The organism is Nitrosophilus kaiyonis, assembly GCF_027943725.1.
GTDB lineage: Bacteria > Campylobacterota > Campylobacteria > Campylobacterales > Nitratiruptoraceae > Nitrosophilus_A > Nitrosophilus_A kaiyonis.
The window spans coordinates 173,014-230,684 of the sequence record NZ_AP025696.1 but is presented as its reverse complement, the minus strand read 5'-3'; the positions used below and the strand labels follow the sequence as shown (position 1 = coordinate 230,684).

55 protein-coding genes, 2 tRNA genes and 3 rRNA genes (2 of these 60 only partly in view) are annotated in these 57,671 nt (G+C 30.8%); 44 read left to right on the top strand and 16 right to left on the bottom strand.

Going from position 1 to position 57,671, the window contains the following annotated elements:
- Positions 1-29, bottom strand: the 5' end (the start) of a protein-coding gene (locus QML81_RS01170; protein WP_281951360.1) for a peroxiredoxin. The gene continues 571 nt to the left of window position 1, outside the view; the window shows 29 of its 600 coding nt (coding positions 1-29); the start codon lies at positions 27-29; the stop codon falls past the left edge of the window.
- A 200-nt stretch (positions 30-229) separates the two neighbouring features.
- Here QML81_RS01170 and metK point away from each other — a divergent pair, with 200 nt between their 5' ends.
- From metK to rrf, 12 genes are all read left to right on the top strand, one after another.
- Complete coding sequence (metK, locus tag QML81_RS01165; RefSeq protein WP_281951359.1) at positions 230-1,387, top strand: methionine adenosyltransferase; 1,158 nt, start codon at positions 230-232, stop codon at positions 1,385-1,387.
- Positions 1,388-1,464: 77 nt separating this feature from the next.
- Positions 1,465-1,749 (top strand): 4Fe-4S dicluster domain-containing protein, encoded by a 285-nt coding sequence (locus QML81_RS01160; protein ID WP_281951358.1) that lies wholly within the window; start codon positions 1,465-1,467, stop codon positions 1,747-1,749.
- A gap of 114 nt (positions 1,750-1,863) precedes the next feature.
- Positions 1,864-2,277 carry a nucleoside-diphosphate kinase gene (gene ndk, locus QML81_RS01155; RefSeq protein ID WP_281951357.1) on the top strand — a complete coding sequence of 138 codons (414 nt, stop codon included), beginning with the start codon at positions 1,864-1,866 and terminating at the stop codon, positions 2,275-2,277.
- On the top strand, positions 2,278-2,652 hold the full coding sequence (locus tag QML81_RS01150; RefSeq protein ID WP_281951356.1) for a DUF177 domain-containing protein: 375 nt from the start codon (positions 2,278-2,280) through the stop codon (positions 2,650-2,652).
- Between the two features lie 19 nt (positions 2,653-2,671).
- Positions 2,672-2,824, top strand: coding sequence for a 50S ribosomal protein L32 (gene rpmF, locus QML81_RS01145; protein ID WP_187647198.1), 153 nt, complete (start codon positions 2,672-2,674; stop codon positions 2,822-2,824).
- 2 nt (positions 2,825-2,826) lie between these two features.
- Complete coding sequence (plsX, locus tag QML81_RS01140; protein ID WP_281951355.1) at positions 2,827-3,813, top strand: phosphate acyltransferase PlsX; 987 nt, start codon at positions 2,827-2,829, stop codon at positions 3,811-3,813.
- Positions 3,814-3,820: 7 nt separating this feature from the next.
- A complete protein-coding gene (locus tag QML81_RS01135) occupies positions 3,821-4,819 on the top strand; it encodes a beta-ketoacyl-ACP synthase III (RefSeq protein ID WP_345741148.1) in 999 nt (332 codons plus the stop codon).
- 257 nt (positions 4,820-5,076) lie between these two features.
- Positions 5,077-6,610: ribosomal RNA gene (locus tag QML81_RS01130) — 16S ribosomal RNA — on the top strand.
- A 238-nt stretch (positions 6,611-6,848) separates the two neighbouring features.
- Positions 6,849-6,925 (top strand) — tRNA-Ile (locus QML81_RS01125).
- A gap of 93 nt (positions 6,926-7,018) precedes the next feature.
- Positions 7,019-7,094, top strand: a tRNA-Ala gene (locus QML81_RS01120).
- A 240-nt stretch (positions 7,095-7,334) separates the two neighbouring features.
- Positions 7,335-10,271, top strand: a 23S ribosomal RNA gene (locus tag QML81_RS01115).
- 154 nt (positions 10,272-10,425) lie between these two features.
- A 5S ribosomal RNA gene (rrf, locus tag QML81_RS01110) occupies positions 10,426-10,541 on the top strand.
- Together the 16S, 23S and 5S rRNA genes with 2 tRNA genes alongside form the textbook arrangement of a ribosomal RNA operon.
- Positions 10,542-10,710: 169 nt before the next feature.
- Here rrf and QML81_RS01105 read toward each other — a convergent pair.
- From QML81_RS01105 to QML81_RS01090, 4 genes are all read right to left on the bottom strand, one after another.
- Positions 10,711-11,463: a hypothetical protein gene (locus QML81_RS01105; RefSeq protein ID WP_281951353.1), complete on the bottom strand. Its 753-nt coding sequence runs from the start codon at positions 11,461-11,463 to the stop codon at positions 10,711-10,713.
- A 32-nt stretch (positions 11,464-11,495) separates the two neighbouring features.
- Positions 11,496-12,248 carry a hypothetical protein gene (locus tag QML81_RS01100; protein WP_281951352.1) on the bottom strand — a complete coding sequence of 251 codons (753 nt, stop codon included), beginning with the start codon at positions 12,246-12,248 and terminating at the stop codon, positions 11,496-11,498.
- 267 nt (positions 12,249-12,515) lie between these two features.
- Positions 12,516-13,592 carry a hypothetical protein gene (locus QML81_RS01095; RefSeq protein ID WP_281951351.1) on the bottom strand — a complete coding sequence of 359 codons (1,077 nt, stop codon included), beginning with the start codon at positions 13,590-13,592 and terminating at the stop codon, positions 12,516-12,518.
- A gap of 12 nt (positions 13,593-13,604) precedes the next feature.
- Entirely contained in the window at positions 13,605-15,608 is a 2,004-nt protein-coding gene (locus QML81_RS01090; protein WP_281951350.1) for an autotransporter domain-containing protein, read from the bottom strand.
- Between the two features lie 314 nt (positions 15,609-15,922).
- Between QML81_RS01090 and QML81_RS01085 the strand changes: the two genes are divergently transcribed.
- The 7 genes from QML81_RS01085 (at position 15,923) to QML81_RS01055 (ending at position 24,211) form a co-directional block, all read left to right on the top strand.
- The gene (locus tag QML81_RS01085; protein WP_281951349.1) at positions 15,923-17,707 is read left to right on the top strand and encodes a CARDB domain-containing protein; all 1,785 of its coding nucleotides are present in this window, start codon (positions 15,923-15,925) and stop codon (positions 17,705-17,707) included.
- A 140-nt stretch (positions 17,708-17,847) separates the two neighbouring features.
- Positions 17,848-18,795: an AAA family ATPase gene (locus QML81_RS01080; protein ID WP_281951348.1), complete on the top strand. Its 948-nt coding sequence runs from the start codon at positions 17,848-17,850 to the stop codon at positions 18,793-18,795.
- 202 nt (positions 18,796-18,997) lie between these two features.
- On the top strand, positions 18,998-19,828 hold the full coding sequence (locus QML81_RS01075) for a DUF58 domain-containing protein (RefSeq protein WP_281951347.1): 831 nt from the start codon (positions 18,998-19,000) through the stop codon (positions 19,826-19,828).
- Positions 19,828-20,208 (top strand): hypothetical protein, encoded by a 381-nt coding sequence (locus QML81_RS01070; protein WP_281951346.1) that lies wholly within the window; start codon positions 19,828-19,830, stop codon positions 20,206-20,208. Before QML81_RS01075 ends, QML81_RS01070 begins: the two co-directional genes overlap by 1 nt.
- The gene (locus tag QML81_RS01065) at positions 20,201-21,118 is read left to right on the top strand and encodes a vWA domain-containing protein (RefSeq protein ID WP_281951345.1); all 918 of its coding nucleotides are present in this window, start codon (positions 20,201-20,203) and stop codon (positions 21,116-21,118) included. Before QML81_RS01070 ends, QML81_RS01065 begins: the two co-directional genes overlap by 8 nt.
- Positions 21,115-22,782 (top strand): VWA domain-containing protein, encoded by a 1,668-nt coding sequence (locus tag QML81_RS01060; protein WP_281951344.1) that lies wholly within the window; start codon positions 21,115-21,117, stop codon positions 22,780-22,782. Before QML81_RS01065 ends, QML81_RS01060 begins: the two co-directional genes overlap by 4 nt.
- Positions 22,766-24,211 carry a BatD family protein gene (locus tag QML81_RS01055; RefSeq protein ID WP_281951343.1) on the top strand — a complete coding sequence of 482 codons (1,446 nt, stop codon included), beginning with the start codon at positions 22,766-22,768 and terminating at the stop codon, positions 24,209-24,211. Before QML81_RS01060 ends, QML81_RS01055 begins: the two co-directional genes overlap by 17 nt.
- 44 nt (positions 24,212-24,255) lie before the next feature.
- Here QML81_RS01055 and QML81_RS01050 read toward each other — a convergent pair whose 3' ends face one another.
- On the bottom strand, positions 24,256-25,083 hold the full coding sequence (locus QML81_RS01050) for a prephenate dehydrogenase (RefSeq protein ID WP_281951342.1): 828 nt from the start codon (positions 25,081-25,083) through the stop codon (positions 24,256-24,258).
- Between the two features lie 115 nt (positions 25,084-25,198).
- Between QML81_RS01050 and bamA the strand changes: the two genes are divergently transcribed.
- Positions 25,199-27,409: an outer membrane protein assembly factor BamA gene (bamA, locus tag QML81_RS01045; protein ID WP_281951341.1), complete on the top strand. Its 2,211-nt coding sequence runs from the start codon at positions 25,199-25,201 to the stop codon at positions 27,407-27,409.
- Positions 27,410-27,763: 354 nt separating this feature from the next.
- Here bamA and QML81_RS01040 read toward each other — a convergent pair whose 3' ends face one another.
- From QML81_RS01040 to plsY, 6 genes are all read right to left on the bottom strand, one after another.
- Entirely contained in the window at positions 27,764-29,230 is a 1,467-nt protein-coding gene (locus QML81_RS01040) for a Ppx/GppA phosphatase family protein (RefSeq protein ID WP_281951340.1), read from the bottom strand.
- Positions 29,230-29,487: a YfhL family 4Fe-4S dicluster ferredoxin gene (locus QML81_RS01035; protein WP_281951339.1), complete on the bottom strand. Its 258-nt coding sequence runs from the start codon at positions 29,485-29,487 to the stop codon at positions 29,230-29,232. Before QML81_RS01035 ends, QML81_RS01040 begins: the two co-directional genes overlap by 1 nt.
- Before the next feature lie 72 nt (positions 29,488-29,559).
- Entirely contained in the window at positions 29,560-30,816 is a 1,257-nt protein-coding gene (locus QML81_RS01030; RefSeq protein WP_281951338.1) for a sensor histidine kinase, read from the bottom strand.
- A 23-nt stretch (positions 30,817-30,839) separates the two neighbouring features.
- Positions 30,840-31,511 carry a homeostatic response regulator transcription factor HsrA gene (gene hsrA / locus QML81_RS01025; protein ID WP_281951337.1) on the bottom strand — a complete coding sequence of 224 codons (672 nt, stop codon included), beginning with the start codon at positions 31,509-31,511 and terminating at the stop codon, positions 30,840-30,842.
- A gap of 105 nt (positions 31,512-31,616) precedes the next feature.
- Positions 31,617-31,940: a dihydroneopterin aldolase gene (locus tag QML81_RS01020; protein ID WP_281951336.1), complete on the bottom strand. Its 324-nt coding sequence runs from the start codon at positions 31,938-31,940 to the stop codon at positions 31,617-31,619.
- A complete protein-coding gene (plsY, locus tag QML81_RS01015) occupies positions 31,937-32,563 on the bottom strand; it encodes a glycerol-3-phosphate 1-O-acyltransferase PlsY (RefSeq protein ID WP_281951335.1) in 627 nt (208 codons plus the stop codon). The genes QML81_RS01020 and plsY overlap by 4 nt, the downstream gene beginning before the upstream one ends.
- A gap of 109 nt (positions 32,564-32,672) precedes the next feature.
- Between plsY and nadA the strand changes: the two genes are divergently transcribed.
- From nadA to xseA, 14 genes are all read left to right on the top strand, one after another.
- Positions 32,673-33,671, top strand: a complete 999-nt coding sequence (nadA, locus tag QML81_RS01010) for a quinolinate synthase NadA (protein ID WP_345741182.1) — start codon at positions 32,673-32,675, stop codon at positions 33,669-33,671.
- A 2-nt stretch (positions 33,672-33,673) separates the two neighbouring features.
- The gene (gene nadC / locus QML81_RS01005; RefSeq protein WP_281951333.1) at positions 33,674-34,492 is read left to right on the top strand and encodes a carboxylating nicotinate-nucleotide diphosphorylase; all 819 of its coding nucleotides are present in this window, start codon (positions 33,674-33,676) and stop codon (positions 34,490-34,492) included.
- A gap of 16 nt (positions 34,493-34,508) precedes the next feature.
- Complete coding sequence (locus QML81_RS01000) at positions 34,509-35,453, top strand: DHH family phosphoesterase (protein ID WP_281951332.1); 945 nt, start codon at positions 34,509-34,511, stop codon at positions 35,451-35,453.
- Positions 35,450-36,817 carry a peptidoglycan metallopeptidase Pgp6 gene (gene pgp6 / locus QML81_RS00995; protein WP_281951331.1) on the top strand — a complete coding sequence of 456 codons (1,368 nt, stop codon included), beginning with the start codon at positions 35,450-35,452 and terminating at the stop codon, positions 36,815-36,817. Before QML81_RS01000 ends, pgp6 begins: the two co-directional genes overlap by 4 nt.
- A gap of 57 nt (positions 36,818-36,874) precedes the next feature.
- Positions 36,875-37,765 carry a UDP-3-O-acyl-N-acetylglucosamine deacetylase gene (gene lpxC, locus QML81_RS00990; RefSeq protein ID WP_281951330.1) on the top strand — a complete coding sequence of 297 codons (891 nt, stop codon included), beginning with the start codon at positions 36,875-36,877 and terminating at the stop codon, positions 37,763-37,765.
- Entirely contained in the window at positions 37,746-38,210 is a 465-nt protein-coding gene (locus QML81_RS00985; RefSeq protein WP_281951329.1) for a hypothetical protein, read from the top strand. Before lpxC ends, QML81_RS00985 begins: the two co-directional genes overlap by 20 nt.
- Before the next feature lie 9 nt (positions 38,211-38,219).
- Positions 38,220-39,110 carry a homoserine kinase gene (gene thrB / locus QML81_RS00980; RefSeq protein WP_281951328.1) on the top strand — a complete coding sequence of 297 codons (891 nt, stop codon included), beginning with the start codon at positions 38,220-38,222 and terminating at the stop codon, positions 39,108-39,110.
- A 72-nt stretch (positions 39,111-39,182) separates the two neighbouring features.
- Complete coding sequence (locus tag QML81_RS00975) at positions 39,183-39,401, top strand: DUF448 domain-containing protein (RefSeq protein WP_281951327.1); 219 nt, start codon at positions 39,183-39,185, stop codon at positions 39,399-39,401.
- Positions 39,394-41,919: a translation initiation factor IF-2 gene (infB, locus tag QML81_RS00970; RefSeq protein ID WP_281951326.1), complete on the top strand. Its 2,526-nt coding sequence runs from the start codon at positions 39,394-39,396 to the stop codon at positions 41,917-41,919. Before QML81_RS00975 ends, infB begins: the two co-directional genes overlap by 8 nt.
- Before the next feature lie 258 nt (positions 41,920-42,177).
- Positions 42,178-42,531 (top strand): 30S ribosome-binding factor RbfA, encoded by a 354-nt coding sequence (gene rbfA, locus QML81_RS00965; RefSeq protein WP_281951325.1) that lies wholly within the window; start codon positions 42,178-42,180, stop codon positions 42,529-42,531.
- On the top strand, positions 42,528-42,956 hold the full coding sequence (gene rimP, locus QML81_RS00960) for a ribosome maturation factor RimP (protein ID WP_281951324.1): 429 nt from the start codon (positions 42,528-42,530) through the stop codon (positions 42,954-42,956). The genes rbfA and rimP overlap by 4 nt, the downstream gene beginning before the upstream one ends.
- Positions 42,957-42,970: 14 nt before the next feature.
- Positions 42,971-43,948 carry a bifunctional diaminohydroxyphosphoribosylaminopyrimidine deaminase/5-amino-6-(5-phosphoribosylamino)uracil reductase RibD gene (ribD, locus tag QML81_RS00955; RefSeq protein ID WP_281951323.1) on the top strand — a complete coding sequence of 326 codons (978 nt, stop codon included), beginning with the start codon at positions 42,971-42,973 and terminating at the stop codon, positions 43,946-43,948.
- Positions 43,941-44,651 carry a bifunctional demethylmenaquinone methyltransferase/2-methoxy-6-polyprenyl-1,4-benzoquinol methylase UbiE gene (gene ubiE, locus QML81_RS00950; protein ID WP_281951322.1) on the top strand — a complete coding sequence of 237 codons (711 nt, stop codon included), beginning with the start codon at positions 43,941-43,943 and terminating at the stop codon, positions 44,649-44,651. The genes ribD and ubiE overlap by 8 nt, the downstream gene beginning before the upstream one ends.
- Positions 44,648-45,901 carry an exodeoxyribonuclease VII large subunit gene (xseA, locus tag QML81_RS00945; protein WP_281951321.1) on the top strand — a complete coding sequence of 418 codons (1,254 nt, stop codon included), beginning with the start codon at positions 44,648-44,650 and terminating at the stop codon, positions 45,899-45,901. Before ubiE ends, xseA begins: the two co-directional genes overlap by 4 nt.
- Position 45,902: 1 nt before the next feature.
- Here xseA and sppA read toward each other — a convergent pair whose 3' ends face one another.
- On the bottom strand, positions 45,903-46,772 hold the full coding sequence (gene sppA, locus QML81_RS00940; RefSeq protein WP_281951320.1) for a signal peptide peptidase SppA: 870 nt from the start codon (positions 46,770-46,772) through the stop codon (positions 45,903-45,905).
- Positions 46,765-47,985 carry an aminofutalosine deaminase family hydrolase gene (mqnF, locus tag QML81_RS00935; protein ID WP_281951319.1) on the bottom strand — a complete coding sequence of 407 codons (1,221 nt, stop codon included), beginning with the start codon at positions 47,983-47,985 and terminating at the stop codon, positions 46,765-46,767. The genes sppA and mqnF overlap by 8 nt, the downstream gene beginning before the upstream one ends.
- Before the next feature lie 75 nt (positions 47,986-48,060).
- On the opposite strand from mqnF, the gene aroQ reads away from it, so the two are divergent.
- The 9 genes from aroQ to QML81_RS00890 all read left to right on the top strand — a co-directional run bounded on the left by aroQ (position 48,061) and on the right by QML81_RS00890 (position 56,228).
- Entirely contained in the window at positions 48,061-48,534 is a 474-nt protein-coding gene (gene aroQ / locus QML81_RS00930) for a type II 3-dehydroquinate dehydratase (protein WP_281951318.1), read from the top strand.
- Between the two features lie 378 nt (positions 48,535-48,912).
- The gene (locus QML81_RS00925; protein ID WP_281951317.1) at positions 48,913-49,932 is read left to right on the top strand and encodes a M24 family metallopeptidase; all 1,020 of its coding nucleotides are present in this window, start codon (positions 48,913-48,915) and stop codon (positions 49,930-49,932) included.
- Positions 49,933-49,941: 9 nt separating this feature from the next.
- Complete coding sequence (gene folK, locus QML81_RS00920; protein WP_281951316.1) at positions 49,942-50,430, top strand: 2-amino-4-hydroxy-6-hydroxymethyldihydropteridine diphosphokinase; 489 nt, start codon at positions 49,942-49,944, stop codon at positions 50,428-50,430.
- Positions 50,427-51,233, top strand: coding sequence for a P-loop NTPase (locus QML81_RS00915; RefSeq protein ID WP_281951315.1), 807 nt, complete (start codon positions 50,427-50,429; stop codon positions 51,231-51,233). Before folK ends, QML81_RS00915 begins: the two co-directional genes overlap by 4 nt.
- A gap of 54 nt (positions 51,234-51,287) precedes the next feature.
- Positions 51,288-52,316 carry a tRNA 2-thiouridine(34) synthase MnmA gene (mnmA, locus tag QML81_RS00910; RefSeq protein ID WP_281951314.1) on the top strand — a complete coding sequence of 343 codons (1,029 nt, stop codon included), beginning with the start codon at positions 51,288-51,290 and terminating at the stop codon, positions 52,314-52,316.
- Between the two features lie 30 nt (positions 52,317-52,346).
- On the top strand, positions 52,347-53,276 hold the full coding sequence (locus QML81_RS00905; RefSeq protein ID WP_281951313.1) for a ribose-phosphate pyrophosphokinase: 930 nt from the start codon (positions 52,347-52,349) through the stop codon (positions 53,274-53,276).
- An 86-nt stretch (positions 53,277-53,362) separates the two neighbouring features.
- A complete protein-coding gene (gene lepA, locus QML81_RS00900; protein WP_281951312.1) occupies positions 53,363-55,153 on the top strand; it encodes a translation elongation factor 4 in 1,791 nt (596 codons plus the stop codon).
- A gap of 9 nt (positions 55,154-55,162) precedes the next feature.
- Positions 55,163-55,657 (top strand): hypothetical protein, encoded by a 495-nt coding sequence (locus QML81_RS00895; RefSeq protein WP_281951311.1) that lies wholly within the window; start codon positions 55,163-55,165, stop codon positions 55,655-55,657.
- A 1-nt stretch (position 55,658) separates the two neighbouring features.
- Positions 55,659-56,228, top strand: a complete 570-nt coding sequence (locus QML81_RS00890; RefSeq protein ID WP_281951310.1) for a ComF family protein — start codon at positions 55,659-55,661, stop codon at positions 56,226-56,228.
- On the opposite strand, the gene QML81_RS00885 is transcribed toward QML81_RS00890, so the two are convergent.
- The gene (locus QML81_RS00885) at positions 56,218-56,658 is read right to left on the bottom strand and encodes an acyloxyacyl hydrolase (RefSeq protein WP_281951309.1); all 441 of its coding nucleotides are present in this window, start codon (positions 56,656-56,658) and stop codon (positions 56,218-56,220) included. The genes QML81_RS00890 and QML81_RS00885 overlap by 11 nt on opposite strands.
- On the bottom strand, positions 56,655-56,987 hold the full coding sequence (locus QML81_RS00880; protein ID WP_281951308.1) for a hypothetical protein: 333 nt from the start codon (positions 56,985-56,987) through the stop codon (positions 56,655-56,657). Before QML81_RS00880 ends, QML81_RS00885 begins: the two co-directional genes overlap by 4 nt.
- Positions 56,988-57,114: 127 nt before the next feature.
- Here QML81_RS00880 and QML81_RS00875 point away from each other — a divergent pair, with 127 nt between their 5' ends.
- Positions 57,115-57,671, top strand: the 5' portion of a protein-coding gene (locus QML81_RS00875) for a methyl-accepting chemotaxis protein (protein ID WP_281951307.1). Its footprint extends 538 nt past the window's final position; 557 of the gene's 1,095 nt are visible here — the first part of the coding sequence; the start codon lies at positions 57,115-57,117; the stop codon falls past the right edge of the window.

Below are 57,671 nucleotides of genomic sequence, written 5' to 3'. Positions count from 1 at the left end.
AAATCTGGTGCTTTTTTTGTTACTAACATAGTAATCTCCTTTTGGAAAATTTTTTTCTTTAGAAAAACAATATTATTGTAACAGATATAAGCTAAAAATTATCTAACTTTAACAATTTAGATTAAAAATATTGAGTTTATCTATTAATATAAACTTTAAATTTTTATAAATTATCTATTTTTTTAAAATTAGATATAATTCATTTTAAATTTTAAAACAAAGGGTAGATATGGCAAGAGAGTATCTATTTACTTCAGAGTCAGTTACAGAAGGACATCCAGATAAAATGGCTGACCAGATAAGTGATGCAATTTTAGATTATATTATCGAAAGAGATAAAAATGCAAGAGTTGCATGCGAGGCATTATTGAGTAATGGATTTTGTATAATTGCTGGTGAGCTAAAAACAACGACTTATGCTCCAATGCAAGAAATAGTTAGAGAGGTTATTAGAGAAATAGGATATACAGATGCACTATATGGATTTGATTATAGAAGTGCAGGAGTTTTAAATGCTGTAGGAGAGCAGTCTCCAGATATAAATATTGGTGTTGATAAAGCAAGTGGAGAAATAGGAGCTGGTGATCAAGGGTTAATGTTTGGATATGCATGCAAAGAGACTGATGTTTTGATGCCTCTTCCAATTTATTTAGCTCATCAATTAACTCAAGGACTTGCAAAAGCAAGAAAAGAAGGTACTTTGCCGTTTCTAAGACCAGATGGTAAAGCTCAAGTTACAATAAAATATGAAGATGGAAAACCAAAAGAGGTAAAAACTGTTGTTGTCTCAACTCAGCATGACCCAGATGTAAGTTATAATAGGTTAAAAGATGCTGTAATAGAAGAGATTATTTATAAAGCTATTCCATCAGAATTAATTGCAGATGATATAGAATATCATATAAATCCTACTGGAAGGTTTGTAATAGGTGGGCCTCAAGGAGATGCAGGACTTACTGGTAGAAAAATAATAGTTGATACTTATGGTGGAAGTTGTCCTCATGGTGGTGGAGCTTTTAGTGGGAAAGATCCTACTAAAGTTGATAGAAGTGGAGCATACGCAGCAAGATATGTTGCAAAAAATTTAGTTGCAAGTGGGGCTTGTGAAAAAGCAACAATTCAGATAGCTTATGCAATTGGGGTTGTAGAGCCAGTCTCAATAATGGTAGATACTCATGGAACATCAAAAGTTGATGAAAAATTAATAGAAAAATGTGTGAAAGATATATTTGATTTAACGCCAAAAGGTATTATTGAAACATTAGACCTTTTAAGACCAATATATAGAAAAACTGCAGCATATGGGCATTTTGGTAGAGAACTTGAAGAATTTACATGGGAAAAAACAGATAAAGTCGAACAAATTAGAGATTATTTGAAACTATGATAATTTTTCAAGAAATATTTAAAAATATTTTGATATAGTTATTTCGTCTAAATTGATTTCATATTAAAGGAGATAAAATGGCAGTTAAAATTACAGATATCTGTATCAACTGTGGGGCTTGTATAGATGAATGTCCAGTAGAAGCAATTGTTGATGATGAGGATAATCCAACTGGTGAAGAAATATATTATGTTTATCCAGATAAGTGTGTTGAGTGTGTAGGTTATCATGATACACCAGCTTGTGCTGAAGCATGTCCAACAGAAGGATGTATTGTTTGGGATCAATGTTATGAGGGAATGCCTTGTAGAGAAGATGTTCCTGCAGAAGCAAGAGAAAATCATCAACCTGTAATAGAGTAATTAAAAAAATTTTGGAAAGCCACTTGGCTTTCCAATTATTATTAAAATTTAAACTTCTTTTAGGAAACCTTACTGTAAAATTCCGCTCTAATTTATTTTAATCAGGAGAAATATATGCAAAGAACGCTTTCTATTATAAAGCCAGATGCAGTAGAAAAAAATGTTATTGGAAAAATTATTGATAGATTTGAAAGTAATGGACTTAGAATTGCAGCTATGAAAAAAATAAAACTAACAAAAGATGATGCTGCAAAATTTTACGAAGTTCATAAAGAGAGACCTTTTTTTAATGATTTAGTTGAATATATGACAAGTGGCCCTGTAGTTGTTATGGTGTTAGAAGGTGAAAATGCTGTAGCTAAAAATAGAGAATTAATGGGTGCTACAAATCCTAAAGAAGCTGCTCCTGGAACTATAAGAGCAGATTTCGCTGAAAGTATTGAAGCAAATGCAGTACACGGAAGCGATAGTTTAGAAAATGCTCAAAAAGAGATCAGATTTTTCTTTGCAGAAAGGGAAATACTATAATTGAAGATAGAGTTTAAAAAGATAGGATTTGAACCTAAAAAGTTTCAATTAAGTAAAAACGGTATCGAATTTCAAGGTGAGTTTAAAAAAGATAAAGATGGTTTAGTTGATATTTTAGGAAATATCAAAAATGAGCTTAATGTTACTTGCGATAGATGTTCAAAAGAGTTTATGATAAAATTAGATGAGAATATTCATTTAAAAGCAAGTGATGGTTTATATAAAGGCCATTTAGAAGAGTATGATGTTTTAGAGTTTTATGATGGAATGATAGATTTTGATGAAATTTTAGAGAGTGAAATTGCATCTATAAAATTAGATTATCATATATGTAATGAATGCGAAAAAATTGAAGATTTTGAAAAAGAGTTTTAAATTAAAATAAGGAGAAATTATGGCAGTACCAAAGAGACGTGTTAGTAAAACAAGAGCTGCAAAAAGAAGAACACATTATAAACTAAGTTTGCCAAGACCTGTTAAAGATAAAGATGGAACTTGGAAAATGCCACACCATATAAACAAATTTACAGGTGAATATAAAAGCTAAAAATGGTTAAGATTGCCATTGATGCTATGGGTGGGGATTTTGGACCCTATCCTATAATAGAAGGAACCATATTAGCACTTAAAGAAAAAAAATTTAAAGCAATACTTGTTGGTGATAAAGAAAAAATATTATCACTAATACCAAACTCATTAAAAAATAGCATTGAAATTGTTCAAGCTGATGATGTTATTGAAATGGGTGATGCTGCAACAGATGCTTTAAAAAGAAAAGAGAGTTCCATATATAAAGCAGTTGAACTTGTTAGTCAAAAAAAAGCAGATGCAGTAGTATCAGCAGGGCATAGTGGTGCTACTATGAGTCTTGCAACTTTAAGAATAGGAAGATTGAAAAATATTAGTAGACCAGCTATTGCAACATTAATGCCAACTTCAAAAAACAAAAAAAGTTTAGTTCTTGATGTTGGTGCTAATGTAGATTGCAAGCCAGAACATCTTTTTGAATTTGCAGTTATGGGCGAAGCATATGCTAAAGCTATTTTAAATAATAAAAATCCAAAAGTTGGACTTCTTTCTAATGGTGAAGAAGAAACCAAGGGTAATGAATTAACAAAAAGTGCTTTTAAGATTTTAAAAAAACTTCCTTCTTTTATTGGAAATGTAGAAGGAAATAACATTTTTGATGGAAGTGTGGATGTTGTGGTTTGTGATGGTTTTACCGGAAATATAGTATTAAAAACTGCTGAAGGTGTTGCACAAACAATTGGAATATTTATGAAAGAGAATATAAAAAAATCACCAATTAGAATGGCTGGTGCGATTTTAATGAAAAAAGTTTTCAGATCATTAAAAAAAGAGATCGATTATTCAGAATATGGCGGAGCACCTTTAATTGGAATAAAAGGTTGTGCAATTATAAGTCATGGAAAAAGTACTCCTAAAGCTATTAAAAATGCAATTTTTCAAGCAATCAGATATGTTGAATCAGATATTAATAGTTCAATAGAAAAAAGATTAGAAGAAGTATTATAAAGGATAAATTGTGTACGCAGCTTTTAGATCTGTTGGATCTTATATCCCTAAAAACATATTAACAAATGAAGATTTAGAAAAGATTGTTGATACTTCTGATGAGTGGATAACAAAAAGAACAGGTATTAAAACAAGATATATTGCTGATAAAGAAGAATCAACAAGTGATTTAGGATTAAAAGCTGCAAAAGTTGCTATTGAAAGAGCCAGAATCAATGAAAATGATTTGGATATGATAATTTGTGCTACTATTTCTCCTGATTTTTTTTGTATGCCTTCTACTGCATGTATGATTGGAAAAAAATTAGGAGTTTCTAATATTCCATCATTTGATATAAGTGCAGCATGTAGCGGTTTTATTTATGCTTTAGCAATGGCTAAATCTTTTATAGAATCAAATATGGCAAAAAATATTTTAATAGTAGGTGCAGAAAAATTAAGTGCAATTGTAGATTATAGTGATAGAACAACATGTGTTCTTTTTGGAGATGGTGCAGGTGCAGCTATAATTAGTGCCACTGAGAAAAAAGAGGAAGCTATTATTGATGTGAATATTTCAGCTGATGGAAAATATCATGATTATCTTATAACACCTGGATGTGGAACAAACAATCCTTGTAGTGAAGAAGCTATAAAAGAGCATGCTTGTTTTATGAAAATGAAAGGAAATGAGACTTTTAAAGTTGCTGTAAAAACTTTAACAAATGATGTTATTGATATATTAAAGAAAAATGGTATAAAAAGTGAAAATATTGATCATTTCATACCACATCAAGCAAATTATAGAATATTGAATGCAGTTGCAAATGCTCTTAAATTAAAAGACGAACAAGTTGTTATGACTGTTTCAAAATATGGAAATACTTCTTCTGCTTCTATCCCTATGGCAATGAGTGATTTATATGAACAAAATAGATTAAAAAAAGGTGATTTAATGCTTCTTGATGCATTTGGCGGTGGATTTACTTGGGGTAGTGCAATTGTGCCTTTTTCTCCATTTAATTAGATTTTAAGGAAGTATTAAATAAACTTTCGTTCGCTTTTTGAGGCGGTGATCTTTAAAAGAGAAAAGAGCAAGATTGAAAAGAGAAGGCGATCTTGACAAGAGGTTAAAATTTTAATATAATTTCATCCCTTAAAAGTAAAGGGTTCGAATAACTCATCTGAGTTTGAGGATGAGTTAGAGAGTTCTTTTGATAGATAATGATCTTTGAAAACTAGACAAATATAGAGGAAATTCCTTTGAGTCGAAGACAAACTTTTTTTATGGAGAGTTTGATCCTGGCTCAGAGTGAACGCTGGCGGCGTGCTTAACACATGCAAGTCGAACGAGAACGGCTCAAACCTTCGGGTTTGAGTGTCAGCTAAGTGGCGCACGGGTGAGTAATACGTAGCTAACCTGCCCTATAGCGGGGGATAACAGGCCGAAAGGCCTGCTAATACCCTATACTCCTTCCATACACAAGTATGGTTGGGAAAGCGTTATGTAGCGCTATAGGATGGGGCTGCGGCCTATCAGCTAGTTGGTGAGGTAACGGCTTACCAAGGCTATGACGGGTAGCTGGTCTGAGAGGATGATCAGCCACACTGGAACTGAGACACGGTCCAGACTCCTACGGGAGGCAGCAGTGGGGAATATTGCGCAATGGGGGCAACCCTGACGCAGCAACGCCGCGTGGAGGAAGAAGGCCTTCGGGTTGTAAACTCCTTTTCTGAGGGAAGATAATGACGGTACCTCAGGAATAAGCACCGGCTAACTCCGTGCCAGCAGCCGCGGTAATACGGAGGGTGCAAGCGTTACTCGGAATCACTGGGCGTAAAGGGCGCGTAGGCGGTTAAGTAAGTCGGGTGTGAAAGCCCACAGCTCAACTGTGGAACTGCATTCGAAACTGCTTAACTAGAGTCCGGAAGAGGCAGGTGGAATTGGTGGTGTAGGGGTAAAATCCGTAGAGATCACCAGGAATACCCATTGCGAAGGCGACCTGCTGGGACGGTACTGACGCTGAGGCGCGAAAGCGTGGGGAGCAAACAGGATTAGATACCCTGGTAGTCCACGCCCTAAACGATGGATGCTAGTCGTTGGAGTGCTAGTCACTTCAGTGATGCAGCTAACGCAATAAGCATCCCGCCTGGGGAGTACGGCCGCAAGGCTAAAACTCAAAGGAATAGACGGGGACCCGCACAAGCGGTGGAGCATGTGGTTTAATTCGAAGATACGCGAAGAACCTTACCTGGGCTTGACATCCCGAGAATCCCTCAGAGATGGGGGAGTGCCTACTTCGGTAGGAGCTCGGTGACAGGTGCTGCACGGCTGTCGTCAGCTCGTGTCGTGAGATGTTGGGTTAAGTCCCGCAACGAGCGCAACCCTCGCCTCTAGTTGCCAGCACTTAGGGTGGGCACTCTAGAGGGACTGCCCGGGCAACCGGGAGGAAGGTGAGGACGACGTCAAGTCATCATGGCCCTTATGTCCAGGGCGACACACGTGCTACAATGGCGCGTACAGAGAGAGGCGATACCGTGAGGTGGAGCAAATCTCTAAAGCGCGTCCCAGTTCGGATTGCAGTCTGCAACTCGACTGCATGAAGTCGGAATCGCTAGTAATCGCGGATCAGCCATGCCGCGGTGAATACGTTCCCGGGTCTTGTACTCACCGCCCGTCACACCATGGGAGTTGAGCTCACCCGAAGCCGGGAAGCCAACTGTTTATCAGGGGCTACCGTCCACGGTGGGCTCAGCGACTGGGGTGAAGTCGTAACAAGGTAACCGTAGGAGAACCTGCGGTTGGATCACCTCCTTTCTAGAGAGTACGATCTAAAGATTAGATTCTTTGGATTACAAAGGCTCAAAGGAAGAGTACTCTATATTTGTCTAGTTTTGAGAGATCAAGGGTTCTTTAACAATATGAGATGGTGGAGAGAGCTAAGATAGAGACCCTTATCAGGGGTGTGATTTATAGTCGTTAGTCAATAGTCGATAGTCGTCAGTTTAAAAACTAATGACTAATGACTAACGACTATAGACTAATGACTAACAGAGGGCCTGTAGCTCAGGTGGTTAGAGCGCACCCCTGATAAGGGTGAGGTCAGAGGTTCAAGTCCTCTCAGGCCCACCATGTTGAGAGAGTCTTGCACAAACTCTTTCACTTACGTACTACAAGGTACGCTACGCAAAAGAGTTTGCACAATTCACTACTCAACCGAGATATGGGGTCTTAGCTCAGCTGGGAGAGCGCCTGCCTTGCACGCAGGAGGTCACCGGTTCGATCCCGGTAGACTCCACCATATTTGGTAATTAGTAATTGGTTATTAGTTATTAGTAAAAAAACAAAAAAAACCAATAACTAATACACTAATATACCAATAACAAAAGTCTAAGTTAAGCTCTTGTAGAAGAGTTTAACTTAGACTTTGTAAGTCTAAAGGTTATTTGACAATCCATTGTTTATAGTCTAAAAGGTAAAGATACAATTGAAGCTTTACTCAATAAAGTATTTGAGTAAGGCGGCAGTGCGCTTTAGAAGTAGGTAAGCTACAAAGGGCGTACGGTGGATGCCTAGGGTGACAGAGGCGATGAAGGACGTGCTAGGCTGCGAAAAGCCTCGGGGAGCTGCCAAGAAGCTTTGATCCGGGGATTTCCGAATGGGGCAACCCGGCTGACAGAGATGTCAGTCACCTCACTTAGGTGAGGGGCGAACCTGGGGAAGTGAAACATCTCAGTACCCAGAGGAGAAGAAATCAACAGAGATTCCCTTAGTAGCGGCGAGCGAACGGGGAGTAGGGCAAACCGCTAGCTTGCTAGCGGGGTTGTAGGGCTCCCATCAAGGTACCACGAAGGTTAGCAGAAGTGTCTGGAAAGGCACACCAAAGAGGGTGATAGTCCCGTATGCGAAAACCCTAGTGGGCCTGGGATGTCCCTGAGTAGGTCGGGACACGTGTTATCCTGACTGAAGCTGGGAGGACCACCTTCCAACCCTAAATACTCCTGTCACACCGATAGTGCACAAGTACCGTGAGGGAAAGGTGAAAAGAACCCCAGTGAGGGGAGTGAAATAGAACCTGAAACCGTATGCCTACAATCATTCGGAGCCCTATGAGCGTAAGCTCAGGGTGACGGACTGCCTTTTGCATAATGAGCCTGCGAGTTGTGGTATCTGGCGAGGTTAACCGAACGGGAAGCCGTAGCGAAAGCGAGTCTGAAAAGGGCGAAAGAGTCAGATGCTGCAGACCCGAAGCCAAGTGATCTATCCATGGCCAGGCTGAAGGTGGGGTAAGACCCACTGGAGGGCCGAACCGGTGGAGGTTGAAAACTCTTCGGATGAGCTGTGGATAGGGGTGAAAGGCCAAACAAACTTGGTGATAGCTGGTTCTCTCCGAAATATATTTAGGTATAGCCTCAGGTAGTAGCTATAGGGGGTAGAGCACTGATAGGGCTAGGGCTGCTCACCGCGGTACCAAACCCTGTCAAACTTCGAATACCTATAGTGTAAGCCTGGGAGTCAGGCGTAGGGTGATAAAATCCTATGTCGAGAGGGGAACAACCCAGACTACCGACTAAGGTCCCAAAGTTGTGACTAAGTGGAAAACGATGTGGGGCTGCTTAGACAACCAGGAGGTTGGCTTAGAAGCAGCCATCCTTTAAAGAAAGCGTAACAGCTCACTGGTCTAGCGGCCCTGCGCGGAAAATATAACGGGGCTAAGTCACACACCGAAGTCGTAGGTTCTCTCTGGTGAGAGAGCGGTAGGAGAGCGTTCTTGTCGGCGTTGAAGCTGTACCGGTAAGGAGCAGTGGAGCGGCAAGAAGTGAGCATGCAGGCATGAGTAGCGATAAAACAGGTGAGAATCCTGTTCGCCGAAAGCCCAAGGTTTCCTACGCGATGCTCGTCAACGTAGGGTTAGTCGGGTCCTAAGCCGAGTCCGAGAGGGGTAGGCGATGGGAAATCGGTTAATATTCCGATACCTACTTTACACAAGGCGATGGGGTGACGCTTAGGGCTAGCCGAGGTCACTGATGGAGTAGTGGCTCGAAGGGTGTAGGGTGCACAGTAGGAAAATCCGCTGTGCGAGTACCCGAGACCTGACAGGCTCTCAAAGCCCTTCGGGGCGGCGGGAGAATCGGTGATGCCGTCGAGCCGAGAAAAACCTCTAAGCCGTTTGAGTGTAAGGTAGCCCGTACCGTAAACCGACACAGGTGGGCGAGATGAGTATTCTAAGGCGCGTGGAAGAACCCTGGTTAAGGAACTCTGCAAGCTGGCACCGTATCTTCGGTATAAGGTGTGCCCATAGTAGGTGAAGGTCTTCGCGACTGGAGCCGAGGTGGGTCGCAGCGAAGCGCTCCATCCGACTGTTTATCAAAAACACAGCACTCTGCTAACTCGTAAGAGGATGTATAGGGTGTGACGCCTGCCCGGTGCCGGAAGGTTAAGGGGATCCATTAGCTCTTCGGAGCGAAGTGGTGAACCGAAGCCCCGGTAAACGGCGGCCGTAACTATAACGGTCCTAAGGTAGCGAAATTCCTTGTCGGTTAAATACCGACCTGCATGAATGGCGTAACGAGATGGGGGCTGTCTCGACCAGGGATCCAGTGAAATTGTAGTGGAGGTGAAAATTCCTCCTACCCGCGGAAAGACGGAAAGACCCCGTGGACCTTTACTACAGCTTGACACTGCCATCGGGATGAGGATGTGCAGGATAGGTGGGAGGCTGAGAAGCCTGGGCGCCAGCTCAGGTGGAGCCGTCCTTGAGATACCACCCTTCCTCATTCTGGTGGCTAACTTGCCACAGTTATCCTGTGGGAGGACAATGTCTGGCGGGTAGTTTGACTGGGGCGGTCGCCTCCTAAAGAGTAACGGAGGCTTACAAAGGTTGGCTCAAAGCGGTTGGAAATCGCTTGGAGAGTATAAAGGCATAAGCCAGCCTGACTGTGAGAGAGACAACTCGAGCAGAGACGAAAGTCGGTCTTAGTGATCCGGTGGTTCTGAGTGGAAGGGCCATCGCTCAAAGGATAAAAGGTACCCCGGGGATAACAGGCTGATCTCCCCCAAGAGCTCACATCGACGGGGAGGTTTGGCACCTCGATGTCGGCTCATCGCATCCTGGGGCTGGAGCAGGTCCCAAGGGTATGGCTGTTCGCCATTTAAAGCGGTACGCGAGCTGGGTTCAGAACGTCGTGAGACAGTTCGGTCCCTATCTTCCGTGGGCGTAGGAAGGCTGAGGAGAGCTGACCCTAGTACGAGAGGACCGGGTTGGACGTGCCACTGGTGTACCAGTTGTTCTGCCAAGAGCACCGCTGGGTAGCTATGCACGGAACGGATAACCGCTGAAAGCATCTAAGCGGGAAGCCGACTCCAAGATGAGCCTTCCCTGAAGGACGGTGGAAGACTACCACCTTGATAGGCTGGGTGTGTAAGCCCTGTAAGGGGTTTAGCTGACCAGTACTAATAGTCCGTTTGGCTTACCAATAAAAAAGCACTGCCGCCTTACTGAGATACTTTATTAAATTTTAGACTATAAACAATGGATTTGTTCTTTAAATTTGGTGTATAAGTTAAAAATCTTAAATGATAAATAACTGACAAGAGAATTGAGTCTTTTTCGAAAGATTTACTTCTCTTGTCCTGGTGCCTATAGAGCGGAGGAAACGCCCAGCTCCATTTCGAACCTGGAAGCTAAGCTCCGCATCGCTGATGATACTGCAGCCTCCGGCTGTGGAAAAGTAGGTCGGCGCCAGGCAAGATTTTTTGATCTTCAAAACTTCTTATTATCTTGAAAATTCAAAAATAGTTTTTAAAGTTATTGCTTTTATTTTTTTAATCCATCCTTTATGTGGATTTTCACGAAATTCTACTGATATACCTCTTATAATCCTTATCTATCCTTAATATAGTAGTTTTTTAATCAATTATTTTGGTATATTTTTTGTTACTGTTTCTAACAATTCACCATTACAGCTTAATTCAAGTTTTAGTTTTGTTGCATTTGGGTCATAATCCATAGTTACCCAAAATGGTAAATATTTTGATGAAAGAGGTTCAATATTTAAAACTTGTCCTCCTGCTGCTCTCCATCTATTATTTACATATTGATATCCTTGTAATGTTGCAGAGATTCTATGTGAAGTATTATTTTTAACAGTTGCTTTCCAATGGTGATGTGTTTTATCAAAAGTGACATTTCTTATATTAACTGCTGGTGTTTTTAATGATATGATTTTTGTAAAATTAGATTTTTTTAATAGTGTACCCATTGCTGGTGAAATTTTTAATTTTACTTTTTTGCTGATACAGCACCTATCTGCCTGGCCTGTTATTGTAAAAGTACATATATTCTTTTTTGGTGTAAATGATTTTGTTATGTTTTGAATATATGAAGTACAAACAAGTCTGTTTTTTTTATCATATTGTTCAACATTGATATTAAATGTTAAATTTCTTTTTTGTAAATTGATACATTTTAAAGTAATGCTCCAATCAATTTTTCCAGTGGATGTATTTTGCTTTGCACTATATTTAATTACCTTGATACTAGATTTTATAGCTGTATGTTTTGCAGTATTTTTATTTATATTTTTATTTATATTCAAAGTAGTTGCAGGAAATGCTGCAAACAAAGGAACACCCAATCCAATAAGCAGATAAATAATAAATTTTTTCATGATAGATCCTTTCAAAAGAATTTTTTAAACAATTACTTTGGAATGTTTTTTGTTACACTTTTAAGCAATTCACCATTACATTTTAATTCGACTTTTAGTTTTGTTGCATTTGGGTCATAATCCATAGTTACCCAAAATGGTATATATCTTGATGAGAGAGGTTCAATAGTTAAAACTTGTCCTCCGCAATCTCTCCATCTATTATTTACATATTCACGTCCTTGCAATGTGACAGTGATTCTATGTGAAGTATTATTTCTGACAGTTGCTTTCCAATGATAATTTTTTGTATCGAAAGTAACTTTTTTTATTTCAACTGCTGGTATTAATTGTTTAGAGATTGTTTTTTTAAATTTTTTTGACTTAATAGGCAAGCGATTTTGTTGTGATATTGTAAATTTAATTGTTTTGCTATTACAACATCTATTTGTTTCTCCTGAAATTACATAAGTATCTAAAAATTTTTTAGGTACAAATGGTTTAGTAGTTATATTTTGTGTATAAGAATTACAAACAAGTTTATTATTTTTGTTATATTGTTGAATCTTTATCTTAAATGAAAGATTTTTATTTATTAAATTTGTACATTTTAAAGTAATACTCCAATCAATTTTACCTGTAGATAGATTTTGTTTAGCACTAATGTTGCTAATACCAATTCCAGGTTTGATTCTATGTGGTTTTTTTATCAGAATATTTTTTTCAATATGTAAATTAGTATTTGGAAATGCTGCAAACAAAGGAACACCCAATCCAATAAGTAGATAAATAATAAATTTTTTCATGATAAATCCTTTCAAAAGAATTTTTTTAATGATCAAAAACTATTTTTCATTTTATAGTTTATAATTTAGTTTTTTCTTATTTAAATCACAAATTGAATATATTTTTAATTTTATTGCATTTTGAGAATATCCATTGGTTGGTATTTGTACCAGGTTTTATTAAAACTGAGTAATTGTTAATTGGAAGCCAATCAACATATGAATTACTAGTATTTAAATTTATTATTAAATAACGGATAATAGTATAGAATTTAAACATAATATTCCTCATTTTATAGTAAATCTATTTGTATTGCTAGTTGCTATTAGATGATCATCTTCATCGTATCCTACTACTTTCCAGCTATAATATTCGCCTTTTTCAAAAACTTTTCCTAATAAGTTTTTTGGAATCTCATAACTATTTGTTTTAGTGTATGCAGAAAATATTGGTTTTTCTTCACCAAGTATAAAAAATTCGATTAAATACAATTTTGCTCCTGTTATAGGCTGCCATGAAAATTTTAGTTCTTCAAAATTAAGTTTGCTTTTGTCTTTAGGATTTAGTTTTATGATATTTTTATTTATCAATTTTTCTGTTTTTACAAAATAAAGTGCTGTTGGCTCTTCAAAGCCTGGTTTTGGTTCATCAACTATAAATCTAACAGTGTGAGTGCCAGGCTCAAATGTTGGAAGTGGTGGAATATCTGGAGTTTCAAATGTAATTCTTCTTTTATTATTGATATGTTTAAATATTCTAGAAAGAACTCTTCCATCTACTTCCCAATGTGCTTTTAATAAACCCTTTCCTTGCATTTCAACTTCAGCATAAGCTTTTAAATTTTCATTTTTATTTACAGAAATGACCGCTTTTTTATTATCAAAAAAGAGTCTAATTTTACTAATATGTAAAGGAAGAGCAGAAGGTGTTGTGATTTTAATTTTTAAGAAAACATCTCCATATGATATATCTGTTGATAAGCAGTCACCAAAATAAAAATATCTTTTATAATTAAAGCCATTGTTTGTATAACCTTTTTCTATAACCTTTTTAATAACGTTATACGGAATAAAAATAGTTTCTGTCGTTTTACCAACATTTATAGAACCAGATTTTTTTAATTTTATTGTTATTTTTTTATTTATTTTTTTTAAAACTTCATCTATTGGAGTTATTTCTAAGTTTCCTGAATTTGAATAAGCTATTTTACATTCATCAGCACCTGTATATTTTGCTTCATAAGTTATTTTTATAGAAACTGGCTTGTTATTTGATATTTTTGCATAAGGTTTTGGTGAAATAACTTTTATTTCATCTGCATAAAAGAAACTTATTAGTAATAAAAGTATTATTAATTTTTTCATAATCAACTCCTCTTAGAATATAAATTGCATTGGAAGACTCAAAAATAGAGTCAACACTAAATCTTCATTTTGGCTTTCATTGATTTTATCATGAAAGAAACTATAAGTACCTTTTAAACCAACTACCGGGTTTTGTAACCAATTTTGTTTTGTTTTGAAATTGTAAGCAAGCTGAAAATTTCCATCGATTTTTTCTTCTTTACCTGTTACATCACTCTCTTCTTCATTTTTAGTATATTCATATGTACCAGATAGATCAAACGATAGATTTTCTAAAATCATATAACCAAGTTCCAAACCAACTGTTGTTGTTTTTTGTTTTGATTCACCTGCGCTTTCATCATCTGTTTTTGATATGTTGTAACTTATATTAGGGCTTAGATGAAATTTTTCATTTTGATAAGAAGGTGAGAATGAGTAGGTTTTTGATCTTGTTATAGTTTTTGCAATTTTGTCATTTTCTTTGCTTATTTCAGTACCTAAGCTGAATTGCCAGTTATTTAATGAATATCCTAAATTTATAGAATATGTATCTGTTACATCATTTTGTTTATCATCTTCTGTAGGTTCATCTTTGCTTTTTGAAACCTCTCTTTCATAAGAAAGATCGATAGGTAAATTTTCTATACCAGAATATGTATAGCTAATTGATCCATCATATGTATAAACTGTTGCAAATGTATCATCATCTTCTACATTATCATGATATCCAGAAAGAGATAAAGAAATAGAGTGTTTTTCAAAATCAGCATTAAAATTTATAGCAGCACCTTCATTATCATTTTGGGTATCATCACTTGCAATACTATAAAATTGAGGTCCTATATATTCATAGATAAAATCATAACTATAATTTTCATTTAAAGCTCCATCCAATTTAACATTATAAGCTTTATCTTTTTCATAGCCATATTCATCAGATGTGTCTATATCATATTTCGAAAAATCTGCTTCTGCATAAAAATTTAATTTCTCTTCTATTATAGGAGAAGATAGGACTAAAGCTATGATGCTTCCTTTTTTATCTCCCTCTTCAGTAGATGTGTCACTTGGAAAAGTTTCTGAAGCTTCACCAAAGCTTTCTTTTTGTTTTCCTCCTTTTATGTATGCAATTTTAAATTTTGCATTTTCTAAGAAGGTTTTTTGTAAAGATAAACCATAAAGTCTTTTCTTATCATTTGGTTCTAGTCCCATTCCTCCATAAAATCCATAATAATCAACTGAATTTGCAATAAACGCTTCAAAATCAAAATTGTTGTATGAAACTGTTCCTCTTGCACCTCTTTTTGTTAATCCGTTTGCACTATAATCAGATTCTTCAATAGAAAAATCTCCAATTTCTAATCCACCTTTTATTTTATCTCCAGTATAAGATGCCTTAAATAGATAAGTTGCTAAACTAAAACCTTTTTTTAAAATCTCTTCTTCATTTTCTTGAGAAGATTGTGAGTTTTCATTTTCATTTTGTTTTGATAAAGGAATGCTTTGATCAAAATATCTTAAATCAGTATTAAAGGAGTATGTCCAATTTTTTTCAGCAAGATTGCTTTGAATTTGAAAATCTGAATCAATTTTAGAATATGGGACATTTTTTAAATCGCCAGGTTTCATAATAGTGTGTTCAAAGACAGGATTTATACCTAATGTAGTATTTGCAGTTTCAAAATTTTGTGATTGTCTTGTTTTAAAACTATACTCTTTTTGATTTTCTTCACCATTTTCATCATAATAGGTAATTGATAATATATGTTCTCCACCATTTAATATGTTTATAGGTTTTATAATGATTTCATTATTGGATATGGATGATAATGCTGTAACGTCATTATCATCAAGCATTATCATAAAATCTTTACTTTTTGCTATTTCTGGACAGTAACATTTTATAACTGGTTTTTTAGCTATATAAACTTTTTCAGCCATATTTTCTTTTAATACAATTTCTTGAGTTGCAGCAGAAGAGACAGTGATCAATAGGAGGGAAGAGGCAATTAAAGATAAACCGGTTTTTTTCATACCAGATCCTTTTATATTTAAGTTACTATTCTAATAGTAATATAAATAAACTTATAAAATTTTTATAAATCAACCGGCTCAAATCATTTGATATGAGATAGTAATATCAAAAAATTGTGGAAAAATCGTGTATTTTATAAAAATACTTGGTTATATTTAAAATATAAAATTAATATATAAATATTTGTATTTTTTTGAAATTTTCATTTAAATAATTGTTATAGCAAGATAAATTTTATAAAAATACTTAAAATTAAGTAATAATTTATATATTTAAGACTAAAATGAGTATATATAGATAAAAGGAGGATGAGATGAAAAAAATCAAATGGTTATTTTTAATGATGATAGTGGGGACTCTTTGTAGCTTATTTGCGCAATTTCCAAATATTCATATTCAAAAAAAAGGTGATTTAAAGGTAAAAATCAAAAGATGTCCAAGCTCTGCTATTCAAGGTGCAAAATTGAAGAATAGTTTTAGTGTGGAGGTAATAAGTACATTTTCTAAAAAATTAGAAAGAGTTGCGGTTGATATAGTATTGTCAAGTAAAAAAAATGTATCGGCTAATAGCTATGCTTCATATTCTCCTAACTATAAAGATGGAGTGCTTTTAAAAGGGGGAAGAGAGATTATTACTATTCCTCCAAATGGAAAAGTAAAAGTTAAATTAAATGGTTCCAATAAAATACCAGATGATACTCCTGTTGGGAAATATTATCTTGCTGCTGTAGTAGATGCAGGCAATAAAATAAGAGAGATTAATGAAAGAAATAATGTTTCATATTGCAAAATAAATATAAGAGGTAAAATAAGAAGAGTATCACTTCCTGATTTGGCGATAACAAAAATAGGTTTAGATAAAGATTGTCATGTTGTAGTAGAAGTTAAAAATCGAGGAAAAGGAAAGTTGCCAGATAGTGTATGGACAAAACATACGCCAAAAAGTGCGGGAGTTTATATTTATGTAGATGGTAAAAAATGGGGAGGAGCAAGTATATGGGGTTTTGATCCAAATAAAAACCTACAAAATCCTGGAGGAACTGCAAAATATGTAAGCAATTACAAAGTTAGTGACAAAGCTAAAATAAAAGCAGTTGTTGATATGTGGAATCAGGTTAAAGAGTCAAACGAGAGAAACAATGCAAAAACAAAAGAATTAAGGTGTATAAAATTTATTCCTGGTGGTATTATTAAAGGTAAAGTAAAACCATTGCCTTTACTTCCTGATTTGGTGATAACAAAAATAGGTTTAGATAAAGATTGTCATGTTGTAATAGAAGTTAAAAATCGAGGAAAAGGAAAGTTGCCAGATAGTGTATGGACAAAACATACGCCAAAAAGTGCGGGAGTTTATATTTATGTAGATGGTAAAAAATGGGGAGGAGCAAGTATATGGGGTTTTGATTCAAATAAAAACCTACAAAATCCTGGAGGAACTGCAAAATATGTAAGCAATTACAAAGTTAGTGACAAAGCTAAAATAAAAGCAGTTGTTGATATGTGGAATCAGGTTAAAGAGTCAAACGAGAGAAACAACAAAAAAGAAAAATTAGTGAAATGTTTAAAAATTATTCCTGGAGTTATAAAAGGAAAAGAGCTTAGGCCCATAGAGTTACCTGATTTAAAAGCGCAAAATATTTCTGTTAATAACTCATGTTCTTTAAAAATTACCATAAAAAATGTTGGGAATGTAGAATTGCCAGATAATGCTTATAGTGACCAAGGAGTAGGATTACAAATGTATATTTGGAAAGATGGTGCTTGGAAGCCATGGGGAGGAATTATTTTAAGTGGAGTTGACCCAAATAAAAAATTAAAAGCGCCTCATAGTTCTATTACTTTTGATTGGTTTCCAAGAGTACAAAATTTAAAATTGTCACCAGGAAAACATAAAGTAAAATTAGTCGTAGATATAACTAATAAACTAACTGAAAAAAATGAAAACAACAATGTGATAATTAAAACTGTTAATTGTAGAAAAGGTATAATTAAACCTACAGAAAATCTCTCTCCAAACATCAAAACTCCAAAAGAGATACCAGTAAAACCAAGAAATGTAACTCCAAGAGAAAAAGTTGAAGGTATGCATGGTATGTAAATCAAGGGGAAGAATTTTTCTTCCTCTTTGATAAAATTTGCTTCTAAACTCAAACCTTAAATATCTTCACATCTTCATTTAAAAAGAACATTTAAAGCCATATTTTTTTATAATTTGAACAAAGAAAATATGGGGAGAATATGAGAAAAATAGTAGAAAATATTAAAAGTGAGATCAAAAAGATAGTTGTTGGTCAAGAGAAGATGATCGATGGGCTATTGATTGGTCTATTATGTGATGGACATATATTATTAGAGGGTGTGCCAGGTTTAGCTAAAACTACAACTGTAAATGCACTTTCAAAAACTTTGGGGCTTGAATTTAAAAGAGTGCAATTTACTCCAGATCTTCTTCCAAGTGATATAGTTGGAACTGAGATTTATGATCCTGCAAAGAATGAATTTAAAATAAAAAAGGGCCCTGTATTTACAAATCTTTTATTAGCTGATGAGATAAATAGAGCTCCAGCTAAAGTTCAATCAGCTTTACTTGAAGTTATGCAAGAGAGACAAGTAACTATTGGCGATAAGACGTTTTTTATCGATACTCCATTTTTGGTAATGGCAACTCAAAATCCAGTAGAGAGTGAAGGAGCTTACAATCTTCCAGAAGCTCAACTTGATAGATTTATGCTAAAACTTGTTGTTGGTTACAATACGAAAGAAGAGGAGTTAGAGATTGCAAGAAGAGTTGCAAATAACGCTTTTGGAGAAATAGAAAAAGTTGCTTCAAAAGAGGATTTAGAAGAGCTTAAAAAAGAGGTAAAAGAGGTTCATATGGATAAAGAGATAGAAGAGTATATTGTTGATATAGTTTTTGCAACAAGAAAACCTCAAAATTATGAAATGGAAGAACTAAAAAATTTTATAGATTTTGGAGCAAGTCCAAGAGCAACTATAGATATGTATAAAGCAAGCAGGGCTTTAGCATATTTAAGAGGAAAAGATTATGTCTCACCATTAGATATCGCATATATTGCAAAGGATGTATTAAGACATAGAATAATTTTAAGTTATGAAGCAGAAGCAGAAGATATAACTAGTGATTTTATAATTGAGAAAATTTTGGAAAAAGTACCTATACCGTAGCAGTGGATTAGTGGAATAGGGGCATAGCGAGATAGAAGATAAGCTGTGAAGCAGAGAAGCTGGTAATTGGTATATTGTATTAGTTATTGGATTAAAAGAAGGTTGAAAGGTTCAGTGATAAGGATAAGCTCAAAACTTACATTCACACTAATTCCTAATTACCAATAACCAATACACCAATAACCAATATTAAAGGAACTTTTTGGATAAAAAAATAAAAAAGATTTTAATAAAAACAAAAAGGCAAGTTTTTAGCGAAATATCCGGAAATAATCCTTCAATTTTTAAAGGAGAGGGATTTAATTTTATTGAGCTAAGAGAATACCTTCCTGGAGATGATGTAAAAAAGATTGATTGGCTAATAAGTGCAAAACTTCAAAAACCATATGTGAAAGTATATCAAGAAGAGAGAGAGCTAAATATTATAGTGGCTTTTATGCTAAATGGTAGTATGTATTTTGGATCAGTTGAGTTTAAACATATAATAGCAGCTGCTGCTGGTGCAATTATTGGTTTTTCTGCAATAAAAAATCAAGACTCATTTTCATATTATATTTTTGCCGATAAACTTTATAAAAGTATTAAATCAACAAAAAATATAAATGCTATTCAAGAGATGATAGAAAATATTGCAAATTTTAATCCACTTGGAAAAAGTGATAATTTTAAAGATTTGACAAAGAGACTATTTAAAATAAAAAGAAAATCTCTTATTTTTATAATAAGCGATTTTTTGGAAGATTTTGATTTTAAACTGTTATCAAAAAAACATGAAGTTATAGCAATTATTATAAGAGACAGATTGGAAGAGGAGCCAAAAGAGTTTGGATTTGTAAATTTGATAGATCCTCAAAGTGGTGATAGTGCAGTTTTAGATATGGATAGTTATACTAAAAATGAATATAAAAAAGAGATAAAAAGAAAAGACCATTTTATGTATGAGCATTTTAAAAAAAATAGGATTAGATTTACAAAAATTTATACTGATGAAGAGCCTTTTATAAAACTTTTAAAACTATTTGGCAGAAGATAATGGAAAAATTAAAAGATATAAAACCTATTGTTGAAATTCCTGATTTTTCATTTTATGCATATATTTTTTCAATTTCAATTTTTACTATATTTTTGCTGCTTTTAATTTATAAAATTATAAAAATCCTATCTTCAAAAAAGATAGATAAAAGAAAAGAGATGATAAAAAAGTTAAAAAAAGTAAATTTTGAAAATCCCAAGAAAGCTGCATATCAAATAACAAAATATGGAAGAGAGTTGGTATATGATGATAGGAGTTATAAAATTTTTGAAGAGCTATTAAAAAGATTGCAAAAATATAAATATAAAAAAGAGGTATCAAAAGCTGATGAAGAGACAAAAAAATATTTTAAACTTTTTTTAGAGACGCTTCATGAATAGTTTTGGTTTTGAATATCCATATCTATTACTGTTAATTCCTTTTTTTATTATATGCTTTTTAAAATGTAAAGCAAAAGAGAGTGCAATAATTTTTCCTCATCTAAATATTTTAAAAAAAGCTGGTAGTAAAAAGAGATTTTTACTTGATTTTTTAAAATTGACTTCAGTATTTTTATTGGTTGTTGCATTAGCAATGCCTATAAAAATAGATAAAAGTGTTGAGATTAAAAATTATGGATATGATATTGCTTTGGCTATAGATGCAAGCGGGTCAATGAAAGAGAGGGGATTTGATCCAAGTAATCCGTTAATGGATAAATTCAATGTAGTAAAAACTCTTATAAAGGATTTTATTAAAAAAAGAGAAAATGACAATATATCTTTAGTTGTTTTTGGATCCTTTGCATATACAGCTTCTCCATTGACTTTTAATAAAAAGGTATTAAAAAAAATAGTTGATTATTTAAATATTGGTATTGCTGGGCAAAAAACAGCAATTTTTGATGCTATTGCTCAAGGAGTATCTCTTTTGAAAAAAGGGGATGCAAAATCAAAAATACTTATATTGCTAACTGATGGTATTGATACAGCGAGTCAGATACCTTTAGATGTGGTTTTAAGAATGGCAAAAAAATATAATATAAAAATATATACAATTGGAATTGGCTCAAAAAGAGATATAAATATGTTTTTATTAAATAAAATAGCAAAAGAGAGTGGTGGGAAATTTTATTTTGCAAAAAATGCAAATGATTTAAAAAAAGTTTATGAAGATATTAATAGATTGGAAAAATCAAAAATAAGAGGAAAAGATTTTGTAAAAAAAGAGCAGCTTTATCCTTATGTACTATTTTTATCTATAATGTTTTTACTTTTTTACATCTATTTATATGGAAGAAGAGGCGTATGAAAATATTAAACATTGAATATATCTATTTAATGCTTATACCATCACTTGTTTTACTCTATTTGATTTCAACAAATAAAAGTGAACTTGAGAGAGTTTTTGATAGCAAAATTTTAAAAAGATTAAAGATAAATAGAGGTCTTGATAAAAATACAAAAATTTTTCTACTATTTTTTGCACTTTTTTTAATGATATTTGCAATGAGCAGACCTGTTATTCAAAAAGGAGTAGTAGAAGTTGAAACAAAAAAGGCTCCTGTTGTTTTTGCTCTTGATATATCAAAATCTATGTTATCTAAAGATTTTTATCCAAATAGACTTGAATTTGCAAAATTAAAAATTATAAATTTAGTAAATATGCTAAAAAATGTACAATTTGGAGCGGTTGCATTTGCTAAAGAGGCTTTTATAGTCTCACCTTTGACAAATGATAAAGAGGCGTTTTTATTTTTAATAAAAAATTTAAATACCGATTTTATCACAATGCAGGGAACAAATTTTCTATCAGCAATTGAGATTGCAAATACTCTTTTTGAAAATAAAAAGGATAAAAATTTAATAATATTTACTGATGGAGGAGATAAGAAAAGTTTTGAAAAAGAGATAGAACTTGCTAAAAAATATAATATTAAAGTGAGTGTTTTAGCAGTAGCTTCAAAAAAAGGAGCGCCAATTCCTATAAATGGTGGCTATTTAAAAGACAAAAATCAAAACATTGTCATAACAAAATTAAATGAAAATATTTATTCACTTTGTAAAAAAAGTGGTGGAATATGTGTAAATGCAACCTTGTCTAATGAAGATATAAAAAAAATCTCCTCTTTTTTAAATCATATAAAAAAGGAAATAAAAAAAGAAAAAGTAATAGATCAAGTTGAACTTGCTCCATATTTTATGGGTTTAGCTCTTTTTTTATTATCTCTTGTATTTTTCTCAATTCCTTCAAAAAGTGATTTTAAAAAAATTTTTGTTTTTGCATTTTTGATTATTTCAATTAATGCAAAAGCTGGACTTTTTGATTTTAAAGATATTAAAAAGGCAAAAGAGTATTACAATGAAAAAAATTATCAAAAAGCTCTAAAATATTTTAAAAAAGTAGCTCAAGAGAAGAAAAGTGCTCAAAGCTTTTATGATCTTGCCAATGCATACTATAAAACTAAGCAATATAAAAAAGCGATAGAGTATTACAATAAGGTGCAAACTCCAAATAAAGAGCTTGAAAGATATAAACTTCACAATCTTGGAAATTCATATTTTATGTTAAAACAGTATAAAAAAGCGATAGAGTTTTACGAAAAAGCTTTAAAAATCAAAGAAGATCCTGATACAAGATATAATTTAGAACTTGCTAAAAAAATGCTCAAAAAAATATCTAAAAATAGTCAAAATCAAAATAAAAAACAAAAAGAGAAAAAAAGCTCTAATAAAGGAAAAGAGAGTCAAAATAAAACAACTAAAAAAGAGAAAAAAAATGAAAAGCCAAAAAATAAAAAGAAAAGCAAAAAAAGCTCAAAAGAGATGAAAAATTTAAATCAAAAGATAAAAGAGGAGCCTATATCAAAAAGAGAAGAGAAAAAATGGCTTAAAGAGATAAGAAAAAAACAAAAAACCCTAATTTATAAAATACCAACAAAACATAAAGGAATAGAAATTGATAAACCTTGGTAGGATCCTTTTTATATTAATTCCAATTTTTCTATTTGCAAATGTTGATGTAAAAGTTGACAAAAAAGTTTTATATTTAGGAGATACATTAACTATTTCTATAATAGCTGAAGGAAAAAATATTGAGTTTCCTGATATTGATGAGATTGCTGGATATGAGATAATAAGCAAAGCAACTTCACAAAGTGTCAACATTGTAGGAAATAGAATAAAAGAGGTAAAAAAAGTCTCTTTTGTAATTGAACCTAATAAAAATATAACAATTCCATCTTTTAAAATCAAAGTTGATGGAAAAATAGAAAAAACTAAGCCTATAAAAATAGTTGTAAAAAAAGGAAAAAGAAGTTATGAGGATATAAAATTTATTTTAACTTCAAACAAAAAAGAGGCTTTCATTGGTGAGCCAATCTTAGTAACTTTGAAACTAAAAATTAAAAAAAGTCTTGATATTTTAGATTATAGATTTTACCCTCCAAAATTTTCAAATTTTTGGGTTAAAAGAGTTGGCGAAGACAAAACAAAATATCTATATGAAGATAAAAATTTTTTAATAAAAGAGTTAAAATATATAGTTTTTCCTCAAAAAAGTGGGAAATTAACTATTGAGCCTGCAGTTATAAAAATTGCAACTCCAGGCAAGAACCAAGATATATATGGAATAACAATGTTTAATCCTGTTTGGAGAAGTGTATCTACAAATAGTCTGGAGATAAATGTTAAACCTTTAGAAAAAGATGTTGATTTGATAGGGAATTTTAAAATTAAAGCTTTCATTGATAAAAATAAAACTTTATCAAAAGAGCCAGTAAATTTAACAATAGAGATTGAAGGATTTGGAAATATTGAAAATTTTGATGAGATTCCTTTAAAGATTGAAGGTGTAACAATATATAAGGATAAGCCAAAAAAGATAGAAAAATTTAAAAATGGATCTCTTTATTCAAAGTTTGTTCAAAAATTTTCTATTATTTCAGAAAAAGATTATACGATTCCCTCAATTGAGATAGAATATTTTGATCTAAATGATAAAAGAATAAAAAAATTAAAAACAAAAAGCTTTAAAATAAATATTATGGATGAAAAAAAAGAGGCAGAAAAAAAAGAGATTTTCAAAGAAACAAAAAATACAAATGTAGTTGTTAAAAAAGGAAATGAACTTTTATATTTTATAGGTGGCTTTTTAGTTGCAATAATATTAATATTATTAATAGCCCTTATCTATATTTTAGTAAAAAGAAAAACTTTCAAAATAGAGTTAAAAAGCAGTGAAAAAGAGCTTTTAAATCAGCTTATGCCATATATTTCAAAAAATAAAGAGGCTGAAATATTTGCAAATGAGCTTTATAGTAAAATCTATGTAAACAGAAAAATAAAAATTGATAAAAAGAGATTAAAAGAGCTTTTAAATGAATTGAAAAAGTTGAGGGGTTAAGTGGTTAGTTGTTAGTGGTTAATTTTTAACTATTATATAAAAAACTATAAAATCTTATGAAGAGTTGTTGCTTTTTGCATCCAGACTTTTAACTCTTCCCACTCCTCTTTTTCAATTAGCTCTTGAGCATATTTTAACTCTTTTTTGAAAACATCAATAGATACTAACAGATTTTTTTTATTCTGTTTAAAAATATCACTCCACATATTTGGTGAACTTTTTGCAAGTCTACTCATATCTTTAAAACCACCTGCTGCTAAAATCAATATACTTTTTGGATCTTCCTGTTTTAATACACTATTTGCCAAGGCATAGCTGATTGCATGAGGAAGGTGACTAATAAAAGCTGCATGTTTATCATGTTCGGATGCATCCATATAAACAATTTGCATACCAATTTTTACAAAAATATCTTCTGCTAACTCTTTTTGTTTTTCACCACTATCTTCTACATTGCATAAAACTACAATTTTATCTTTATACAATCCTTTAAAGGCTGCAGTTGGACCAAATTTTTCTGTTCCTGTCATTGGATGGGCAGCCACAAAATTTTTTCTTATCTCTTTTGGGCAGCTATTTACAATTTTCTCTTTTGTACTGCCAAGATCAATGATTGTTGTATCTGGATCTACATCTTTTAATTTTTCTAAAGCATCTATTATTCCTTCAACAGGAATTGCTAAAAAGATAATATCACATTTTTTAATATCTTCAAATTCTACAATTTTATCAACAAGTCCTAAACTTAGGGCCTCTTTTTTATGATTTGGATTTCTATCATAGCCTACAATTTTTTTAATGAATCTAAGCTCTTTTAAATCTAGAGCTAATGAGCCACCCATGAGACCAAGACCAACTATTCCAACAATCATAGGAAACCTTTTTAATATTTTGATAAATGTAATTATATCTCTTTTGCTTTTAATCAATATTAATTAAAATATTGGTAAACTTAACACCAAAATTAAATCAAAAAATGAGGTTTTTATGAAAAAGATATTTTTTACTATTTTTATTGCTACAACTATTGTTTTAAATGCTAAAAATATCAAGGATATTAAATTTGAAGGTTTAATTCATATTTCTCCTTCTACTGCTATGGAGATTATGGGTATTTATCCAGGAAGTGAAATAGATATTGAAAAAATCGATAAAGCTATAAAAAAATTTTATGAACAGGGTTACTTTAAAGATATCTGGGTTACCGAAGAAGATGGTGTTTTAACCTTTCATTTTGTAGAAAAACCATTAATTTCTAAAGTTGATATTATTGGGTATTTAGAGAGTAAAAAAGAGGAACTCCCAAATATTATTGGAATAAAAAAGGGCGATATATATGATGAAGAAAAGATTGAAGAAGCAAAGCAAAAAATTATTCAAAAAGCAAAAGAGGAAGGATATTACGACACAATAGTTGAAGTGGATACAACGACTTTAAAAAATGGTAGTGTTGAAGTTGATTTTGTAGTAAATAAAGGTGAAAACATTATTATTAGAAAACTTGACATTTGTGGTATACATGCTTTTGATAAAAGTGATATTGAAGATGTTGTTGCAAATAAAGAGAGAGATTTTCTTGGTTGGATGTGGGGATTTGATAGTGGAAAAGTAAATATGGATCAGCTTGAATTTGATAGTGCTAGAATAAAAGATCTTTACATGAGAAAGGGTTATCTTGATGCTAAAGTTAGTAATCCTTTTTTAAGAGTAGATTTTAATACATATAATGCAAAACTTCTTTATCATGTAGAAGAGGGAAAACCATATGTTGTAGAAGATGTAAAAATATATCTTACAGAGCCAGTTATAGATATCAAAAAGTTAAAAGAGGATTTGAAGTTAAGAAAAGGAAAAGTTTTCAATATTGAGAAATTAAGAAAAGATATGCAAAAAATTAAAGAGAAAATTGCAGATTTAGGATATGCTTTTGTTAGAGTTGCTCCAAATTTCAAAAAAAATGAAAAAGAGCATACAGCAATTGTTGAATATACAGTTATTCCAGGTAAAAAAGTTTATATTAGAGATGTTATTATTTCTGGAAACCAAAGAACATTAGATAGAGTAATAAGAAGAGAAGTTTTATTAGCACCTGGAGATCTGTATAATTTAACAGACTTAAAAGATTCAAAAAATGCATTAAAAAGGACAGGTTTTTTTGAAGATGTAACAATTGAAGAGAGAAGAGTCAGTGAAAATCAGATAGATCTTTTAGTAAAAGTTAAAGAGATGCCTACAGGAAATATTATGTTAGGTGGAGGATATGGATCTTATGAAGGTGTTATCTTAAATGCGAGCATATCTGATAAAAATATTTTTGGTAGCGGAATAGATGCAAGTTTTTCTATTGATTATTCATCTAAATCACTAAGATTTAATCTTGGTGTATTTAATCCAAGAATTTTTGATAGCGATTATAGTTTGGGAGTCAATTTATATAATACAACTTATGAATCATATGATTATACTCAAAAAAGAAGAGGTGGCTCAATAGGTGTTGGAAAACAGCTTATGAGATATTTAAGAGGTTCAGTCTCATATCAATATGAACAGAGTGAACTTAGTGATGTTACATTTGATAGTATCTATTTTCCGGAAGGGAAATTTATAAAAAGTTCAATTACACCTTCTCTTTCTTGGGATAATACGGATGATTATTATGTTCCAAGACATGGATTTGTTGCATCTACCTCACTTGAATATGCAGGAATTGGAGGGGATGAAGAGTATATAAAAAGTTATACAAAATTTGCATATTTTTATGGTTTAGAAGATCTGATTGATTATGATTTGATATTAAGATATAAAGCAAGACTTGGATATATATCTGATCAAGGTTATCTTCCTGTAAATGAAAAATTTTATATGGGTGGAATTAGAAGTGTTAGGGGTTATTCGTCAGGTTCTTTATCTCCAAAAGATAGTGAAGGAAGATTGATTGGTGGTAAAGAGACATTTTCAAATAGTATAGAGGCAAGTATTCCTTTAATGGAATCAGCTCGTATGAGGCTTGCTTTTTTCCTTGATTATGGGATGATTGGAGAAGATAGTTTTAATGAAATAAAAAGAAGTGGAGCTGGAGCTGCAATAGAGTGGTTATCTCCTATGGGACCAATTCAGCTAATTTTTGCAACACCTCTTGATGATAAGCCTGGAGATAGAACCTCAAATTTTGAATTTAGTATGGGAACGAAGTTTTGATAAAGAGGACAAAGGTTGAAGGATGAAGTGAGCGAGGGCAAAGCGAAACTTTGAGCAAGCAAACTGCTTTGCTTACTGGCGTATGCTATGCTCACTTCGTTCGCATAAACGCATCGCCGTGCGGAGATACAAACAACAAGCAGTTGTCGTTTGCTTAACGCTCCTCCCGTCCCGAAGCGAAAGCTGAGAGTATATGCGAAGCCGAAATTCAAGGAATTTCGTGTCTGAGCATACGAACAGCTGGTTTACCTTGAAGAAAATCAAATGAGCAAAGCGAATGAAGATTTTCGGTTAAATTTGAGGATGAAGGATGTAGGGGATAAAGGAATGAGGCGACCAATTCCCAATTACGATTCACGAAATAAATTTAATAGCAAATGGAGCGGGTTTTTTAATATTTTTGATCTCTTCTTTTGCAAGATATAGTTCATTCTCGCTTTTTATATATAAAATTTTATTTTCATAAAATATTTCAAATTTTGGGCAGCTTAGATCTTTATTTATTATTTCAGCTAATGTAAGTATAAAACTAAGCCAATTAACTATATCTAAAGATGGAAGAAGTTTTTTAAAATCTTTAATATAAGAATTTGCCGGTAGCTTTTTTTTATGAAATCTAATAAGTGTAGATATCAAAACTATATCTTTATGTGTTACTTTATATTCTAAATCATTTAGAATAATATATGAACTATGTTTATGGTGTTCATAAAAATCTATTTTTATACCAATATTCGATAGCTTTGCTGCTATTAGAAGATGATTTTTAAATCTATTTTCTTTATCAAATAGAAAATTTATAGCATCATAAATTTTAGATGCATTTTTATAAAAACATTTACTATTTTTCTCATTTAGACAAAATCTATCAAGGAGACTTTTTACACTGGGATTAAAATTGTAAGGAAATTTATAATTGGAATTTCTTAAAAGATCATATAAAAAAACCCCTTCTCTTACACCAACTCCACTTGTGATTATTTTTTTAATATTTAAATATTTCAATATTTCAGCAAATATCAGTGCTCCTTCTCTGATAGTATCAAATCTATCTTTTTTTATATAAAACTTTTTAAGTTTATGTGTAGGAGAATTAATGATTTTTTCAATATATTTTATCTCTTTATTTAATTCATATTCAAATGCGTGAAGTTTATCTAAAGGGTATTGGTTTTTTTGCATTATGGATTTCGATAAAGCTCTTATTGTTCCACCTATGCCTATAGCTAATTCTTGGGAAAAATTATCTGGAATTTTTTCAAGCTCTTTTTTGATAAATTCAATTGCATCTTTTATATTGGAACCTTTATCAAAAAAAAGCTCTTTTAATCTAACAGTCCCAAGATTTAAAGAGATTGTGTTTAAGACTTTTGAGTTTTGAATAAGAGCTAGTTCTGTAGAGCCACCACCTATATCAATAGTTATACCATCTTTAATCGGAAGAAGATTTAAAGCTGCTATACCACCAAAAAAGGCCTCTTTTTCACCATCAATAACTTTTATATTTAGTTTTAACTCTTTTTTTATTCTATTTAAAAAAATATTTTTATTGGGAGCATCTCTTAAAGCTGAAGTTGCTACACATAATATTTTTCTTACTTTATAAGATTTTGCAATATTTAAAAACTCTTTTAATGCCCTATAACCTCTCTCCATAGGCTTTGGCTGAAGGAGGCCACCATTTTCATAGGCTCCTTCGCCTATTCTAACTCTACTTTTTACTTCTTCAAGAAGATAAAATCCAAATCTACTTGTTCTTTCAATAATTATCATTCTTGCAGAATTAGAACCGATATCAATTATTGCGGTTCTTTTGGCCATTAATCCTCTTCTTCTTTTATAATTTGTTCATATTTTAGTTTAAGCTCAGCCATTGTTTCAACATTATCTGGATCTGGTACAATGCATTCAACAGGACAAACTGCTATACATGCTGGCTCATCATAAAATCCTACACATTCAGTACATCTATCTGGATCAATAACATAAATTGGATCACCCTCTTCAATAGCTTCAGTAGGGCACTCTTCTCTGCAAGCATCACATGCTATGCATTCATCTGTTATCATTAATGACATTCTTCCTCCCTCTTAAAAAAAATTAAATATCGCAATTTATATCCGAAAAATACTTAATTAAAAATAAATAATTTAACATATCGGACAAGCAAGTGTTGAAGGAATTATGAGAGTTGCAACTGCTCCTTTTCTATCTTTTCTATTTTTTATGCTTATTGTAGCTCCCATAGCATCAGCTGCACTTTTTGCTAAAAATAGTCCAAGTCCAACTCCGCTCTTTTCACCACTTCTTTTAAAAGGAGCAAATAGATCCATTTTCTCATCAATACCTGGACCTTCGTCAATTACTTCAATTTTTAAACCATCTTCAATTGGTCTACTTTTTAATATAATTTTCCCACCAACAGGTGTAAATTTTATTGCATTTTGAATAAAGTTTTGTAATATATGATTTACTAAAGTAGGTTGAATTGTGGTTTTATATTTATCTGGTTTTAGATCAATTATAAGTTCTTTATTCTCTTGTTCTGCAAGTAATTTATAGTTATTTGCTTTTTCTTTTAAAAAAGCAATAACATCCATTTGTACCGGTGGTTCAAAATGATCTCCCTCTTGTCTGCCAATTTTAAGAACATTTTCAATCATTTTATTCATTTCATTAATTGTTTTAATATTTAATTTTATTGTTTCAATATACTCTTGAGGCTCTCTTTTTTTGATGAGCGTAACTTCATTTTTAAGTTTCATAACTGCTAGAGGAGTTTTAAGCTCATGAGCCACACCAATGAAAAGCTCTTTTTGATATTTTACAAAAGTTTGAATTCTGTTTATTAGCATATTAATAGATCTTCCAAGTGGCTGAAACTCTTCAGGAAGATTTTCTATTTTTATAGGTTTTAGCATATTTTCATTCATATCTGCCAATTTTTTTGTAAAGGAAGTAATATATGTTGTAAGCATTTTAGAAAGCAAAAATGCATATATTATAATAAGAGCAAATCCTAAAATATTTGCAAAAAGAATAATCCTATATATTTTATGTAAAAGATGTGTAACAGAAGAGATATTTTTTTCGATTTTTAAAAAGGTTTGTTCTTGAAAATTGTATGGATAATATAAAATAGCAAAATATTCCCTTCCTTTTTTTACAACAGTAAAAAATACATTGTTGATATTTGATGGTTTAGGAATAATTTTGACATTTATATCTAATGTATTTTTAAGATAAAAACTATCTATTTTTGTTCCTGCATGTTGGTCAGGAATTGTAGTAACTATATATTTGGCTTGTCTAACTAAGCCATCTTCAAGTTCTTGATAGAGCGAATGTTTTATGTAGCTATATAAAAATGTAGAAAAAATTGCAATTAGTGCAGCAGAAGCCAGCACTAACTGCCATATGAATTTACCTCTTATGCTCCTCTTGGAAAACAAAATCTATAGCCTCTTCTTCTAACAGTTTCTATAGTGGTAATTCCTAAAGGTTTATCAAGTTTTTGTCTAATTTGATTTATTGCAACTTCGATAACATTTGGAGTAACAAGTTCTGGTTCTTCCCAAATAGCATCAAGAAGCTGCTCTTTTGATACAATTTGATCTTTATGTCTAGCAAGATGTGTTAGAACTTCGAAAGGTTTTCCTTTAAGTTCAATCTCTTTATCTTTATAAGTTATTTTTTCCTCTTCAGGATTAATGATTAACTCTTCAATTTCAATAATATTGCTTCCACCAAATCTTAATCTTGCTTCTATTCTAGCAACTAAAACATCAAAATCAAAAGGCTTTCTTATATAATCATCTGCTCCAGCTCTTAAAGCCTCTATTTCACTCTCTTTGTCATCTCTTGCTGATAAAACAATAACAATAGTTTTTGGGCTATTTTGCTTAACTTGAGTAACTAATTCTAATCCACTTCCATCTGGAAGCATCCAGTCTGCTAATATTAGATCATAATTTCTAATATCTAAATAATAGAGTGCATCTTTTAGATTTTCTGCAACATCACTTTGGTACCCAAACTCTTTTAGACCCTCAGCTAAGGTTTTATTAAGTGTAACTTCATCTTCTACGATTAAAATTCTCATCGTACCCCTTTATCTTAGATTAATTTTAAGCGAGATTATATCACAATTTTAGAAAAATTTAAAGAAATTTTCAACTTTTTTTAATATTAGATTAGGTAAATATAATTAATACTCTTTATTATATTCTATACCTACTATGCAATCAGGGAGTATTTGGGGCTTTTTAAGTGAGATTTTAACTTTTTTTATTTGGGGGAATTTAGTTTTTAAATTTTTACTTAATAAAATAAGTGCATCTTCAATAATTTCAAATTTTCCTTTTTTTATAAATTTTTTTGAAAAATTTACAATTTCTGCATAATCGATATAATCATTTTGATAATCATAATCTATATAAAAATTCATAACTATTTTTTGAGGAATCTCTTTTTCTTTTTCTAGTATTCCAATAATTGCATAAAACTCTAAATTTTCTATTGTTATTTTCATACAGCTGCTTTTTCTTCTTTTTTTATAAGTCTTATAATATTTGGAATATGTTTATAAACAACTATAGCAGCTATTAAAATAATAGGAGCATGAGATTTTATATGTGGAATCTGAGGATGAATGACAAAGCTTGAAACTAAAAGAACAAAAAGACCTGTCAAAGATGACAAAGATGAAATTTTAGTAACTTTTGCAGTTATTGCCCAAGCAATCAAAGCTAAAACTGTTTCAACTGGAAGCATTATAAGTAAAACTCCAACACCAGTTGCAATACCTTTCCCACCTTCAAATTTTAAAAAAGGACTAAAACAGTGACCAAGAACAGCTAAAACAGCTATAGCCCATTGAGTAGCAAATGATAAACCAATAGCTTTAGCAATCAATATAACAATCATACCCTTTAAAGCATCAAGAATAATTGTGGCAACAGCAAGCTTTTTTGCTAATACAGGATCCTTTTCTTTAACAACTCTTAAAACATTTGTGGCACCAATACTTTTGCTGCCAGCCTCTTTTATATTAGTTTTGGCAAAAATTTTTGCAAGAATCAGACCAAATGGGATTCCGCCTACAATATAAGCAATAAAATAAAACCATACATTAATATTTGTTATAAAATCCATCCTATCTATTATCCTTATATTCAAAAATTTCATATAATTTTAGCTAAAATTACATAATATTATGTTTATGTAAAAGACTCTTGTTTAAAAAAGGAGATTCGTGAAAGATATTAAAGCTATTCAAGATGAAATAAAAAAATTAAAAGAGGAGCTATCTGTTACAATTGTTGCTCACTATTATCAAAAAGATGAGGTATTTGAGATTGCAGATATTACAGGAGACAGTTTAGAGCTTGCAAAAAGGTCAAAAGAGAGTGATAGTGAATTTATTCTATTTTGTGGTGTAGGATTTATGGGGCAAAGTGTAAAAATTTTAGATCCAAAAAAACGAGTTGTAATGCCCAAAATTGCATGCTGTGCAATGGCTAGAATGATTGATTCTACATATTTTGATCAATCAGTTGAGTATTTGATTGAAAAAGGAATAAAAAAAGAGGATATTTTACCAGTTACTTATATAAATTCTGGTGCAGAAGTAAAAGCAAAAGTTGGGAAAATGGGTGGCATGGTTTGTACAAGCAGTAGTGCAAAAAAGATCATTGAAAAGGCATTAAAAACTGGTAAAAAGATTCTTTTTGTTCCAGATAAATGTTTGGGTCAAAATATAGCTTGGATGATGGGACTTAAAAGTTGTGTTATTGGAGAAGGAGAGTGTGATCCAAAAGAGGCTGATATTATATGTTATAACGGATTTTGTTCAGTACATCAGCTTTTTGAAGTTGAAGATATTGAGTTTTATAGAAAAAAATTTCCAGGTATTAAAATTGCAGCACATCCAGAGTGTAAACCAGAAGTTTGTAAATTGGCCGATTTTGTAGGATCAACAAGTCAGCTTTTACATTATGTGAGGTCTTTACCTATTGAGCAAAAAGTTGCAGTAGCAACTGAATATAATTTTGTTCATAGACTTAGAGAAAAAAATACATATGTTTTATCTTCAACAAAACCTGAATGTCCTACGATGAATGAGACAACTTTGCAAGATGTTTTAGATGTATTAAATGCTATAAAAAACAACAAGCCTTTCAATGAGATTTTTGTTGATGAAGATACAAGAAAATGGGCAAATATTGCTTTAGAGAGAATGTTTGAATATTTAAAAGGATAAAAATGTTTCTTGAAGATTTTGCAAAAAGAGTTTTAGCTGAGGATATAGGAAGAGGAGATCTTTTTGAAAAGATTGCTATACCAAAAGATGCTGAAGCTAAAATCATAGCTAAAAGCAGTGGAGTTTTAGCTGGAGTTAAATATGCTAATGCCATTGCAAAGATAGTAAATCTTGATATATCTTGGCTAAAAAATGATTCAGATTTTTTCGAAATAGGTGATTTAATAGCAATTGTAAAAGGAAAATCTACAGATATTTTAAAAAGTGAAAGGTCTATATTAAATACCATTTTACATGCTAGCTCAATAGCAACAAATACATCTAAATTTGTTGAGAAATTAAAAGATACTAATATAAAGATTTTAGATACAAGAAAAACAAGACCAATGCTTAGAGAGTTTGAAAAATATGCAGTAATTTGTGGAGGAGGGCACAATCATAGACTAGGTCTTGATGACTGTTTGATGCTAAAAGATACCCATTTAAAAACTGTTAAAAATTTGAAAGATTTTCTAAAAGAGGCAAGAAAAAAGATACCTTTTACATCAAAAATAGAGATAGAGTGTGAAAATTTTGATATGGCCTGTGAAGCGATGAGAGCTGGTGCAGATATAGTGATGTGTGATAATATGGAAGTAGATGAGATAAAAAAAGTTACTAAATTTAGAGATGAAAACTATCCTCATATTCTTATCGAAGCAAGTGGTAATGTCACTTTGGAAAATATAGATAGATTTATAGGAAGTGGCGTAGATGCAATAAGTTCTGGTAGTTTAGTTCATCATGCCATCTGGCCTGATATCTCTATGAAAATGCTTTAATCAATAAAGGTATTAAATGTATAAAAAGGCATATGAACTAATAAAAAATGCTTCAAATATTGCATTGATATCACATATTAATCCTGATGGGGATGCGCTTGGAAGCTCTTTAGCGATATATGATATTTTAAAAAAAATGAATAAAAAAGTATCTATAGTTAATGTAACTAAGAATCTTCCTTATAATCTAAATTTTCTTCCTGGATTTAATAAAATAAAAACCGACCTTCCAAAAAAAGTTGATCTTTTAATATCTTTTGATTGCGGAAGTTTTGATAGACTGGGCATTGATAGAAGAGATTTTAAAATTATAAATTTTGATCATCATATTACCAATACAAAATATGGAGATATAAATTTAATAGAGAATGATTTTGCTGCAACAGGTGAAGTTGTTTATAAATTTTTAAAAGAAAATGGCATAAAAATCTCAAAAGAGTGTGCTATTTGCATATATACCGCTTTAGTAAGCGATACTGGCTTTTTTCAATATGAAAGTGTCAATGAAAGAGTTTTTAATATTGCTGCTGAGCTTGTAAAACTTGGAGTAGCTCCAGATTTTATAGCTAAAATGTTAAATGAGAGAGAGCCTTTAGCAAAAGTAAGACTAACCGCAAAAATTTTAGATACATTGACTCTTTATTTAAATGCCAAAGTGGCTGTTGTATTTTTAACACAGGAGATGTTAAAGAAGTGTGGAGCTACTGTTGATATGGCTGAAAATGCATCAAATATTGCTAGAAGTCTTGCAACAGTTGAGGTTGGAATATTGCTTAGAGAAGAGGAAGATGGAAGAATTAAAGTTTCATTAAGATCGAAAAATTATGTAGATGTTAGTAAAATTGCAAAGATGTTTGAAGGGGGAGGACATAAAAGAGCCGCTGGTTTTGTCAGTGAATATAGAGATTTTAATGTTGTTTTAGATGAACTATTGCAAATTTTGAAGAAGGAGTTAAATTGAGAAGAAAAGGTAACAAATTTAAAATATTAACTATTTTGTTTTTGATAGCAATAGTAGGAATTGGAGGATATATATATACTTCAAAAGATTTTGAAAGAGTAAAACCAACTATTGAAATAGTAAATAAAATATATTGGAATATGAAAAAGCCGATAGAAGTTGTTTTGAAAGATAATGTTGGAATAAAATCTTATAAAATAACAATGAACGATGGTAAGAATGAACAAGTAGTTGCAGAAGCAGAATTGGAAAAACCTGTTAAACTACTAACAATACCTGTTGATGCTCCAAAAGTTGGAATGCTTTTTGAATCAAATAAAGCAATAATTAATATAGAAGTAACTGATAATAGTAAATGGAACTATTTTAGAGGAAACAGAGCATCTAAAAAAGTATATGTAATCATAGATAGAAAAAAACCTTCTCAATATGTAATAGCAAATTCATACAAGATAAGAAAAGGCGGATGTGCTACAGTAATTTTCAAATCAACTGATGATAATTTAAAAGATGTTTATATTCTCACAAATTTTGGTAAAAAATTTATTCCTCAGCCATTTTATAAGAAGGGATATTATATATCCTTGATTGCATGGCCAATACAAGAGAAAAATTTTAGAGCATATATTGTAAGTGAAGATTTAGCAGGAAATAGAGCAAAAACGTATATAAGATATTTTTTACAAGATAAAAAGTATAAAAAGAGCAAAATTGATCTTAAAAGAAGCTTTTTAGAAGGAAAAGTTTCAGATATTGCAAATGAGTTTGCTGAAACTGCTAAAATGAGTGATCTTGAAAAATTTAAATTTGTGAATGAAACTTTGAGAAATAAAAATGAAAAACTAATTCATGATATAACTTCTAAAGTTTTTAATGAAAAAGTCGATAATTTTAATATAAAACCTTTTTATCCATTAAAAAATGCAGCTGCAGTAGCAAGTTTTGGAGATCACAGGTATTATTATTATAAAGGAAAGTTTGTAAGTGAGTCTTACCATCTAGGTTTAGATTTAGCAAGTACAAAAATGGCACCGATAATTGCAAGCAATGATGGAAAAGTTGTTTATGCAGATTATAATGGGATATACGGAAATATGCCCATAATTTATCATGGCTTAGGTTTATATACTTTATATGGGCACTGTTCTGAATTAAGAGTAAAAAAAGGTGATGATGTAAAAAGGGGTGATGTAATAGCAAAAACCGGTTTAACCGGTTTAGCTCTTGGGGATCATTTACATTTTGGAATTCTTGTACAAGGTGTTGAAGTATTGCCAAGCGAATGGATGGATAAAAGATGGATAAAGTTAAATGTTGTAAATGTAATCAAAGATGCAAAAAAATTGATTGATATGGAAAAATGAACTAGTGTTAAGTTTTTTTATGATAAAATGAGCAAAATTTAAAATTTAAGGTTATCTATGAAGCAGACAACTATATCTAAAAAAGTTGAATTAACTGGTATTGGACTTCACAAAGGAAAACCTGTTAAATTAATATTAGAGCCACTTGAAGATGATATGGGGATAATTTTTTATAGAAAAGATTTAGGAGTTAGTATTCCACTAAATCCAAATTTTGTTGTAAATACTAAAATGGCAACAGTTTTAGGAAAAGATGATGCAACTATATCAACAATTGAACATTTAATGTCTGCAGTATTTTCATATGGAATAGATAATCTTAGAATTACTATTGATGCTGATGAGATTCCTATTATGGATGGAAGTAGTATAAGTTTTTGTATGCTTTTAGATGAAGCAGGGATAAAAAAATTATCAAAAAATAAAAAATTTATGAAAATAAAAAAAGAGGTTACTGTAAAAGATGGGGATAAATATGTAAAGTTAAAACCTTCAAATTCTCTTAAATTTAATTTTGAGATATTTTTTGACCATCCAGTTATTAAAAATCAAAAATTTAGTTTTGATTTTACTAAGAAAGGTTTTATAAAAGATATTGCAAAAGCAAGGACATTTGGCTTTTTACATGAGGTACAATATTTAAGAAGTATAGGTTTAGCTCTTGGTGGTAGTTTAGATAATGCTATAGTATTGGATGATAGAAAAATTTTAAATAGTGAAGGTTTAAGATTTAATGATGAGTTTGTTAGACATAAGATTTTAGATGCAATTGGGGATATGTCTTTACTTGGATATGCTTTTATGGGAGAGTATGAATCTTATGCTGGAAGTCATCATCTAAATCATCTTCTAACATTAGAGCTATTAAAAGATAAAGATAATTATGAAGTAATTGAAGTGAAAACTAAAGAGCAAGAGGTATATGCTTTTGAAAAAGCATTTGCCTAATATAGATATAGTTATAGTCTCTTTATCTAAAATAAAAATAGGCCTTTATAAAGACTCTATTTTATTTGAAGAGATAGAAACTAATGAAAAAACTAGCGAATATCTCCCAAAGATTTACAATGAACTAATCAAAAAATATAATATAGAAAGAATAGTCTATTCGAGGGGGCCGGGAAGTTTTATGTCATTAAAATTGACATATGTTTTTTTAAAAACATTAAATATATCTAAAAATATAAAGCTTTTTGCGTGTGATGGATTTGTTTTTACAAACAATAGTCCTATAAAAGCAATGGGAAATCTCTATTTTGTTAAGGAAAATGGTAAAATTTCTTTGAAAAAGTTTGAAAATGAAGTAGAAACTCAAATATCTCTTCCAAAAAATATTAATTTAATAAAATATGATGAAAATATAGAACCGTTATATATTTTACCAGCAGTTTAAAGGAGAGTTTTGATAATAAGTGTTCCAGCTACAAGCGCAAATTTGGGCCCAGGTTTTGATACATTAGGAATTGCTATTAATTTGAGAAATGAAGTTCATATAAAAGAGTCGAAATTTTTTAGTGTATCTATAAAAGGTGAAGGGGCTAAAAATTTTAAATTAAAGGGTAACAATCTATTTATAAGAATTTTCAATGAATATTTTAGAAATTTAACAGATATTAAAAATAGGCCAAAATTTAGATTTACTTTTTATAATAATATCCCTTTATCTCGTGGACTTGGTAGTAGTTCTGCAGTGATTGTAAGCGCAATTGCTGCTGCTTATGAGATGGCTGGAGTTTCAGTACCTAAAAGAAAAATCTTAAATTTAGCACTAACTTATGAATCTCATCCAGATAATATTACTCCTGCTGTAATGGGTGGTTTTAATGTTGCAGTAGTAGAAAATAACAGAGTCTATTCTATAAAAAAAGAGATTCCTAAAAATTTAAAAGCTGTTGTAGTTATACCAAATAAACCTATTTCAACTGCTCAGTCAAGAACAAAGCTTCCAAAATTTTATAATAAAGAAGATGCAATATTTAATCTTTCACACTCCTCATTATTAACTGCAGCTATATTCGCTCATGATTGGGAGATGCTAAAAATTGCATCAAAAGATAGATTTCATCAAAATATAAGAATGAAAAATATGCCAATTCTTTTTGAAGTACAAAAAATAGCTTTGGAAAATGGGGCTTTAATGAGTACTCTTTCTGGAAGTGGCTCTACTTTTTTTAATATGGTATATCAAGATGATGCTCAAAAATTAAAAGAGATTTTAAAAAAATCTTTTACAGATTTTAGAGTAGAAATGTATGATTTTGATAATGATGGTCTAATTGTTTCAAATAAGTGATAATATAAACTATAAATTTTGGTAAATCTTAACTTTTTGGTATAATTAGCCCCAATGAGCAAGCCGATTAGAATGTGCATAAATTGTAAAGAACGCTTTTTACAAAAGGATCTTTTAAGACTTCAATGTGTGAATAAAAAAATCACAAAACATAGCGGTATAGGTAGAAGTTTTTATATATGTAAAAAGTGTTTAAATGATAAAAATTTAGCTAAAAATTTGGCAAAAATATGCAAAATTGATCCAAAAACGGCCCTTAAAATGTTAAAGGAGATTATAGATAATGGATAAAGTGAGAATCCATGAGATTGCAAGTGAACTTGGTTTAAAAAGTAAAGAAGTAGTAGAAAAAGCAAAAGAGTTAGGTCTTAATGTTAAAGCAGCATCAAGCGGTGTAACATTAGAAGATGCACAAAATTTGATGGAATATATAATGAGTGGTGCAAAACCACAAAAAGAGAAGACACCTGAAACTAAGAAAGTTGAAAAGAAAGAAAAAGTAGAAGCAAAAGAAGAGAAAAAAGAGAGTGTAAAAAAAGTAGAAGAGAAGAAAATAAAAGTAAAAAAAGAAGAAATTAAAGAAAAAGAGGTTAAAGAAAAAGAGTCTCTTGCCCCAAGTAGTGTTAAAAAAAGAAGAGGTCTTGTTATAGTTAAAAAGAAAAAAGCTGTTGAAGAGGCAAAAGAAAAAGAGAAAATTGAAGAAGTAACAGCACCTAAAAAAGAGGAAAAAGAAGAGATAGAACTTCCTAAAAGAAAACCTAAAAAAGCAAAAAAAGCTCCTGCTCCTACAAAAAAAGAGACAGGTAAAAAAATTGAGATATTAGCAGATAGAGATTTAAGTAATGTAAGTGTTGAATTGGAAGAAGAAGAGGTAGTGCTTCCTGATTTTAGTGAAGAGCTTCAAAAAGTAGAAGAGGAAGAGAAAAAGAAAAAAGAGCTTGATGAGAAAAAATTAAAAGTATCAAGAAAAAGCTTTACTCTTGAGACAAGAAGTTTAAGTAGAGGTAAAAAGAAAAAGAAAAAGAAAAAAGAGGTTAAAGAGGAAAAAGAGATTAAAGAGATTGTTATACCAGAAAACATAAGAGTTTATGAATTTGCAGAAAAGATAAATAAAAGTGTTGGTGAAGTTATAAAAGTTCTTTTTAATCTTGGTATGATGGTAACAAAAAATGATTTTCTTGATAAAGATACTTTAGAGATTCTTGGCGAAGAGTTTGATTTAGATATTAAAACAAAAAATATGGAAGAAGAGATAGATTATGTAAAAGCATATGATTCTATTGAAGATGATTATTTAGAAGAGAGACCACCAGTAATTACTGTAATGGGTCATGTTGACCATGGTAAAACATCTTTACTTGATAGAATTAGAAAAACAAAAGTAACAGAAAAAGAAGCAGGTGGAATTACTCAGCACATTGGTGCTTATATGGTTACAAAAGATGGCAAAAAAATTACATTTATTGATACACCTGGCCACGAAGCCTTTACGGAAATGAGAGCAAGAGGTGCCCAAGTTACTGATATAGCAATCATTGTTGTTGCAGCAGATGATGGTGTAAAGCCTCAAACAGTTGAAGCGGTAAATCACGCGAAAAGTGCAGATGTACCTATGATTGTTGCAATCAATAAGATTGATAAACCAGATGCTAATCCAGACCTTGTAAAATCTCAACTCTCTGAACTAGGCATTACTCCAATTGAGTGGGGCGGGGAGTATGAGTTTGTTGAGGTTAGCGCATTAACTGGCCAAGGAATTGATGATCTACTTGAGACTATTCTTCTTCAAGCAGAAGTTTTAGAGTTAAAAGCTAATCCAAAAAGAGAAGCAAAAGCAGTTGTTATAGAGAGCTCTTTAGAAAAAGGAAGAGGACCTGTAGCTACAGTTATCGTAAAAAATGGTACTCTTCATCAAGGTGATCATATTGTTTGTGGTATAGCATATGGTAGAGTTAGAAGTCTTATAAATGATGAAGGAAAAAATATAAAAGAGATTGCTCCAGGAGAGCCAGGAGTTGTTATAGGACTTGATAAAGTCCCAAATGCTGGTGATGTTATGATTGCAGTTAAAGATGCTGAAACTGCAAGAGTTTACGCAGAAAAAAGAGCTGAACTTGAAAGACAAAAAGAGCTTAGCAAATCAACAAAAGTAACTCTTGAAGAGCTTAGCCAACTTGTAAAAGAGGGACAAATTAAAAAACTTCCAGTTATTATTAAAGCTGATACTCAAGGAAGTTTAGAAGCAATAAAAGGAAGTTTAGAAAAATTAAAAAATGAAGAGGTAAAAATTGATATTATTCATGCTGGAGTTGGAGCAATAACAGAGAGTGATGTAACTTTAGCAGATGCTAGTGATAATGCAATAATATTAGGATTTAATGTTAGACCTACAGGAAGTGTGAAAAATAAAGCAAAACAGCTTGGCGTACAGATAAAAACATATTCAATAATTTATGATTTAATTGATGATGTAAAAGCATTGCTAAGTGGGCTTCTTTCTCCAGTTATTAAAGAAGAGGCTATTGGACAAGCTGAAGTTAGAGAAACATTTAATGTTCCTAAAGTTGGTACAGTGGCTGGATGTATGGTTACAGATGGAAAAATTGAAAGAAATGCTAAAGCAAGAGTTATCAGAGACGGTGTTGTGATTTATGATACAAAAATAGCATCACTTAAAAGATTCAAAGAGGATGTCAAAGAGGTTACAAAAGGTTATGAGTGTGGAATTATGCTTGAAAATTTCAATGATATAAAAGTTGGAGATTATATAGAGGCTTATAAAGAGGTGGAAGAAGCAGCCACTTTGTAGTTGAGTGAGCGAGGGCAAGCCCTGAAGGCTTAGAAGACAACTGCTTGTCTTCTGTGCCCGAGTGAAAGCAGCGACTATATGCGAAGCCGAAATTCAAGGAATTTTGTGTCTGAGCATAGGCGCTGCTGGTGAACCTTAGAGCAAATCAAATGAGCAAAACGAATTAAGATTTGCGGTTAGGGTGAAGGTTGAAGGTAAAACTAATTCCCAATTACGAATCACGATTTACGATTCACGAATTACGAACAAAGGTAAAAAATGACTCCGGGTGAAATAAAAAGAGCAAGACAAGCATCATTATTGATAGAACTTATATCAGAAGCTCTTGGACAAATGAATGATGAAATTTTAAGAGGAGTTACTGTTACTGATGTTGTTGTTAAAAAAGGTGGATATGATGCTGATGTATACATAGATCCATCAATTTATACAGAAGATGAGAAAAAAGAGATTTTAAAAAAGTTAAAAAAAGCTGCTCCTTTACTTCAAAGTTTTTGTTTAGAATCAAGTGGATGGTTTAAATGCCCAAAATTTCATTTTAAATTTGATGAAAATATTGAGCAATCTAAAAGAATTGAAGAACTTTTCAAAAAAATAAAGGATAAGGGTTGAGTTTAGAAGAGGAAATTAAAAAAATAGTTGAATCTTGTGGTGCTAAACTTTATGATATTGAAACAGTAACTGAGCATGGCAAGACTATTTATAGAGTAACTATTCAACATCCAGAGGGTGTCGATCTTGATTTGTGTGCAGATATTAGCAATCTTATTTCTCCGCTTTTAGATGTAAATCCTCCTGTTAGAGGAGATTATAATCTTGAAGTTAGTTCACCAGGAATTGAGAGAAAATTAAAAAAGTTATCACATTTTAAAAACTCAATTGGTGAGGATGTAAAAGTTGTTTTGCATGATGGAACCCAAATAAAGGGAAAATTGGAAAAGGTTGAAGATAATAAAATATTTATAAAAACTGAGCATAACGAAGAGATAATAGATTTTGATAATATAGCAAGTGCAAAGACATATTTTGAATGGTAGCTCAAGAATTTTATATGGATTTGGCTATTAATGAGGCCTGGAAATATCAAGGTTTAACATATCCAAATCCAGCAGTTGGTGCAGTAGTTGTAAAAGAAAATCAAATTTTATCTATTGGTGCGCATAAAATTGCAGGAAGCTTTCATGCTGAATTAGCTGCAATTAAAGATGCATATAAATATTTAACTGGCGATGAAAAAGTTGATAATATAAAAAAACCAGAAATTTTACACGGTTATTTAATAAAAAATGCAAAAAATCTTTTTGAAAATTCGCAAATCTATATAACATTAGAGCCTTGTGCACATTATGGTAAAACTCCTCCATGCTCACTGCTAATAAAAAATCTTGGATTTAAAAAAGTTATATATGCTATTGATGACCCAAATAAAAAAGCAAGTGGCGGGGGAGAGCTTTTAAAAAAAAGTGGTGTTGAAGTAGTTAAAGGTGTCAAAGAAAAAGAAGCTTTAGAATTAATTGAGCCATTTTTAAAATGGCAAAAGAGTAGTTTTGTTTTTTTTAAACTAGCACAAACATTAAATGGAGTAATTACAGGTGGAACTATCTCTTGTGAAAAATCAAGAGAGTATGTTCATAAATTAAGAGATAAAATAGATCTATTAGTTATTGGAGGAAATACTGTTAGGGTTGATAGACCTACATTAGATAGCAGAATGATAAAAGGAAAAGCACCAGATATTTTAATATATAGTAAAAGAAAAGATTTTGATAAAAATATACCTCTTTTTAATGTTAAAAATAGAAAAGTTTTTATTGATGATAGTTTTGAAAAGTTAAAAAATTATAGATATATTATGATTGAGGGTGGAGAGGGTATGCTTGAAGCTACAAAAGATATAGTTGATTGGTATCTTTTTTTTGTAAGCGCAAATATAAAACAGGGAAAAAATTATCAATTTGATAAAAAATTAAAAATTTTAAATCAAAGAAAGATTGATAAAGATTTGATGATCTGGAGCAAAAATGGATAAACAGAAAAAAATAGTAAATATGTTTAACGATATAGCAAAAACTTATGATTTGGCAAATAGAGTTTTAAGTTTTGGAAGCGATATCTCTTGGAGAAAAAAAGCTTGTAAAAAAGCATATAAATATTACAATAAAAAAGAAATAGATAGAATCACTGATGTTGCTTGTGGTACTGGAGATATGCTTGGATTTTGGGAAAAAATTGCAAAAAATGAAAAAATAGATGTAAAAGAGTTTTTGGGAGTTGATCCATCTTCTAAAATGCTTGAAGTTGCAAAAGAAAAATTTCCACATTTTAACTATATTGAAGCTTTTGCACAAAAACTTCCCATAGAGAGTGAATCTAGCGATTTTATTAGTATAACCTATGGAATAAGAAATGTTGTTGATAGGATAGATGCTATAAAAGAGTTTCAAAGAGTTTTGAAAAAGGGTGGAGTTTTAGTCATTTTAGAATTTACAAGAAGAGAAAAGATGAGTTTGTTTGATAATTTAGTTGAATTTTATATGAAAAAAGTTTTGCCAGTTGTTGGAGGATTGGTATCAGGAAATAAAGAGGCCTATGAGTATCTTCCAAACTCAATTGATAATTTTTTAACTACTGAGCAATTGATAAGCGAACTTATAGAAAATGGCTTTAAAATTATGGAAGTAAAATCTTTTTCTTTTGGAATCTCAACAATGTTTATAGCAAAAAAGATATGAATATTATAACAGTAAGCGAACTAAACGAAAAGATTAAAAATCTTTTGGAATCCCATTTTATTGAAGTATATGTAGAAGGAGAGATATCAAGACCGACTTACCATACAAGCGGTCATCTATATTTTAGTTTAAAAGATGAATTAAGTGTAATTAGAGCTGTAATGTTTAGAAGCTATGTAAGAGGTCTTGATTTTAAGCTTGAAGATGGGTTAAAGGTTATTGTTTCTGGAAAAATTGGAGTATACAAGCCAAGGGGTGAATACCAACTTTACGCTACAAAAATCCATCTATCAGGAACAGGCTCTTTAGCGTTAGCTTTTGAGCAGTTAAAAAAGAGACTTGAAGCAAAGGGTTATTTTAAAAAAGAGAGAAAAAAAGAGATCCCAAAATATATAGATACTATTGCAATTGTTACTTCAAGAACTGGTGCGGCTCTTCAAGATATGCTAAGAGTTGTAAATAACAGATGGCCACTTGTAAAAATATATATTATTAACTCTCTTGTTCAAGGGAAAGAAGCTGCAAAAGATATAGCTGATTCTATAAAAATTGCAGATAGTCTTGGTGCTGATGTTATGATAATAGGAAGAGGTGGAGGAAGTTTAGAAGATTTATGGTGTTTTAATGAAGAGATAGTAGCTGATGCTATATATAGAGCAAAAACTCCTATTGTTTCTGCAGTGGGTCATGAGATAGACTATTTAATTAGTGATTTTGTAGCAGATCTAAGAGCCCCTACTCCAAGTGCAGCTATGGAGATGATATTACCAGATAAATATGAGGCATTATTAAATATTGATGCATTAGAAGAGAGTTTAAAAAATTCATTTAAAAAGATAAACATGCATAAATTTGAGCTATTATCACATATGTACAAATCTTTTGAGCAGTTATCACCTAAAAGAAAATTAAAATTTTATGAAAATGATATAAAAAACCTTCTATCTTCTTTACAAAATAGTTTTACTTTTTATATTCAAAAGCAAGAGTCACAAATTCCAAGACTAAAAGATTCATTATCTCAAACAATGAAAAATCTAATATTTCATAAAAGTAAAGATATAGAGCATTTAAAAGAGAAAATTGAAAATATATATAGGTCAAAAGAGATTAAAAAAGGTTTTGCACAAGTTGTAAAAAATAAAAAGGTAGTTGATTTAAAAGATATAGAGATTGATGATATTTTTGAACTTCAAACTAAAGATGTTGTGATAGAGGCAAAAGCTCTATCTAAAAAGAATTTATCATAAACTATTTAATTGTAAATCCAAATAGTAAAGAGGTTATTTTTGTTGATGTCTCATCTACAATTTTTTCCATAAATTTTTCAAATTTATCCTCTTTTTTCCAGATTGCTCTTTTTACACCGCTAAGCTTTATTAACTCTTTTTTTGCATCATAGATAGTACCTACTTTATCTATAAGGCCAACTTTCTTTGCTTGTCTTGCAGTAAAAATATGAGCTTCGGCAAATTTATCTTTATCTTCTATTTTTAAACCTCTTGCTTTTGCTACATCTTTTACAAACATGTCATATGTATCAAAAATAACCTTTTTAATCTCTTCTTTTTCATAGCTTTTCCACTCTCTAAAAGGAGTGCCTACCTCTTTATATTTTCCAGCTTTAACAACTTGAGGCTCAATGCCAATTTTGTCAATAAGTTTTTTTATATTTGCACTTTCAAATATTACACCAATAGATCCAATTGCACTTCCAGGGTTTGCTATGATTTTATTAGCCCAAATAGATGCATAATAACTACCACTAGCCATAGTTCCAGCAGCATATGCTATAACTGGTTTTTTTTCTTTTAATTTTTTAATAGCAAGTGATATCTCAATAGATGGAGCAACCGCACCTCCAGGAGAGCTAACAACAAACAAAACACCTTTAATATTTGGCCTATTTGCTTCATCAATTTTTTTGAGTATCTCTTTTGCATCAATTATTGGACCTTTTAACTCTATCTCCATTAAATTTGGTTTTTGCAAGGCTTGCTGTTTTGAAGATGAAAAAATCAAAAAAACTATAAGTAAGAAGATTAAGGATTTAAAATATTTTTGTATAAATTCAAGTAGAGCAGTTATTGGTTTAAAAATCTTTTTAAAAAAATCACTCATACATCTCTCCTGAAATAAAAACATTTTTTACTTTTTTTGTATGAAGAATGATATTTAAAGGAATCTCATTTAAATTATCTAAATCCTCAGGAAGTTCTACTATTTGAAGATCTGCATATTTTCCTATCTCAATTTCTCCACAATTTAATTTTAGTGCAGCAGCTGCATTTTTTGTAACACTTCTTATTAAGTCCATTGCTAAAACATTTGGGTCTATATAATAATGAACAAAAAGAGCACTTTTTAGCTCTTCATATAGATTTAAAGAGTAGTTTGAGCTTAATCCATCTGTAGCTGTTAAAAAGTTGATACCTAGATATTTTATTTTACCAATATCTAGTGCTCCGTTTCCAAGAAGCCTATTTGAGACTGGACAGTGAATAATTGAGTGTCTATTTTTTTCAATAATTTCAAGCTCTTTTTCATTGCACCATACAGTATGTACAAATAATGAATTGGTACCATTAAACATCTCTAAAAAATCTAACGCTCTATTTGCAGGAATTGATTGATTTAAAAAGTCTTCAAAAAAAGCTTTAAAATCCCCAGTAGCTTTATCTAGCCACTCTCTTTCAGCTCTGCTTTCCATAAAATGTGTTGATATTAAAAATGAGTTTTTTTTGGCAAACTCTATTGCTTTTTCTACTAAAACTCTATGAACAGAATATGGTGAATGAATTGCAATTGCAGGAATAAATTTTTCATCTTTTAATTTTATTGACTCTTTTACTCTTTGGATAAAATCATTATATAAAACATCGGCAGCAGCAGGATTTGAACCTATTATCTCATTAAAATAGACTACCCTTTGCGGAGCTTGTGAGCATACATTCATATCATATCCATAACTGCTTACTGCTCCAAATGAAGTTATGCCAGATTTTAACATAGTATCTATTGCATTTTTTAAACAATCTTCATCACATTTTGGAATAAGTTCTTCTCTTTTTTTAATAACACTATTTAGCCAAATGATAAAATCTCCATATGAAAGTGATGCTTTATTTGCACTAAATTCCAAATGAACATGAGAGTTTATAAAACCAGGTAGCAAACAGCTGTTATTTTCATATTCAACTATTTTTGCATCTGGATATTTTTCTTTTAATATCTCAAATTCATCAATATCAACTATTTTTTCATCAAAAGCTACTGCTCTATCTGAGATAATTTTATCAGGAGTTAAAATATATTTAGTTTTAACTATTTTCATATTGCCCTCTAAAAAAAAATTATGTTAAATGTTGATATAATCATACCCTAAATTATCTTATAAAAAGGATTATGAATGAAAGTGGTTGTTATTCAAGGACCAAATCTTAATATGCTTGGAATTAGAGAGCAAAATATATATGGACCTATGAAGCTTGAAGATATTCATGCTCAAATGAAAAATTTCGCAGAGCAAAATGGTATGGAGATTGAGTTTTTTCAAAGCAATTTAGAAGGCGAAATAGTTGATAAGATTCAAGAGTGTTTAGGAGATGCACAAGGAATTATTATAAATCCAGCTGCTTATACTCATACTTCAATAGCTATAAGAGATGCAATAGCTGCAGTTCAAATTCCAACAATTGAAGTGCATATCTCAAATATATATAGAAGAGAAGAGTTTAGACAAAAATCTTTGATAGCTCCTGTTTGTGCTGGACAAATAAGTGGTTTTGGACCATTTAGCTATCATTTGGCAATGGTTGCAATGCTTCAGATTTTTAATGAAATGAAAGCATTAGCTGAAGCTCAGAAAAAACAGCAACAATGATTTAGTAATTGGTATATTGGTTATTAGTTATTGGAATTAAGGAAGAAGGTTAAAGGAATTAGTGATAGTGGATAGTGATAGTTAAAAACTAAGCACTAATTCCCAATTCCTAATTGAATGTTCTGAAAAATTACCAAATTTTACTCAGGCAAGTTGAAATTTTTAGTTAACTAACGCTTAAAAATTTTATTAAAAAGTGCAAACGCAAGCGCCCTTACGGGTGAGTGCACTTTTTTGGCCTAAAGGCCAACATAAAATTTTTAAGCTAAAATTTCAAAGCCTTCGTTCAATTTGTAATTTTTTAGAGGTTTCAATTCCTAATTACTAATGTCTAATGTCCAATGTCAAATGTCTAATGTCTAATATAAGGTATGGGGGATGGATTGTTATATTTTAAAAGATGAAAATGCTGTATATTATGAGTGTGGCTATTCATGTGATAATGAGATATTTTTAAAAATATATGATGAGGCCTATTTTATAACAGATTCAAGATATACATTAGATGCAAAAGAGAATATAAAAAATGCAGAGGTTATTGAAAGCAGAGAGCTTATAAAAGAGGCAAGAAGAGTATTAAGAAAAAAAAGAGTTAAAAAACTATGGTTTGACCCTAAAGATTTTAATTTAAAAGATGTTGAAGAGCTTAAAAAAAGTGGAGTTTTTCTTAAAGAGGCTTTTAACTTTTCATGGAAGAAAAGAGCTATAAAAAGTGAAGATGAGATAGAAAAAATTAAAAAAAGTGTCCTTTTGAATAAAAAAGCTTTTGAAGAGTTTAGTATTTTTTTAAAAAAAGAAGGGGAAGGAAAAACTGAAAAGAGACTCCATTTTGAAGCAATCTCAATTTTAAGCAGTTTTGGAGAAAGAGATCTTAGTTTTGATCCGATATTTGCTATTAATGAAAATGCTGCTAAACCCCATGCCATTCCTAGCAATAAAATTTTAAAAAAGGGAGATTTGATTTTATTTGATGCAGGTGTGAAATATAAAAGATACTGCTCTGATAGAACGAGGACATCTTTATATGATAATGATATAAATTTTGAATATAGCCAAAAATTTAAAAACCCAAAAATTCAAAAGGCGTATGATTTAGTTTTAAAAGCTCATGATGAGGCTATTAAAAAGGCAAGAAGTGGAATGAGAGCAAAAGAGATAGATAAAATTGCAAGAGAAATTATTGACAGTAGTGAATTTAAAGGCTATTTTGTTCATTCATTGGGGCATGGAGTTGGACTTGATATTCATGAGATGCCTTTTATATCTTCAAAAAGTGATACTATAATAGAGGACTCAATGGTATTTACAATTGAGCCTGGCATATATATACCAGGAGAATTTGGAATAAGAATAGAGGATATGGTTGTTATGAAAAATGGAAAAGCGCAAATTTTATGAGGAGATTTTTTGAAAAGAAAAATTGATAATAAACTATCTTTATTTTATACTTATGGATATCCTTACATAAATAAAAATCCAAAAAATTTGCCTTTTGTTGCAACTATTGGAATAGGAGGTAATTTAGGAGATGTTAAAAAAAGATTTAAAAAGGTTTTAAATATTTTAAAAAACTCAAATAAAATTTCAATAGTAGCAACATCACCTCTTTTAAAAAACCCACCATTTGGGTATAAAGATCAACCAGATTTTTACAATGCTGTAATATTGCTAAAAACATCAATGAAACCAAAAAGATTATTAAATTATCTTTTAAAAATTGAAAAGCGTTTTAAAAGAGTTAGAACTTTTAAAAATGCCCCAAGAACTTTGGATCTTGATATAATATTTTATAATAATTCAAAAGTAGATGAAAAAGATTTAAAAATTCCTCATCCAAAATGGAGTGAAAGAGCTTCTGTTGTCATACCTTTGTATCTTCTTGGAGAGATGATTTGAGATTTATTACAATAACAAGTGGAAAAGGCGGTGTAGGAAAAAGTACAATAAGTGCAAATTTAGCATATACTCTTTCTCAATATGGTTATAAAGTGGCACTATTTGATGCTGATATTGGTCTAGCTAATCTTGATATTATATTAAATGTTCAACCTGAGAAAAATATTTTGGATGTATTAAAAGGAGAAGCATCTTTTGAAGAGATATTGGTAAATATAAATAAAAATCTAATTCTCATTCCAGGAGAGAGTGGCGAAGAGATATTAAATTTTAAAGATAAAGATTTAATAGAAAAATTTTTAAAAGAGATAGACGGATTTAATGATTTTGATTTTTTGATTATTGATACTGGAGCTGGAATAGGAGAGAGTGTAAGAAGTTTTATAGATGCCTCAACTGATACTATTGTTATAACTGTACCTGATCCTTCGGCGATTATGGATGCTTATGCAATGATTAAATATAGTAGCAAAATAAAAGATGAGATATATATGATAATAAATGAAGTAAAAAATGAGAATGAGGCAAAATTTATATTCAATAAAATAAAAACAGTTGCTAGCAAACATATTTCAAAAGATATAAAACTGGAACTTTTAGGATATATTGAAAGGAGTAAAATTATAAGTGAAAATTCAAAAATAAGAGAGCTTTTTGTAAAAAAAGAGCCTATGAGTAAACCTACTTTGCAAATGGTAGATATTGTAAAAAAAATAACAAAAAATAGAACAAAAGATGGAAAAAATATAGAAAAAGGTGGCTCTATATCATCATTTTTCAAAAAAATATTAAGTAATTTTTAATGTTGATAAATTTAAAGAAATATGTTAAAAGTAAAGAAAAAAAAGAAAAAATAAATGGAGAAAAATTTGAGTAAAGTACTTGTTGCAATGAGTGGAGGAGTTGATTCTTCAGTAACAGCTTATCTATTGAAGAAAAAGGGATTTAATGTTATTGGCGTATATATGAAACTACATAAAAATGAAGAGTACCATAAAAAAAATATAAAAAATGTTGAAAAAGTTGCAAAATTTTTAGATATAGAAGTAGATGTTTTAGATAAAACTGAAGATTTTTTAGAAAAAGTTTATACTCCATTTGTTGAAACTTATATAGAAGGTAAAACCCCAAATCCATGTGCTGTATGTAACAGATACTTAAAATTTGGTGCCTTGATTGATTATGCAGATTATAAAGGTGCAGAGTTTTTAGCAACTGGCCATTATGTAAAAACTGATGGAAAATTTTTGTATGAAGCAAAGGATAAAAGTAAAGATCAAAGCTATTTTCTTTTCAATATAGAAAAGAAAGTTCTTCCAAGAGTAATATTTCCATTAGGAGATATGTTTAAAGAAGATGTAAAGGAAATTGCGAAAAATATCCCAATATTAAAAGAGATTGCAGAACAGAAAGAGAGTAGTGAAATCTGTTTTGTGGAAAAGAGCTATATAGATATTTTAAAAGATTTTACAAAAGTTGATATGCCGGGCGAAGTTTTAGATAAAAATGGAAATGTTATAGGTGAACATAAAGGTTATATGCACTATACAATAGGAAAAAGAAAAGGATTTAGAGTTTATAGGGCAAAACATCCTCATTATGTATTAAAAATCATTCCTGAAAAAAACCAGATTGTTGTAGGTAAAAAAGAGGATTTAGAAACTACAAAAGTTATTTTGAAAGATTTAAATATGTTTGAAGAAAAAGATAGCTTTGAAGCTTCTATCAAAGTTAGATATAGAATGCCTAAAGTTCCATGTTTTGCAAAAATAAAAGATAACATTGCAGAAGTCACAATGTATCAAGGTGTTTATGGAGTTGCAAGTGGGCAGGCTGGTGTTTTTTATGAGGATGAAAAAGTTCTTGGTGGTGGATGGATAGTTTGATATAATTTCAAAAAAATTATGGGAGATATTATGAGAGGTTATAAAATCTTTTCAGGTACTTCACATCCAGAATTTGCAAAAGAGGTTGCTAAGTATCTTGATGTACCTTTAAGCAAAGCTACTGTTAGTAGATTTAGTGATGGTGAGATAAATGTACAAATTTCAGAGTCTGTAAGAGGTAGAGATGTTTTTATAGTTCAGCCAACTGGGTCTCCTGCAAATGATAATTTAATGGAGCTATTAATAATGACTGATGCTCTAAGAAGGAGCAGCGCAAATACAATTACAGCTGTTATTCCATATTTTGGCTATGCTAGACAAGATAGAAAAGCAGCCCCTAGAGTTCCGATTACAGCTAAACTTGTTGCAAACCTAATAGAAAAAGCTGGAATTACAAGAGTGATTACTATTGATCTTCATGCTGGCCAGATTCAGGGCTTTTTTGATATTCCGGTTGATAATTTATATGGTGCAATTATTTTTATGGATTATGTTAAAAATAAAAATTTAAAAAATCCAATCATTGCAAGTCCAGATATCGGTGGTGTTGCAAGAGCAAGATATTTTGCAAGTAGATTGGGTCTTGATATGGTTATTGTTGATAAAAGAAGAGAAAAAGCAAATGAGTCAGAAGTTATGAATATTATAGGTGATGTAAAAGATAAAGATGTTATTTTAGTTGATGATATGATTGATACTGCAGGAACAATAGTTAAAGCTGCAAAGGCTTTAAAAGAAAAAGGTGCAAACTCAGTTATGGCATGTTGTACTCATCCAGTTTTAAGTGGTCCTGCATATGAGAGAATAGAAAATGGTGAGCTTGATGAGCTTGTTGTATCAAATTCTCTTCCATTGAAAAAAGAGACTGATAAAATAAAAGTTTTAACAGTTGCTCCTCTTTTTGCTGAGGTTATAAGAAGAGTTTATCATAATGAGAGTGTTAATAGTTTGTTTATTTAGAGCTAAGAGTTAAGAATTAAGTGTTAAGTAAAATTTTTAGTCTTAACTCTTAAATCTTAAAACTAAATACTAAAATAGGGAGTATCGTGGAAAATATTAGGAATTTTTCCATCATTGCACATATTGATCATGGAAAAAGCACTTTGGCCGATAGATTGATTCAAGAGTGTGGTGCTGTAGAAGAGAGAAAAATGAGTGAGCAGCTTCTTGATACTATGGATATAGAAAAAGAAAGAGGTATTACTATAAAGGCTCAAAGTGTTAGATTAAAATATAAAAAAGATGGAAAAGAATATATATTAAATCTTATCGATACTCCGGGACATGTTGATTTTAGTTATGAAGTTAGCAGATCTCTTGCCTCAAGTGAAGGGGCACTTTTAGTAGTCGATGCGAGCCAAGGAGTTGAAGCTCAAACAATTGCAAATGTATATATTGCCTTAGAAAACAATCTTGAATTAATTCCGGTTATCAATAAAATCGATCTTCCAGCAGCAGACCCAAATAGAGTAAAAGAGGATATTGAAAATACTATTGGACTTGATTGTTCTGATGCATTGGAGGTAAGTGCAAAAACTGGACAAGGAATAAAAGAGCTTCTTGATGCAATTATTGAAAGAATTCCAGCACCAAAAGGAGATTCTAAAGCTCCTACTAAAGCTTTGATTTATGATAGCTGGTTTGATAGCTATCTTGGAGCTTTGGCACTTGTTAGAGTATTTGATGGAGAGATAAAAAAAGGTCAAGAAGTTCTTGTAATGGGTACAAATAAAAAACATGAAGTTTTAGGACTTATGTATCCACACCCTATATCTCCAATAAAAACTGATACTATTAAAACAGGTGAAATTGGTATTGTTGTAATGGGTCTTAAAAACATTGGAGATGTTCAGGTAGGTGATACAATAACTGATGCAAAAAATCCAACAAAAAGTCCAATTGAAGGATTTGAAGAGGCTAAACCTTTTGTATTTGCAGGACTTTATCCAATTGAAACTGATAAATTTGAAGATTTAAGAGATGCATTAAACAAACTAAAACTAAATGATGCAGCTATAACTTATGAGCCTGAAACATCTGCTGCACTTGGATTTGGCTTTAGAGTTGGATTTTTAGGTCTTTTGCATATGGAAGTTGTAAAAGAAAGATTAGAGCGAGAATTTGGACTTGATTTAATTGCAACTGCACCAACTGTTACATACAAAGTATTAAAAACTGATGGAAGTGAAATAGAGATTCAAAATCCAAGTGAATTGCCTCCAGTTCAAGAGATTGAAAAGATTTATGAGCCATATGTAAAAGCTACAATTATTACTCCAACTGAGTTTTTAGGAAATGTTATAACATTGGTAAATGAGAAAAGAGGCACTCAAAAAAAGATGGAATATTTAACAGAAGATAGAGTTTTGCTTGAGTATGAAATACCAATGAATGAAATTGTTATGGATTTTTATGATAAATTAAAAACAGTAACAAAAGGGTATGCAAGTTTTGACTATGAGCCAAGTGATTATAAAGAAGGAGATCTTGTAAAACTTGATGTAAGAGTTGCTGGTGAAGTAGTTGATGCTTTATCTATTATTGTTCCTAAAGAGAAAGCTTTTTACAGAGGAAGAGAGCTTGTTAAAAAGATGAAAGAGATTGTTCCAAGGCAGCTTTTTGAAGTTGCAATTCAAGCAAGTATAGGAAATAAAATAATTGCAAGAGAGACAGTAAAATCTATGGGGAAAAATGTTACTGCAAAATGTTACGGAGGAGATATTACAAGAAAAAGAAAACTTCTTGAAAAGCAAAAAGCTGGTAAGAAAAGGATGAAATCTATAGGAAAAGTTCAGCTTCCACAGGAAGCCTTTTTAACTGTTTTAAAAATTGATTAAGGCCTTATCATGAAAAAGATTTTTTTTATATTTACTTTATTTATATTTTTGGTAGGATGTGCAAATAGAGGAATAAATATATACATAAATGATCAATTTTCTTCTATAAAAAATAGCTTAGTTCATATAGTTGATCAAAGGAAAAACAAAAATATAATCGGATATATTTACAAAAATGGCAAAATAGAAGCAGATATAACATTTTCTACAGATCTTGAAAAATATTTTGCAAAAAAATTGGAAAATATAGATAAAAAAGCAGATATCTATATAAAAAAGCTCTCTTTAATTTATAATAAATCAAAACTTACTGGAGAAAACTTAGAAGGTTCTATATTAATAAAAGTTGAATTTGAAAAAGATGGTGTTAAAAAAGTTAGAATTATAGATCTAAAGGAAAGCCGCTGGATAGCTCCAATAAATAGTGCAAAAAGTATAGAAGATTTTACAAAAAAACTAATAGATGAGGCAGTTGTTCAAGTATATAAAATCTTAAAGAGTTAGTTTGAGATGCCTTATATGTGAAAGATTTTCATTAAAACTTATCTGTAATAGCTGTCAAAAAGAGTTTTTAACACCAAAATTAATTAAAAGAGAAATTGCAAAAGATTTTTATGTTTACTCTTTTTATAAATATAAAGAGATTGAAGAGTTAATAAAAACAAAACACCATTTTATTGGAAGTTTTATTTTTGAGATATTAGCACAAAACTCTTTTAAAAAATTTTCCAATGAATTTAAAAGTGAAGAAAAAATATATGCCCTTTCAATAGAGAGTAAAAAAATAGATCAATATTCTCATACTGCTATTCTATCGAATAGTTTAAAAAGCAAAACTTTTATTCCATTATATAATAAGTTAGTTGCAAAAAACAGAATTACTTATTCTGGTAAAAGCTATGAATATAGAATTAAAAATACAAGAGATTTTATATATAATGGACCAAAAAATGTAGATATTGTTTTAATAGATGATATTGTTACAACAGGTTTAACATTAAAAGAGGCATATTGTGAAATTAAAAAATATTGCAATCCTTTGTTTGCACTAACTCTTGCTGATGCTAGAAATTAGTTAAAAAAGATAATCCTATAAAACTCTCACCTCCATTTGGTTTTTTAATATTAGCATTAGAAAAATGTCTAAAAAATAGAGATAAGCTATTTTTGCCAATATAGGTACCAATTGATACTTTTTCAGAAAATTCCAAAGTTGTTGAGAGATTTTTTGTTGTATTTGAAATCAAAGATAGTCCAATTTGAGCTTTTAAAAATAGTCTATCTCCATATTTTATTCCCTCATTAATTGAAACAAAACTCAAGCTTTCATTACTACCCCATCCACCAACATCTATAGATGTATATGTAGGTAATGAGTAAATTGGAGTATTTTTAGAAATTCCTAAAGCAAAATATTTATTGTTACTATCAGTATCTTTTGCAATATCTAAGAAAAAGCTATCAGCAAAAAGAAATAGGGGAATAAAAATGAGTAAAAACCTCACTTTTTAATTCCCAAAATATAAAAAGTATTTTTATTTTCAACTTTTTTTAATTCTACATTATATTTTTCAGCCCATTTTGTGATAATATCTTTTGCTTCGTTTATATATTTTTCATTATCAGTATCAATTTTGATTTTAAAATATGGATTTGAATTTGACATAGCAACATATGATGAGTATGGTTTAAGATGGTCATTAAGTGCAATTATATGCTTTTTTATATTTTCAAAACCTGGAGTATTATTTGCAATAATCTCCAACTCTTTTAAACTTTTTTCATCAATATTGTAGCCCAGCTGAGTCAATAATCCCTCATTAGAAATTTTCATTCCTTTACTCCTTAAAATATTTTTTTTAGTATAACAAAATAGACTTAGATGAAAAATAAAAATTAGTTATGTTATAATTTTTTCAAATGAATTTTTAATAATAACTCAATGTTTTAAGGGAAAAGTTATGTTTGGATTTAATAACAGTAATGAAAAAAAATTGAAAGAGTTAATTGAAAATTTAAAAAAAGAAAATGAGCTTTTAAAAGATGAAAAAGAAACTTTAAAAAAAGAGTTAAATGAATTAAAGCAAAATCGACAAAATAAAAAAGATGACTTTAAAACTCTTTTTGAATATGAAAACCAAAATCTTCAATTGGGTTTAAAAGATATACAAGGAAATCTTTCAGAATCTGTAGGAGAAGTAAAGCATACTATCGCTTCAGCAACAGATTTGAATGAAAAATTTAAAGAGATAATTGAAGGTATAACATCTATCATGGGTGATACAAATCTTTTAAATTCTACTGCTCATAAATCAAAAGATAGTGTTGGTGATCTACTTCAAAGAGCAGAAGAGGTTGATAAAATTTTATCTTTAATAAAAGAGATTTCAGAGCAGACTAATCTTTTAGCTTTAAATGCTGCAATAGAAGCAGCAAGGGCTGGTGAATTTGGGAAAGGGTTTTCTGTTGTGGCTGAAGAGGTAAGAGGTCTTGCTGATAGAACTCAAAAGGCCGTTAA

Coding starts and splice junctions, on each gene's coding strand:
- QML81_RS01070 (WP_281951346.1), top strand. CDS start 19,828: ATGGAAAAATTAAAAGATATAAAACCTATTGTTGAAATTCCTGATTTT.
- QML81_RS01040 (WP_281951340.1), bottom strand. CDS start 29,230: ATGGCCAAAAGAACCGCAATAATTGATATCGGTTCTAATTCTGCAAGA.
- rbfA (WP_281951325.1), top strand. CDS start 42,178: ATGACTCCGGGTGAAATAAAAAGAGCAAGACAAGCATCATTATTGATA.
- sppA (WP_281951320.1), bottom strand. CDS start 46,772: ATGAGTGATTTTTTTAAAAAGATTTTTAAACCAATAACTGCTCTACTT.
- QML81_RS00905 (WP_281951313.1), top strand. CDS start 52,347: ATGAGAGGTTATAAAATCTTTTCAGGTACTTCACATCCAGAATTTGCA.
- nadC (WP_281951333.1), top strand. CDS start 33,674: ATGTTTCTTGAAGATTTTGCAAAAAGAGTTTTAGCTGAGGATATAGGA.
- QML81_RS01160 (WP_281951358.1), top strand. CDS start 1,465: ATGGCAGTTAAAATTACAGATATCTGTATCAACTGTGGGGCTTGTATA.
- QML81_RS01100 (WP_281951352.1), bottom strand. CDS start 12,248: ATGAAAAAATTTATTATTTATCTACTTATTGGATTGGGTGTTCCTTTG.
- QML81_RS01080 (WP_281951348.1), top strand. CDS start 17,848: ATGAGAAAAATAGTAGAAAATATTAAAAGTGAGATCAAAAAGATAGTT.
- ndk (WP_281951357.1), top strand. CDS start 1,864: ATGCAAAGAACGCTTTCTATTATAAAGCCAGATGCAGTAGAAAAAAAT.
- bamA (WP_281951341.1), top strand. CDS start 25,199: ATGAAAAAGATATTTTTTACTATTTTTATTGCTACAACTATTGTTTTA.
- lpxC (WP_281951330.1), top strand. CDS start 36,875: ATGAAGCAGACAACTATATCTAAAAAAGTTGAATTAACTGGTATTGGA.
- mnmA (WP_281951314.1), top strand. CDS start 51,288: ATGGAGAAAAATTTGAGTAAAGTACTTGTTGCAATGAGTGGAGGAGTT.
- QML81_RS00880 (WP_281951308.1), bottom strand. CDS start 56,987: ATGAAAATTTCTAATGAGGGATTATTGACTCAGCTGGGCTACAATATT.
- ribD (WP_281951323.1), top strand. CDS start 42,971: ATGGATTTGGCTATTAATGAGGCCTGGAAATATCAAGGTTTAACATAT.
- metK (WP_281951359.1), top strand. CDS start 230: ATGGCAAGAGAGTATCTATTTACTTCAGAGTCAGTTACAGAAGGACAT.
- mqnF (WP_281951319.1), bottom strand. CDS start 47,985: ATGAAAATAGTTAAAACTAAATATATTTTAACTCCTGATAAAATTATC.
- QML81_RS01020 (WP_281951336.1), bottom strand. CDS start 31,940: ATGAAAATAACAATAGAAAATTTAGAGTTTTATGCAATTATTGGAATA.
- QML81_RS01050 (WP_281951342.1), bottom strand. CDS start 25,083: ATGATTGTTGGAATAGTTGGTCTTGGTCTCATGGGTGGCTCATTAGCT.
- ubiE (WP_281951322.1), top strand. CDS start 43,941: ATGGATAAACAGAAAAAAATAGTAAATATGTTTAACGATATAGCAAAA.
- QML81_RS01035 (WP_281951339.1), bottom strand. CDS start 29,487: ATGTCATTAATGATAACAGATGAATGCATAGCATGTGATGCTTGCAGA.
- QML81_RS01085 (WP_281951349.1), top strand. CDS start 15,923: ATGAAAAAAATCAAATGGTTATTTTTAATGATGATAGTGGGGACTCTT.
- QML81_RS00975 (WP_281951327.1), top strand. CDS start 39,183: ATGTGCATAAATTGTAAAGAACGCTTTTTACAAAAGGATCTTTTAAGA.
- plsX (WP_281951355.1), top strand. CDS start 2,827: ATGGTTAAGATTGCCATTGATGCTATGGGTGGGGATTTTGGACCCTAT.
- QML81_RS01000 (WP_281951332.1), top strand. CDS start 34,509: ATGTATAAAAAGGCATATGAACTAATAAAAAATGCTTCAAATATTGCA.
- xseA (WP_281951321.1), top strand. CDS start 44,648: ATGAATATTATAACAGTAAGCGAACTAAACGAAAAGATTAAAAATCTT.
- plsY (WP_281951335.1), bottom strand. CDS start 32,563: ATGGATTTTATAACAAATATTAATGTATGGTTTTATTTTATTGCTTAT.
- QML81_RS01060 (WP_281951344.1), top strand. CDS start 21,115: ATGAAAATATTAAACATTGAATATATCTATTTAATGCTTATACCATCA.
- QML81_RS00925 (WP_281951317.1), top strand. CDS start 48,913: ATGGATTGTTATATTTTAAAAGATGAAAATGCTGTATATTATGAGTGT.
- QML81_RS01090 (WP_281951350.1), bottom strand. CDS start 15,608: ATGAAAAAAACCGGTTTATCTTTAATTGCCTCTTCCCTCCTATTGATC.
- hsrA (WP_281951337.1), bottom strand. CDS start 31,511: ATGAGAATTTTAATCGTAGAAGATGAAGTTACACTTAATAAAACCTTA.
- QML81_RS01065 (WP_281951345.1), top strand. CDS start 20,201: ATGAATAGTTTTGGTTTTGAATATCCATATCTATTACTGTTAATTCCT.
- QML81_RS00895 (WP_281951311.1), top strand. CDS start 55,163: ATGAAAAAGATTTTTTTTATATTTACTTTATTTATATTTTTGGTAGGA.
- rpmF (WP_187647198.1), top strand. CDS start 2,672: ATGGCAGTACCAAAGAGACGTGTTAGTAAAACAAGAGCTGCAAAAAGA.
- QML81_RS01105 (WP_281951353.1), bottom strand. CDS start 11,463: ATGAAAAAATTTATTATTTATCTGCTTATTGGATTGGGTGTTCCTTTG.
- infB (WP_281951326.1), top strand. CDS start 39,394: ATGGATAAAGTGAGAATCCATGAGATTGCAAGTGAACTTGGTTTAAAA.
- aroQ (WP_281951318.1), top strand. CDS start 48,061: ATGAAAGTGGTTGTTATTCAAGGACCAAATCTTAATATGCTTGGAATT.
- QML81_RS01095 (WP_281951351.1), bottom strand. CDS start 13,592: ATGAAAAAATTAATAATACTTTTATTACTAATAAGTTTCTTTTATGCA.